Below are 56,560 nucleotides of genomic sequence, written 5' to 3' on the forward strand. Positions count from 1 at the left end.
CCACGCCGCAATCAAGATTCTGACAGAGATGGCGACGTTCCGTGAGGCGGGCGTTTCGCAGCGAACTGAGTAGGGGATGCGAGGGTTTGTGACCGCGTGGGAATTCTTGACCGTGATCCCACTTCGCGCCGCCACTCGATCGCTGGAGCCGGATGACCTCGCGGCCTCAATGGCCTGGTTCCCCCTCGTCGGCCTGGTGATCGGTGCGGGCCTCGCCGCGACCGACCTCCTGGCCTCGGCGATCGTGAGCCCTGCGATTGTGAACGTGCTGTTGATCGTCGTGGGCGTCGTCTTGACGGGCGGGCTCCATGTCGACGGTTTGGCGGATACGATCGATGGGCTGGCGGGTGGACGCACGCCGACCGAGAGACTCCGAATCATGCGCGACGTGCATATCGGTGCGATCGGGGCCACGGGAATCATGTTGGCCTTGGGACTGCGCTTCGCCGCGCTCTCGGCCCTTCCCACGTCTCAGAGGATGGCCCTGCTGGTCTGCATGCCGCTTGCCGGCCGTTGGGCGATCGTGATGAGCAGCGTGGGGATGCGCTACGCCCGCGCCGAAGGTGGCTTGGCCCAGCCGTTTCTCCAGCAGCTCCGGTTCACGGATGTCCTTGGGGCAACGACGGTGTTCATGCTTGCCCTTACATGGACCGTCGGTCTCGCGAACGCGCTGCTCCTTGCCGTCCTTGTGGTGCTCGTGGCTCGGGGAATCTCCTTGATGGCGACCTGGCTCGTGGGCGGTATGACAGGCGATATCCTTGGCGCGGTGAATGAACTCGCGGAAATCGCATTTCTGATTGCCGCGCCCGTCATCGTGGGGCTTGAGAAGCCGTCATGGTTGCCGGCATGACGGCGTCTGAGCTGCTGGCCGCGTGCCTGCTCGATGCCGCGGTCGGCGATCCTCGCTGGATGCCGCACCCCGTGAAAGTGATGGGCGCCGCCATCGCAAGATATGAAGCGATCGTACGGCATCTCGCACACAGCCCATCGGTGCACCGGATTGCGGGCCTCGTCTTGGCAGTCGGTTTGCCCCTCGTGGTCGCGGCCGCGACCATGGGCATCATTGAGCTAGCGGCGCGGATCCATCCGTCGGCGCGGACCGCCGTCGTGGTGGTGCTTTCGTTCACCGCGCTCGCGGCGCGAGACCTTGTCGATCACATAAAGGCTGTCCTCCGCGCGCTGGAACGCGGCAGCCTGGTCGACGCACGGAGGGCTGTGGCGGAGATCGTGGGGCGTGACACGGAACGGCTGTCGGAGCCGGAGGTGGTGCGGGCAACCGTGGAAACGGTTGCGGAAAGTACGGCGGATGGCGTGATTGCTCCCCTGTTCTATCTCGTGCTCGGCGGTCCGGCCCTTGCGCTTGCCTTCAAAGCAGTCAGCACGCTCGACTCGATGATCGGGCATCTCGATGCGCGGTATCGCGACTTCGGCTGGGCCGCGGCGCGGCTCGACGATTTCGCTAACTGGCTGCCAGCCAGGATCGCAGCACTGCTGCTCGTCGCGGCTGCCGCCGTGACGACTCGTCGGGCTGGCGCCGCATGGAGGACGTTTCGTCGGGATGGCGCGAAGCATCCGAGTCCGAACAGCGGGAGGCCGGAGGCCGCGATGGCGGGTGCGCTGGGGGTTCAGCTGGGAGGCACCAACTGGTACGATGGGCGGCCCATTCAGCGACCGCTCCTAGGGGACAAGGAGAACGCGCTCGACCGACAACAGATTCGTGTCGCCGTGTGGACTATGATGGTGGCATGCGCGATCGGCGCCGTGATCGGCATCGTGATACTGAGTGTAATGCGATGAACGTGACGCACGGCGGAGATGTGTACGCGGCAGCCCGCGCGACCGGTCGGTCGATCCATCAGATCCTGGATTTCAGCGCGAGCATCAATTCGCTTGGCCCCTCAGCCAAGGTACAACGGGCGGTGCTTGCCGCGTGCCGGCTTCCTCCCCATTATCCTGATCCCAACTGTACAGCGTTGCGTGAGGCATTGGCGAAACACCACGGCATTGCTTCCGACTGTCTACTGATCGGCAACGGCTCGATTGAGCTGATCCATCTCCTTCCACTTGCCTTGAAACTCCGCCGAGTCTTGCTGATGGGCCCGACGTTCAACGAGTATGCGAGAGCGGTGGCCTTGCACGGAGGACAGGTGCTGTCAGTGAATGCCGATCGAGGGAAGGAATACCGGCCGCCGATCGAAGAGGCGCTCAAGCGAATCGAGGCATGCGACGCCGAGATCGATGCGGTGGTCTTCTGCAATCCGAACAACCCGACAGGTCGAAGCATCGAAGTCGAAGCCGCAACGAGGCTGATCGAAGCAGCGGCCCGACGTCGCGCGTGGGTCATCGTCGACGAGGCCTTCGTCGATTATTGCGAACAGCACTCGCTGCTACCACGTCTGGGGCGGCTCTCAAATGCGGTGATCCTCAGAAGCTTTACGAAATTGTATGCGCTGGCGGCATTCAGAGTCGGCTACGTCGCCGCGAGCAAACGAGTGATCGACAGTATCCGAGCCGTTCAGCCGCCCTGGTCGGTTAACAGGTTGGCCCAAGCGGCGGCGCTGGCGGCCCTCCATGACCGGCGCTATGCTGAGCGAACGCTTCGGTCAACGGCCGTGGAGCGAGCCGCCCTGATCGCCGGCCTCCGGTCCATCGGCGGTATCGTCGTCTATCCATCCGATGCCAATTTTCTTCTCTTGCAGCTTCCCGAGCCACATACCGCCACACGACTGACTCAGGGGCTATGGCGCATCGGCATCTTGATTCGAGACTGTTCGTTGACTGATGGACTGACGCCTCGGACTATCCGGATCGCCGTTCGGACGCGATTGGAGAATCGCCGGTTAGTTGTGGCACTCCGGCGTGCACTCATGGCAGGTGATCGATGACGCTTCGGACATCCTATGTCCTCGCACACAATACGCTGGTCATTGATCTTCGGCGCCCGCATCGTATGCTGTCGTCCGCGCCGCGCGGCGGAGGTGTGAGGCGTGCAAGATATGTCCTGAATCATCAGGTTCCCTTGCATCCTCAGGGAGGCAATCAACATTGGGGTGATCCCGCGCGGTATCTCGGAAAGCTGGCCGTCACGCTCGGCATAAAGGGACCGTGTGTCGGATTGATGACCGGTGTCTCGATCAAAGACGTTGTCATACGACGGGAGGAAACGGACGGCCTATGGGTCGAAGGCTTTCTTACCGTTGGCGTCTCGAATGCAGTCCGGGCGGGGGAGCCGGTCGAGGCGCAGAGACATGAGCATGTTGGGACGATCAACATCATTGTCCGCACGAACGCCGCGCTCCCGACCGCCGCGCTCGTCGGCGTGGTTCAGGTCGTCACCGAAAGCAAGACTGTGGCCTTGATCGATGAATGCGTGCTGACATCGACCAGACACCTGGCCACTGGAACCGGCACCGATGCGACCGTTGTGATCAGCGGCGAGGAGCAACACGTTCGGTATAGCGGCACGCACACCAAGCTTGGCGAACTGGTCGGACGAGTGGTGTATGCTGGAGTCGTTGAAGGATTGAAGCGCTATCGCCAATGGCTCGAAGCCTCGCGATCGGATGGTCGACCGCGGCGACAGAACGGCAGGGAAAGGCCATGAAGCGTGCGCAAGCCATCGCGATTTTCGGGACAGGCTCGAACGTCGGCAAGAGCGTGATCGCAGCCGGTCTCTGTCGCTTGCTCGCACGGTGGAGTGTGAAGGTGGCGCCGTTCAAGGCGCAAAACATGTCGTTGAATTCCTTCGTCACGCCCGAAGGGGGAGAAATTGGTCGCGCCCAAGCACTGCAGGCGCGGGCGTGCAGTGTGCCGCCGCACGTCGACATGAATCCAATTTTGTTGAAACCGGAATCGGATCAGCGGTCGCAGGTGATCGTGCACGGACGGATCTGGGGGGCTTCCGAAGCCGACGCATATTTAGCGCAGACTATGAACCTGTTTCGGTTCGTCGAGACAAGCTATAGACGATTGGCAGAACGCTTCGATGCCCTTGTCATCGAAGGTGCCGGAAGTGCGGCTGAAGTGAATTTACGGAACCGCGACATCGCGAACTGGCGTGTCGCAGAGTTGGCCGATGCTGCCGTGGTGCTCGTTGCAGATATCGACTGCGGTGGTGTCTTCGCTCAAGTCATTGGCACGTTGGACCTCCTTCAACCTGATGAGCGACGTCGAGTGATCGGCATCATCGTGAACAAGTTCCGTGGAGACCGACGATTGTTTTCCGACGGCGTCGCGTTTCTCAAACAGCGGACCGGCGTTCCTGTTCTCGGTGTAGTTCCTTTTTTGCGCGATCTTCGCTTAGACGAGGAAGACAGCCTTCAGGGGGCACAGAGACCCACCGTGCCCTTCTCGCCCGATCGCATCAACATCGCGGTGGTCTTATTGCCACGGATGAGCAATTTTACGGATTTCCTGCCCCTGAGTGAGGAAGCCGACGTCGCGTTGAACTATGCGGCCTCGCCACCTGATCTTCGGGGTGCCGATGTGATTATCATCCCGGGCAGCAAGAATACGATTGAAGACCTGGAATATGTCTTCTCTACGGGGATGAGCCTGGCCATTCATGAGCATGTGCAGCAAGGGGGCGGGGTCGTCGGAATTTGCGGCGGGTATCAGATGTTGGGGCGGGAGATTCATGATCCCCATCGGGTGGAAGCCGGAGGGACGGCATGTGGGTTGGGACTGCTCGATGTGACGACGGAGCTGACGACGGTCAAGAACACGTATAAAGTGAAGGCCTTGCCTCTTCATGTACCGATCGAGCACGCCGCTCCACTTCCAGGCTATTACATTCATGTCGGGAGGACCGTGCGGCGCGGGCCGCAACCTTGTTTTCAAATTCTGACTGACCTCGATCCCGCTGGCAGTTCAATAGGAAGTGAAGACGGGGCGCTCGCTGGCCGCGTGTGGGGAACCTACATCCATGGTCTTTTCGATCACGCGATCTTTCGGCGCGCCTGGTTGAATTCCGTACGGCGACGGAAAAGCCTGGATCCGCTTCCCGAGCGGATATCCGAACAGGTGAATTCGCGGCTACAGGGTGAGTTGGATCGATGGGCCAATCATTTGGCGGAACACCTCGATCTCGGTTTCGTTCGCCGGGCTCTTCGGCTAAACGACGACCGGGAAGAGCAAGGAGTGTCACGATGCGGCTGACGAAAATTTATACGCGAACAGGCGACGCTGGCAAAACTCGATTGGCTGGAGGCCAGGAGGTTTGGAAAGACAGCCTCCGCGTTGAAGCCTACGGCACGGTCGACGAGCTCAATGCCGTGCTGGGCCTTGCCCGGGTGTTCAATGCCGATGCGCCAGGCGACACCCGTGTGTCAGCGACGCTCGACGAGCACCTACGGTGGATTCAAAACAAACTATTTGACGCGGGCTCTCTTCTCGCGACGGCCCCCGGGCAGGTCTTCCGCAACATGCCGTCAATCAACTCTGGAGATGTCGCGCGACTCGAGCACCTCATCGACGAGTGTCAGAAGGAGCTATCGCCCTTGAAGGAATTTATTTTGCCCGGCGGTGGGAAGGTCTCGGGCTTTGTGCACCAGGCACGAACCGTGTGCCGCCGCGCGGAGCGCGTTTGTATCAAGCTGGCTCATGAGGAAACGGTTGATCCGCACATCATCCAATTCCTCAACCGACTCAGCGACACGTTGTTTGTCGTCGCTCGATGGATTGCGAAGAAGCAGGGTGAGGGCGAGTTCTTATGGGAACGGCAGACCGCAGCCGATGAACGCAAGTAATCAATCGTGCTCGCACTCCGAGTCGCCCGAGGAATGTAAGCCGAACACCCCGATAACCGAAAATTTGCTGCTTTGGCCAGAAATTGTAGTGCCGCTGTTGCCGCCTCTCAAATTGCTCGATCCCCCTCCATCGACTCTTCCTCCACAACGGATTCGTTGGCGCTGTATTCATTACGTATTTAGCCGATAGACCTCCCGCTCTTGTGATCTTTCCTCCTGCGTCGGCCGGCAGGCATTAAACTTGCTCGCCGCCCTGTGCCGATCTGTACTTAATATATTTACGTTATTCAGTGGCTCTCAGTGCGGTTTTCCCGGCTTTGGCTATATTTACTCGAAAGGGGGGCGAAATGATGAACGTCAAAGGCATGAGTCTCAGCATGGCGGTGGCCATCTGTGCGCTCCTAATATGGTCGGCACCTTTACAGGCCGCGAATGAGGCCGAAGTCGGTGAATTGCTGGTGAAGCTGCTCCAGGCGGGTCGGGCCGTGATCTCTGCTCATCAGGACCTCATCAACGACTCGACGAAAGGCAACAAGGGTTTCACGCCCGAATACATGGGCGACAAGATGATCGAGAAATATCGTGAGATGACCAAGATCGATTTGCGCCAGCCGAACAGTACTCCGTATGCCAAAGTTCTGCTCGCGCTCGTCGATTCCGGCAAGGAAGTCATTGCGGAAGCCCAACCGGCCATCAATAAGCAGGGGATTGGATTTAAGGGCATGATCCCCGCGGCGTGGGGGCGGAAGACCGGGGACAAGTTTGCACAAAAGACCGGAATTCGCTTGAAGCTCACCGCAGTCGATTATCGCTTCCCTGGAAATAAACCCGATGATTTCGAGTCGGAAGTCCTGAAGATGTTCAACGACCCTTCCTATCCACGGGAGAAGGAGTACAGCCGAACGGTCATGTACGAAGGACGGCCGGCGCTGCGAATCATGACGCCGGAATACGCGGGGCCGAGCTGCCTAAAGTGCCATGGCGATCCCAAGGGCGAAAAGGATATTACCGGGTATAAGCGAGAAGGCCTGAAGGAGGGAGGATTAGCTGGGGCGATCAGCTTGGTTATTCCTGTGCACTGAGTGTGTGGTGAGGGTAAGCAGCTTTTAACTTGGAGGGACATGATGAGCAAGATCGTGGTTGTCGATGACTCGTACGCCGAACTGCAGTTGATTGAGAATGTACTCAAAGGCGCCAATCACACGGTGGTCTGTTATCCGAATACCGAGAAGCTTGAGGATAAGCTACTTACTGAACGCCCCGATGCGATCGTGCTCGATGTCGTCATGCCAGGCCGGAACGGTTTCCAGGCATGCCGTGACCTGAAGGCCGACGATCGGTTCAAAAATATTCCTGTCGTGCTCTGTACCTCCAAAGGGCAGGAGAGTGACAGGTTTTGGGGACAACAGCAAGGCGCCAATGCCTACATCGTGAAGCCGTTCAAAGGTGAGGACCTGTTGGCGGCGGTGAAGAAGGTTTTGAACTAACGCGTCGCCGGCGTCCAACTGGAAGTTATGGAAACGGTTGCACCTTCGCTCGAACAGACACGCCCGGGCCTGACCTCCGTCGACGAGTCGGCTTTACGGGTGTGTCTAATCACGTTGGGCGGAGAACTGTTCGCCATCGACCTTCGCTATGTCAGGGAGGTCTTCGAGATCGAATCCGCGACTCCCGTGCCCGGCTTGCCGTCATCCCTGACAGGCGTGGCGAATCTTCGAGGTCTTGTAATTCCCTTGGCGGATTTGCGCGGCATGATGGGCCTTTCGACGAGCGGACCCGCGCCGCAGTGCGCCGTCGTCGTCAAGCATGCGTCGCATCAGCTGGCGGTGCTAATTGAAGGCGTGCCGGAGATCAGAACAATTCACCGCACTCAATTGCTTCCCGCTGTGATCAATGCCGAGGGCAAATCCAGGCCGTTCGTCTCAGCCGTGCTGAAGCTCGAAGACCGACTTGGGGCGATGCTCGAAGTACCGGCGCTCTTCAAGCAGCTGGAAATGTAGAAGGGGAACGGAGAATTCTCACGCAGAGAGACGGGGTGACACGATGATGGGTCGGGGAAGGGAGGAGTGACCATGGTCAAGTTCGGCATCAGGGAGTGGTTTCAAAACCTCAAGACGCAAGCCAAGCTCATGGTCGGATTCGGCGCCGTGAGCATCGTCATTTTGACCATGACAGGCGTCAGCTTGTACACCCTCCAACAGCTGCGTGAGGCCTTCCGCCTGCTCAACGATGAGTCGGCTGTCGTCCTCGCCAATCTCGGGGCGGTGAGTAATGGTCTGGCCGACTATCATCGGCAAGTCACCGCGCTGCCGCAGGAAGTGCGAAAGAGGGAGGACTTGGATCTCATCGTCCGTCGCCTTACGCAACTCAAGGCAGACGCGGAAAAGCGAATCGAGGAGTACGGCGCGAGTGCCAAGCGGGTTTCGAAAACGGGGCGCAACGAGGAACACGACTATAAGCGATTCCGTGATGCCGTCACGGCGTATTTCAAGGAAGCCGAAGGTGCGTTCAGCGCGTATGCGGAAAGTTTTACCGATACGACCCTGAGCAGGGAGCAGGCTCAGGAGTTGAGAAACCTCGCGAACCTGTCCATCACCGTCAATTTGTCCCTATTGCGTGAACAGGTCATCAAAATGGCCGGTGAATTGTTCACGACCGTCCGCGATCTTGCCGGCGACGTGAACGATGATGGGCAAGCGCTCGCAAAACGAAGCGGCGCGGCGCTCTTTGTCGCGGGATTCATCGCCGTCGCGTTGGGTCTCGGCATCGGTTACTGGATGGCGCGGTATTTCGCACGCGGCGTCACCCACATCGCTGACGTCGCGACCCTCGCGGCCTCGGGTCAGTATCAAGCTCGTGCGAAGCTGTCGAGCCGAGACGAATTAGGTCAGATGGCCGGCGCGTTCAACTCGATGCTGGATCGAATCACCGCTCTCGTCCAAACGGAAGGCGAGCGCGACAAGATGCAGCGCCAGCTTATGCAATTCTTGGCCTTGGTGTCCGACGTGGGTAAAGGTGACCTGACCAAGCGCGGGACGGTGACCGAGGATATGTTCGGTAATCTCGCCGACGCCTTTAACTTGATGTTGGATCGATTCGGCAAACTGCTCCGACAAGTCAAGGAGGCCGCCGAGCGTGTCAACCAATCCGCGGGCGCTTTGCGCGACACGTCGGGTCAGATGGCGGGGACCGCTAAACACCAGGCGGAAGAATCAGTGCGTGCCTTGAGCTCCGTCGAAAGCCTGGCGGCTTCCATGAAGGAAGTGGCTCAGACCGCTGGCGCGTCCTCTGAGAGCGCCAGGCAGGTGTTAACAGCCACCGAGCGCGGCCGGCTTGCCGTGCAGGAGACCGTGCAGGACATGCAGAACATTCGCGGTGCCGTGCAACGCATGTCCAAACAGGTCAAAGGTCTCGGCGATCGCTCCTTGGAAATTAGCCAAATCGTGTCCACCATCCGAGATATCGCCTCGCAAACAAACCTCCTCGCGTTGAACGCTGCCATCGAGGCTGCGGGTGCCGGTGAAGCGGGGGCCAGGTTCGCGGTCGTCGCCGATCAGGTGCGGAAGCTGGCCGAAAACTCAACGCAAGCGACACGCGAAATTGCGGACCTGGTCAAAGTGATTCAGCAAGAGACGCAAGATGCGGTTGTCGCGATGGAGCAGGAAACCCAGGCCGTGGAAGCCGGGTCGGCATCAGCACTCCGTACCGGCGACGTGTTCAAAGAGATTTCTGAAATCGCCCAGCGGTCCGCGGAGCTGGCTCAGCTCATCGCCCGATCAGCGACCGAACAGGCCTCGAATACCGAAAACGTCGGTACCACGATCAAAGACTTTACCGGGGGTGCCGTGGCGACGCAGAAAGCCACCGACTCGGCTCGGACCACCGTCGAGGAAATGGCGAAGCTGGCCGAAAACCTTGCAGGCTCGGTCGCTCAATTCAAGATCGCGTAGGGCGGTCTGACGTTGAGTGTCGGGGGATGAATGGCTCCTGATTTTGATCGTCAAGACCTCATCAGCATCTTCGTCGCCGAGGCCGAAGATAGTCTCGCAAAGTTAGCGACCGTCCTTCACCAGCCACAAGGGGTGTGCCCGACTCGAGAGGCGGTCCGCGAACAATACATCGTCGCGCACACCCTAAAAGGCGCCTCGGCACTCTATGGCTACGCCGAGGTGGCGGCGCTCACCGACATTCTTGAAACGACCATCGAACAATCGGTCGAATGTCACGAGAACACATGGCCGATGACGGTGGAGATGCTTCGAGACCTCGTTCGAACGCTCCAACTCCAGATCGCGCGGATTAAGGAAACGGGGAGCGAGGATGCCGGTTGTTCTGAAGCGTGGGCGGCACGGCATAACGGCTTGTTCCCGGCCTGTGATGTCTCAGCCGTAAGCGAGCAGCAGGCGTCGGTCGATCGCTACGATCTCTCAGACCAGTATCTGCTCCCAGGCTTGGACCCCGAGGTGGTCTCCTATTTCGCCCCTGAAGCACAGGAATATCTGGAGACGATGGAGTCGGCTCTCCTGCGGCTGGAAAAATCGCCGGGCGATGTCGAGGTTCTCCAGCAATTGTTTCGCACGGCGCACACGCTGAAGGGATCCGCCCATACCGTTGGGTTTACCTCCATCGGGGATCTGATCCACCATGTGGAGGATTTTGTCGGTGCTGTCCGAGAAGGCCGTATGTCCATGTCATCGGACATCATCGACATGATTTTTCGCGTGATCGACGTCGTCAAAATCCTCATGAAGCGTGACTCGCGGCTAGTGGAGCAGGCCAGGCAAGACTTCAAGATGGTTCTTGCCCGACTGATCCAGCTTGGCGCCACCATCGGACAGATCGGCGTGTCTGAGCGGTCTCAAGGCGGCGTATCGGTCGCTGCTCCTGAAGAGCCGGCGCAGCGCGACGAGGCACAACCAGATGCCGGCCGGAAAGATCACGAGCCACGAACCGAAGAGACGGCCGTAATCCGCGTCAGCCGCGATCGCCTCGAGCGGCTTCTGAACCTTGTCGGTGAGTTAGTCATTAGCCGCGGTCGCCTCGAGCAACGTTTGGTGGCGTTGGAGCAATTGTCCAATCAGCTGCTGACGTTCAAGGGCCGCATGTTAGAGGCGGTGCGGTCATTCGAGGAAAAACACGCGTTCACCTTGCCGGCCGCCGCACCAGCGCCTGGAACGGTGACCAGCCAGGGGCCCGTCAATCTCGCTCAGGTTCACGGGCTCGGCGATTTCGGAGTGTTGGAGTTTGACCGCTATGACGACTTCAACATTCTCGCTCGACGTCTCGCCGAAGTATCGGCCGACGTCGGTGAATCGATGGCCCAGCTCAACGGCTCCATCCGGAAGGCCCGTGAAGACATGGGTCAGCTTCAGCATTTGTCGCTTAGCATGCGGGATGAAATTGCACGTGCGCGGATGGTTCCCATCGGAACTCCCTTTGTCAGGTTCCGGCGTGCGATTCGTGAAATGGCGCGTATCACCGGCAAGCAGGTAACGCTGGTGACTGCCGGCGAACATACCGAAGTCGATACCGGGGTGGTCGAGCGGCTGGTCGATCCGCTCGTCCATCTCGTAAGAAACGCCGTGTACCACGGGATTGAACCGGCAGACGTGCGACAGGCACGCGGTAAGCCGGCGACGGGCACGGTCTATCTGACAGCGGCCCACCGCGGTAATGCCGTCGTCATCGAGGTCGAAGACGATGGGGCCGGTATTGATGTCGAAAAGATCAAGGCCAAGGCCGTCTCCCTGGGACTTGCGTCGGCCGAATCGGTCGGCGCCCTCTCCGATGCGGAGGCGATCAAGTTTATTTTTATGCCGGGCTTCTCGACGGCCGAGTCCGTGGGGGATGTGGCAGGTCGCGGCGTCGGTATGGATGTGGTGAAGCAGACCTTGGAAGCGATGAACGGGCAGATCGAGGTCGAGACGGAAGTGGGAGTCGGCACGAAATTTACACTCCGACTGCCATTGACGTTGTTGATCTCGACGGCACTGCTCGTCCGGGTTGGTCAGCATCGCTACGCACTACCGCTTCCGAATATTCGAGAAGTCATTATGCCGGCGCCCGGAGCGATTCAAGATCTCGGCGGGCATCCGGTCCTGCACGTGAGCGACGAGGCCATCGACATCGAGGCGACGGCAACCCTACTCGGCGTCGAGGCGAGTGCCGCGATTCAAGCTTCTCCAATCGTCATCGTCCGGACCTCGACGGGGGTCCAGGGGTTGGCGGTTGACGAGTTGCTGGGACGACAAGAAATCGTCATCAAAGCATTGAGTACCTTAAAGCCGTTCCAAGAATCGCCCTTCGTCGGTGCGACGATCGATCCAGAAGGGCACGTGATCCTCGTGCTCGATCTCGCGAAACTTTTCGCCGGGCGGCGAAGTGCTGCCAGCCCCGCACCGCTGGAAGAGGAGAGGACAGCACAAGTGGGTCACGGGACTGACCTGCGATCAGCAGAGCGGACCGGAAAGGAAACGAAGATTCTCTTGATCGACGATTCATTGAGCATCCGGAAGTTCGTCGGAAAAATGCTCGAGGGGGCCGGGTATCTGGTCGATACGGCCGTAGACGGAGAAGAAGGGTTGCGCAGGGCCGCCGGGGGCGACTATCACGTCATCATCACTGACCTAGAGATGCCAAAGTTAAATGGCTATGAAGTGATCCAGGCCTTACGGGACCGGCCACAAACCAAGGCCACGCCAATCTTGGTGATGACAACGCGCGCCGGAGAGAAGCACCGCCAACTGGCGCTGAGTGCGGGCGCGTCTGGGTATATTGCGAAGCCGGTCGAAGAACGGTCCCTGATCATGGAAATTGCGCGGTGGAGTACGCAGGCGCCTGCTCGATCGTGACGGTTCTTGGCATCAGATGAGACGCGCATGAGCCTACGAGGGCGACGGCAGGGCGCGACGCTTGAGGCAAGGACGGAGGAATTTCTTATTGTGATGTGTGAAGCCACGCATTTTGCGATTGCCACCGATGCGGTACGCAGCGTCGTCGGTTCCGAAGACGGAGACGTGGACCGCGTGTTGGCGGCGTTTGGCATTACGCAACCGCCGTCTCACTTAGCGGAGCACTTCGGCCTCCCTGGTTCCTACTTGTCACCCGATTCCCGTCTTTTGATTTGCCAGGGCGAGCAGGGGAGACATGGGGCGTTTCGTGTTGATCAAGTGCTTGGGCTCCGAGACGTACGAGTTCAAGACATCCAACCGTTGCCTGCCCATTTCATTGGGCCGGAGCGCCAATGGTTCCGTGGTGTCTGCCTCTTCGACGACACCGTGGCCGTCGTCGTCAACATGGGGTCGTTGTTGGCAAAAGGAGCCACGGTGGGAGGCATGACGCAGTTCGCAACCAACTCTTTGTCCGAGGTCTCGTCACCATATGCCGGGATGCAAAAGAAAACGTTCTCGACCGGTGACGCCTGGCAGTCGATCGAGTTGGAGGAAGCCGGTGATGGCGACGACGCTCCGTGGGCTGAAATCTAAACGTGCTCGCGTCGCGGGAAAGGCTGCGAAGGCCGTCATGCTACTCCTTTTTTCGGTGGGGGGACGACGGATTGCCGCACGTGCCGAGGAAGTCGGGGGCGTGTGGCCGTGGCAACGGGCGGAAAACGTCCCGAGCGCAACACCATTCATTACGGCGGTGTTACGACGAGGGGAGGAGATCTTGCCGGTGTTCGACTTGGCCGGCCGGTTGAATGTTCAGGTTAGAGGAGAGGCGCCCTTGTGCTTGATCGCGAAACGACATGATGGCCCCCTTGCCGTCTGCATCGATGGTGATATCCCGGCCCTCCATATGGTCGAGGAAAGCAGTATTCGGCCGATCACATGGAAAGATTCCGACGTGAAAGGGACGTGCCGGATAGGAGTGGAGGAAATCCCAATATATTCGCTCGCCCATCTAGGGCTTGTCGCGATGAACTCTGCGCGAGAGAGTGGAGGCGGTTATGCCAAAAATCCTGGTCGCGGATGACAGTATTACAGTAAGAAAGGTCGCCGAGCGGCTGCTGACAGAAGCCGGCATGGAGGTAGCCCTTGCGGCGAGCGGCGAAGAGGCAATGGCATATCTCTCCACAGAACACCCGGACTTCGTCATCAGTGACGTCATCATGCCGGATAAGAGCGGCTACGACGTTTGCCGTTTCGTGCGATCCCACGAGCCGCTCGCGAACACGCCCGTCCTGTTGATCAGTGGCATCGTCAACGATGAGGTCAATCGGCAGGCCGAGTCGTGCCGGGCCAATGGCGTCCTGAAGAAGCCGTTTCAAGGCACCTCGTTACAGGAGCGGGTGCGGGAGCTCCTGGCGAAGCGATCGGAGCCGGAGGCCGAAGCCGCTTCCGTGCCGGCTCCCGAGACAGCACCGGCAGCCGTTACCCCAAGCGCCCCTGTATCGGTCCCAGAGGCTGCGTCGGCGCCAAAAGCGTACCGAATCACCGAGGAACAGCTTCAATCGTTCCGGGAAGCATCGGCACGGATCAAGGAGCTGGAGGTCCTATTGGAAGAAGAACGCGCCCGCTCCGCTCGAGTCGTGGAAGAGTCGAACGGGCGCAGCGCGGGCCGCGTGGCCGAGTTGGAAGCGGCGTTGGCCGAATCTCATCGGCAGATGGAGGTATTGGCGACGCGCGCCAGCAAGGTCGAAATATTGGAACGTCGAAATGAGGAATTGGAGCGGACGGTTGCTGACCTGCGCCAAACGGGTCTTGGAAATGATGAGCAGATGTCGGGCGCCCCGCATGCAACTGTCGCGGATCTTCAGGCATTGTTGGCCGAGCAACAGCAGCGTCTTGCCGAATTGGCCAATGAAGTGCTCCAGCATGGAGAGGCGAGCGAGAAAGTCAAAGCCTTGGAAGCGTCCGTTGCCGAGGAACAGGCGCGAGCGGAAGAACTGAAGAAGCGCTGCCATGAGATGGAACAAGCCCTGCATGAAGCACGCTCGCGAGTCGAGGAATTGACGGCTGTGCTCACAAAGATCGGCCACCTTGCCGGTTCATCGAACGGAGGTTCGTCCCCTTATTGATCATATCTCCAGTGCTGAGGCGATTCACGAGTAGGCACCATGGTCAGCTCGATCGACGAAGACGCGTTCCTCGATGAAGTTTTAGGACTCTTCGTCCTCGAAGCGCAAGAGTGGATCAGCCAAAGCAACACCGCCCTGCTCGAGCTGGAACATCATCCCGCCTCCGATCGAAAGACCAAGCTCTACGATACGATTTCCTGCGGGATTACGAACCTGGGCGGTTCCGCCGCCACCGTTGAGCTTCGAGACCTGGAGAAGCTTGCGTTTGCCCTACTCCCTTTGCTGCAGTCCCTCCGCGATCGATCGGAGAATGTCTCCGCCGATCTGCTCGCCGTCCTGCGGCAAGGCCTCAACACGATCATTGCGACGGTACAGAGTCTCAATGACACGAAGACCGGAAAGATCGGCAACCTCGAGGGGTTGCTCAGGCAAATCGATGCCGCACGTCAAGAGGCCTCGAAGCCGGAGACAGCGAAACCGGAAATGGCAGCCACGCCGGCCGTTGTTGCACCCCCGCCTCCGCCCCCGCCGTCGACGTCCATCATGGACCGGTTAACCGAGTGCCAACGCCACGGTGTGGGGTCTCCCGATCAAACGCGGCATATGGTTGAGGCGGTGATTCGAAAGGCGAAAAAGGACTATGGGGAGCGCGGATGGCGGCACATTGACGGGCCGACGGTCAAGCAGATCATGCAAGAACTGGAAGCGCTGGACGAGCAATTTCTTGAAGAGGTCGGCCGCCGGGTACCTGCAATTTGCGCCGGCTTCAGTGATTTGAAAGCGGCAGAGGGGAACCACGCCGTCTTGAATGGCCGGTTCGAAAAATTACAGCAAGAGGTGCACTCGGTGCACGACGCCGCGCGTACAGCCGACGCCAAGAGCGTGATGTTGTTCTTCCATGGTCTGCAAACGTTTTTGGCGATATTGTCCGAACAATCAGTAGAAATTCCGGTGCAGCGCATCCAAGCGGTGGAACAGCGACTGCAAACCGTCCTCGCCTCCGCTCAGCAATGGGTCGAACTGGGCAAAATGGAGCGCTCCTCGATTCAGCAGATTCTCGGCGAGAATTAGGCCTTCTCGCTACAGCGTCCTCTCCTCAGATCCCTCTCGTGCTCCGTGATTCATCAGATTCATTTGACTAAAGGCTCTTGCTATAATCCGGGCCGCACTTCGCCGAACCTACTTCAAGCCGCCGGTCATCATGCCCAAGATCATTACGGCCCATCGTGCGCAGGATGAGCAACATCAGGCGCGCGAGTACATCCGTCGGCATATTCTCTTGCCGTCGAGCATTCTTGGGCTCATCTTCATGGTGTCGGGCCTGGCCGCCATGGTCTATCAATTTTTTTCGCTCGGCTACGGCGGGGAAACATTTCTCGAGAGCATCGGGCTGTTGCTGGCCGGCGTTCTGATCGGATGGCTGCAGACGCGGTATCACCACTATCTTCTCGATCGGTTTCCGGGCCACTTCGCCGCGCGACTGAGACTGTTTGCGAAGGATCCCAGGAAGCGCAGCCGGAAGGAGCCGCCGGTGCCTAGGATCGACCATGCCGGGCGGTCGATTGTGCCGTTTGGTTACGCGGCCGGAGCGGCACTCCTGTTCGGTCTCTCGGCCATCAGCTCGATGCTCGGCCATACTTACTACGTGGCCGCCTTTCTCATTCCGTGGATGGGCTTCTTCTGGGCAAAGGTGTATTTCTGGCGGAGCGTGCTCCTCGAGGGGGGACGGTAGGCAGGTCGGATTAACGTTTTTTACTGCGCTTCGTCGACGCCGGCGCCCGTTCGACTGGCGCGCCTTCCAGTGCGCGTACCCGTTGTTCAAGCTGTTGCACCTGTCGACGAAGATCTGGAAGCCGAGGGATGACTGCATGGGCGCGAACGGCGACATCATGCGGCATGACGGGCGCGCCGGAGACGATCTGCCGACCCGAAAGACTTCGGTTCACGCCGGTTCGGGCAGCGATCATCACTTGATCACCGATCGTAAGATGGTCGGCGATTCCCGCCTGGCCCCCGACCATGACGTGATGGCCGATCGTTGTGCTGCCCGCGATGCCGACCTGGGCGACCAGGATCGTGTCCTCGCCAATCGAGACGTTATGTGCAACCTGAACGAGGTTGTCGATTTTCGTTCCCCGCCGGATACGTGTCTCGCCGAAGGTGGCGCGATCAACGGTCACATTCGCTCCTAGCTCCACATCGTCTTCTATACACACGATCCCGAGCTGAGGGATCTTGTGATGCCGGCCTTCGTGCTGGACGTACCCGAACCCGTCGCTGCCAATGACCGTGCCGCTATGAATGATGACTCGGGATCCGATCCGGCAACCATCCGCCACAGTGACGTTCGGGTACAGGATACAGTCGTCACCGACCGTCACATCCGCTCCGAGGAAGACCCCCGGATACAAGGTGGTACGTGCTCCCACACGCGCTCGGTCTCCCAAAGTGACGAAAGGCCAAATCGAGGCATCGGGACCGATCGTCACCTCTTTGCCTCGATGGATTTGGTCCGACACCCCACGGCGATCGGGCGTCGGTGCAAACCACCGTTGCGCCAATCGGGCAAACGCATAACCGGGGTTCGAAACGATAATTTGCGGCCGGCTGAGTTCAGGGATCTCCCGCGCGACGATGAACGCCGCGGCTTTCGACTCGCATGCCGCCTTGATGAATCGATCGGAGGTGACGTAGCCCAAATCGCCGGGTCCGGCTTCTGCCAAGCTTGAGATGCCGGTGATCATCACCGAGGGAGAGCCGGCCAACCGTCCCTCGACATCTCGACTGATCTCTTCAAGGGAAATCGCGTGGCGGAGTCGAGCAGGCGGCATGCAGCTTCAACGCGCCTTTTTCTGGCTGGCAGCTTTCTTTGCGGTAGGAGCGCCGGCCCGGGAGGTTTGGCCTGACATTTTCTGGAGGCGGCTCTCCACATAGGCAATCACGTCGCCGACCGTAGAGAGTTTTTGAAGGTCTTGATCAGGAATCTGCAGATCGAAGACTTCCTCGATCCGAAAGAGCAACTCGATCGTGGCCATCGAATCCAACCCCAGGTCATCGCGGAGCGAATGCGCCGGCGTGATGGTTTTCGAGTCGCGCTTTAGATACTCGGCTAAGGCGGCTTGGATGCGATCGGCGACTGACGCTTTCGTCATAACACGTCCCTTTATCTCTGTGCGGTCATGCGAAACGCTTGAAGACCACCGCGGCGTTGTTACTGCCGAACCCGAACGCATTCAACAGCGCGCCTCTGACCTGGCGTTGCTGTCCGTCGCGTGAAATGCCGGCTAGGGCGCAGGCGGGATCGGGATCATCGTAATTCACGGTTGGATGAATCTGCCCGCTCTGGATCGTCAGGGCGCAGACGACTCCGCCCGTCGCTCCCGCCGCGCCGAGTGTATGGCCGATCATCGACTTGGTGGCATTGACCGCCAGGCGGTCCGCGCGGCTTTTGAAGACTTGTCGGAGCGCCCGCACTTCCACGGTGTCGCCGATCGGCGTTGACGTCGCGTGGGCGTTGATGTAATCGATTTGCGCCGGCGTCATCTCGGCGTCCTTGAGAGCCAGCCGCATGGTCGTCGCGATCTCCTCGCCGTCTTCACGGGGAATCACCATGTGGTGCGCCTCGCTGGTCGCGGCGTAGCCGGCCACTTCCGCGTAAATCCTTGCCTTGCGCTTCCGGGCATGGGTTGCGGATTCGAGTATGAGCGCGCCGGCGCCTTCCCCCATCACGAACCCGTCCCGGCCGCGTTCGAATGGACGGGAAGCTCGTTCGGGAGCGTCGTTGTAGCTCGTAGACAAGGCACGGAGCGAGCAAAACCCGGCGAAGACCAGCGGCGTGATGCTCGCGTCGGCGCCGACCACAATCATGACGTCCGCGCGGCCCGCCCGGATGCAATGAAGCGCTTGCCCGATCGCGTGTGCGCTCGAGGAGCACGCCGTCGAAATCGTCAAATTCGGCCCTTTCGCGCCGTGTGCCATTGCCACAATGCCGGATGCCGAATTCAGCGTGATGGTGGGGATGAAGTTCGGATGCACGCGGTTGGGTCGCTCATGTTCATAGAGCTGCGTGATCTCACGCTCCCCCATCACCATTCCGCCCATCCCGGCGCCGACAAAGACCCCGATCCGATGGGAATGCTCCCGATCGATCCGAAGGGCCGCGTCGAGAACGGCCTCTTTCGAGGCGACCAAGGCAAACTGGGCGTACCGATCCACCCGCTCGGCCTGCGGATAGTCGAGAAACCGCGCCGGATTGAAATCACTGACTTGCCCGGCCACGCGCGACCGGTAGGCTTCCATTGGAAAATGGGCGAACGAGGGGATGGCCGAGATTCCGGATCGTCCCTCAAGCGCCGCTTTCCAAAACTGCTCGACGCCGATACCGATCGGCGAGACGATACCCAAGCCCGTGACGACGACGCGTTGATTCATACTGGCGCAAGAAGAGATCGCACAGCCGGCAACTTCTTTTACTCCAAGGATTTCATACAGTCAACTTGAGAGGTGATGAACCCGAATGCAATCGCGACATGGCGTTCGCAGAACTTCGCACTTCAACTCGTCAATGATTGAGGTTGAGATACAGATACCAGCCGTACGACAGAAACAGCAGATTGGCGACCCATCCGGCGAGAATCGGCGCCATCACCCCGCTTCGACCGAGGGCGATGGCGATGGAATAGGTGGTCCAGTAGAGAAAGCCGATCACCAAGGCTTGGCCAATTCCGATCGCCATCCCGCCGCCCCGCGTCCCGGAGCGACGCAGACTCAAGGCGATGCCGACGATCGCCATCACGACACTGACGAAGGGGAAGGCGATGCGGCCGTGGTATTCCGTGAGCAGGCGGGTGACTTGATAGCCGTCTTGGCGCAAGCGATCGATCCGCGCCTTGAGCGCACGAAGCGTCAGTTCTTCCGATTCGACCGAGAGGCCGCTCCGAAAATCCTGGGGCGTATGGGAGAGCGCGATGGGGCGGGACGCGAAGGTTTCAGTCTCGACGCTCCCACTGGGCGCCAGTCGGCGCGTCAAACCATCAACCAGAAACCAACCTTGGACGGTGTACCGAGCCTCCTGTGCCTCGGTGATTTCGAGGAGTCGGAAATCAGGGCCCAAGCGATAGAGGCGAATTCCTTTGAGGGTCAGTCCGTCGGGGTCCATCAATTCGATGTTCATCAGCGTCTGATGTTCCAGCTGGACCCACGGCCGCACACTCTTGAGCACCGCCAACGGGCTCTTCTTTTCGATCAACGAGGTCTTGACGTACTCCGCGCGGGCATTCGTGACAGGGACGACAGCGGCGTTCAAGACGAAGAGAGCCAGCGCGATCATCGAGGAGCAGATCAGAAACGGCAGGGCCGTGCGGGCGAGACTGATGCCGCAACTCCGCATCGCCGTGATCTCGTGATTGCGGGACAGCAATCCGAGCGTCAACAAGGTCGCCATGAGCACGGCCAAGGGGGCGATCTGAAACGCGATGGCCGGCGTACGGAGGAGGAAGTACAGGAGGATGTGGGCGACTTCCGCGTCGAACCGGATGAAGCGCCTCACCTTCTCGAAGAAGTCGACGACGAGGTAGACCGTCATGAGGCCTGCGAAACACATCGCAAAGACCTTGAAATACTCGCGGACCATGTAGCGAAACAGGATGGTCATCAGCGGCGACTCACACGGTAAAACAGGACCAGGCCGGCGATGAAGAACACGACGTTGGGGCCCCAGGCCCCGGCGAAGGGCGGCAAGATCAGGGTGGTGACGAGGAACTCCCCAAAGACGTTCAGGACATAGTAGACGATGATGATCATGACGCCGGCCGTGAATCCGCCAATGCGCCCGGACCGCTTCGAGACGATCCCGACTGGGATGCCCAGCATGCCGAAGATGAGTGCCGCGGTTGGGAAAGCCAGGTCTTTGTACGATTCCATCAACCGCCGGAGGGCACCGGTATCCTGCCAGTTCGTCCGCTCCAATTGTGCCAAGATTGCCTCGCGTGACGGCCGCTCTTCGGCCGCGGCGTAGAGGCTCTGATCGATCGTCAGCTTGAGGTCGTAGCTCGAGAAGAGAATCTGCTGATATTGATCGATATCGTGGGGTCGGCTGTGCACGGTCCCGTTCAATAACCGAATGCCGAGTTGGCCCCTCGCCGGATCGTTCAGGACCCGGTACTCTTTCGCGACGATAATTCTCGCCTCGCCGGGGTTTCGCTCATCTGAAATGAAGATGTGCCCGCCCTGTGCCTGGTCGGTATCCGCCACATAGATCACCATCCGGGGAATGGGCTCGTTGAACACCCCCTTGTCCATGGCCAGGGTCAATTGGTCACGGAGCAGGCTCAAGGCCAATTTCTTTAAAGAGACGCTCGTCCATGGTTGGCCCCATTGCGACAGCGTCAACGTCAGCGCGAAGACGAGACACGAGAAGATCAGGACCGGCCAGGACAATCGCAGCAAACTCAGTCCAGCCGCCCGCATTGCGACGAGTTCCTTGTCAAACGACAGACGACTGAATGCCGTGATCGAGGCGATGATGCCGGCAATCGGGAGCGTCAGGACGAGAAACGAAGGCAGCAGGTGCAAAAAGACTTTGACGACCGCGCCGAAGCCCACCCCTTTTGACACGAAGAGTTCGACCAACCGGAGCAGTTCCTTCGTCAACATGACGAAGCACAATGCGCCGACACTGATCAGGAACGGGGGGAGCAGTTCCGCAAAGATGTAACGGTCGAGGATCTTATTCAATGAGGCGACCGGGTGGCTACGGCGAGGACTATAACCGATTGATCGGCCTGTGTAAAACACGCACGGGGTCAGAGATGGCCTATCGGCGCCTCTCGTTCATTAAAGTATTGCTTGACAGGGTACGTGATTAATGTTAGAGACTTCTGCCATTTTCGGGCTATTCTCATGAGGTACTGTTTAGTGATGTCGTGGCCGCAGGTAGTGCTGCTGCGGCTTTTTTATTGGTGAGAAGGCCCGGGACTGTGTCGTCGGGCGATTCGGGAAAGGAGGATCGTGTGAGGAGCAAGGGTACCGTGAAATGGTTCAATGATCGCAAAGGATTCGGATTTATACGGCTCGAAAGCGGCGAAGACGTCTTCGTCCACTATTCCGCCCTGCAAGGTGATGGGTTCAAGTCGCTGAAAGAGGGGGAGAGCGTCGAGTTCGATATCGTCCAAGGGGCCAAAGGCCCGCAGGCGGCCAATGTGATGAAAATGTCTTTGAGTGGCGGCAACTGAGAGACCCGTCCCATTCCAACGACACCGAAAGGGTCCGCCAGCCGGCGGACCCGTTTTATTTGATCGTGTCAGCAACGAACTGACCCTCCTCTTCCATAATTCTTGACAGGCTTGCCTCATATTGATAGGTTGCTTGGAGCAAGGAGCGTGAGGCTTGGAGGCGGATAAGGGAAAAATCCTTCAAACTGCCAACCAGTTGGCTGCCCGAGGTCAGTTCGACAAAGCGATCGCCGAATGGAAAAAGCTGCTTGTCGATACCCCCAACGACGGATCGATCCACAATAACATTGGAGACCTCCACCTCAAGCGGAATGCCACCGATGAGGCGATCGAAGCCTATCTTCAAGCCGGCGCAGCGTTTCATGCAGCCGGCTCCGCGCTGAAGGCCATCGCGGTCTATAAGAAAATCCTCAAGCTCGATCCCGCCCGGTACAGCGTCTATCAGCAGTTAGGAGATCTCAACGCCGAACGCGGCTTGGTGAACAATGCCGTCTCGGATTACCTCACGCTTAGCAAGCTCTTCTTGCGCGATGGCCGCATAAGGGATGCGTTGAATGTCTACCGGAAGATCGTCGATCTTGACCCAGCCAATTTGAGTGCACGTCAGCGGCTCGCCGAACTCTGTCTCCAAGAAAATCAGCGCGACGAAGCGATCAAGGCCTATTTCCATCTTGCCAAGGAAGCGGCGGCGCAAGACCAACTGGACCACGCCAAGAAGGCCTGTGAAGCGATCCTCAAACTGGATCCGAACAATGCCAAGGCAGCCAAACTGCTCAAGGACCCGAAAGCGGCCGTCCAGGAGGCCATTGGACCGAGCACCGGTCGCGAACCGATGCCCGGTGGGCCGCTGGAGCAGGCGCAACAGCAGATCGATGCCGGCCAATACGATCAGGCGGAGAGTTTGTTATCTGATCTCCTGAGTGCGCAGCCTGGAGACCCGGAAGTCTGCCGGCTCCTTGCCATGTTGCACCTCAAGCGCGGCGAGCTTGCGATTGCGCTCAGTGAGATCCAATTCCTGGCCGAAGCCGCCATCCGCGCCGAGGACTACGGTTTGGCGGAATCGATGATCACGGAATACTTGAAGGCCGATCCCTCGTGCGTGGCGCTGCTCGAACTGCTGGGTAGCTCCTACGAGCACAAGGGTGATTTACCGACCGCTGCGCTCCAGTACGGCAAGGCAGCGATGGTGCTCATTGCGGAGCCGGATCCCGAGGCGCCGAACCGGCACACAGAGCTGTATCAGAAAGCGAAGGCGTTGGACTCCTCGAGTCCGATCCTGGAGGAACTGACGGCCGCGTTCGCCAAGCGATCGCAGCCGCAGCGTGAGCAGCCGGCCCCGAAGGAGCGGCTCGAACCCGTCAAAGCCGACGTGGCAGAGCCACTTGCGGCATCGCCAATTGAGCCGCCCACGTTGAAGCTCGCCGCCACTGCACTGCCGGAGCCAGCGACAGGCGAAAAAACGAGAGACACGCCGGCATTGCTTCGCTTGGCCGATCAACCGCTTGCCACCACCGAGGTTCCAGAGACCGCCATAGCGCCTCCTGTCGGTAGCGCGGAATCCGAGCAAGTCGAAAGCCGAGAACCAGCCGAAATCGCTCAGCCGATCGCATCCACTGAATCGAATGATGCGGTCGAGCAGCCGGTTCAGGAATCACCCGCTGCCGTCGCCGTTGAAGCGGTGCTCCCATCTGAGCCCGCAGCAAGTCCGCCAATCAGCGACCACGACTACCAGGTGCGCTATCAGCTTGGGATGGCGTACAAGAACATGGGCATGCTCGCCGAAGCGGTAGAGGAATTCCGGTTTGCGGTGAACGGCAAAGAATCGTTTCTCGATGCATCAACCATGCTCGCGGCCAGTCTCAAAGAGCAGGGGCTGCTGGAGCCCGCGGTCGAATGCCTCGAGCAAGCCCTCGCCGATCCCCGGTGCGATAAAGAAAGAGGGATTCGCGTCCGATATGAATTAGGGTTGCTGTATGAGGCAGCGGGGTCGGTCGAGAAGGCGGTGCATGTGTTCTTGGACATTCCGACTTTTCTCGATGTCCCGGTGCGGCTCGAACGGCTTCGCGTCCCCGGCAAGTCGGACCCCAACGACGGAGAGGCGGCAGGCGAGCCGACGGGGGCAGCGACCGGCAATCCATCCATCCCGGCGGAGCGAAAGAAGCGACGTATTTCTTACTTGTAGTTGTAGTCGTCCTTCATGAGCCTGCTCGAGTTCTTCCATCTCAAAGAAAATCCATTCTCGATCACCATCGACAACCGGTTTTTCTTCAAGTCGCAGCAGCATGCGGAAGCGCTGGTGCGGCTGAAATATGCGGCTGAGAACATGAAGGGGCTTGCGCTCGTCGTGGGCGATATCGGCACCGGCAAGACCACGCTCGCGACCCGGTTTTTGGAAGAGCTGGAAACCGGTGAATACGAGGCGGCCCTCCTGATCGTCCTCCATGCCGCCGTGACCTCGGAATGGATGCTCCGAAAGATCGCGCTACAAATGGAGATCAAAACGCCGGCCGAAAGCAAGACCGATCTCCTCACGCAGCTCTCGAAGCGGCTGGAAGAAGTGGCCGAATCGGGAAAGAAGGCGATCGTCCTGATCGACGAGGCACAAATGCTTCGAAGCCAGGAGCTGATGGAAGACTTTCGCGGCCTGCTCAATATCGAGAGCAATGGGAGAAAACTCGTCACCTTCGTGCTCTTCGGTTTACCCGAACTGGATCAGGTGTTGGCGCTGGATAAGCCGCTGCACCAGCGTGTTGCGGTCCGGTATGAACTGACCGCTCTCAACTCGCCGGGGACCGAGGCGTATATCAATTATCGGCTGCGGATCGCAGGCAGTGAAAAGCCGATCTTCAAACCCGAGACGTTTCCCCTGATTTGCCACTATTCCCGCGGGATCCCACGTCTGATCAATACGATCTGCGACAATGCGCTGCTCGAAGCCTACCTGCGCAAGCAAGATACGATCGAAACGAATCTCATTCATGAAGTGGCCGAGGACTTGAAGCTCGGACGGTAAGGAGTGCCGAGTGACGAGTGCAGAGTGCCTGACTATCAGACGAGGAGGAGCGGTAGTTCACTCCTGACCCATCACTTCACTGTCCGCCAGTTTCTCTACTCAGCACTCAAGGCTCAGCACTCAGCACTGCTTCAAGCAACACGGTTCGGCGGATCGCGGCCTTCCATCACTGCGGCGAGATTCTCCAGGCACAGCATTCCCATCTTTACGCGGGTGCCAAGGGTAGCCGAACCGAGATGGGGGAGCGTCACAACGTTCGAAAGCCCGAGTAGCCCGGGATGGACGATCGGCTCGCGTTCGTAGACGTCCAACCCGGCGCCGGCGAGTCGCCCCTCGCGCAGCGCTTCCACTAACGCCTCTTCATCGACGACCGCCCCGCGTGACGTGTTGATGAGGAATGCCGTCGGCCGCATACGGGCCAGTTCGCGGGGCCCGATCAAGTGATGGGTCTCGTTCGTCAATGGCACATGGAGCGTGAGAAAGTCGGCTTGCGTGAGGACGTCATCGAGCGACACGCGGCGCCAGGAAGGTTGTGCTGGAATCGAGCCGTCTCGGCGGCAGACATAGAGCACGGGCATGCCGAAGCCCACGGCGCGTCTTGCCACCGCCTGACCGATCCGTCCCATCCCGATCACGCCCAACGCCTTGCCGGAAATCTCGGACCCCAACAACTGACAGGCATCCCATCCGGTCCACTGGCCGCGCTGCACCAAGTGGTGACCTTCCGGGATCCGCCGGGCTACGGCAAGAAGGAGCGCCCAGGCAAGGTCGGCCGTCGTGTCGGTCAAGATGTCCGGCGTGTTCGTGATGATCACGTTGTGGCGTCGGGCTGCCTCGAGATCGATATTGTTAAAACCCACCGCGTAGTTCGCGACGATGCGAAGACGCGAAGCGCGCGCCAGCGCGTCTTCATCGATTCGTTCCATCAGCGTACAGATCGCGCCTTCGGCTTCACGTAACCCGCGCAGCAGGTCCTCGCGGTCGGGCTCCTCAATCGTTTTCGGTACCTGAACATCGAATCGTTCGCGAAGGGCAGCCATCACCGGCTGCGGCAAGAGGCGTGCGACGTAAATGGTCGGTCTCGTCGAACTCATCCAAAGAGGAAAGCGCGCGTCTTCGTTGTCCGGCCCTGTCGGGTTAGCTCATCCATCATCGGAGGTGCGGCGAAGCCCATTGTACCTCGACCCCGAGCTTATTTTCGCTAAAGAGCCGAACCGGCGGGCCGTTGGTGCCACGGAATAGCGTTGCCGAACAGAGTGCTACAGGTTTCACCGACCGCATAACAATTGCCAAGGTCCCGCGATTCGAGTCGTCGATATCTTCGGTTCGGCCCCTCAATCATTCGTCGCACGCACTGTTTCCAGGAACCCGTTCAGCGGTTGCAATCGCGTTGTTCCTGTGCTAGCTTGCCACGATTTTTAAAGACGTAGCACGGAAGCGCTATGCGAAAACTTGTACGATTCGGCGTTTCGATGGATCAAAATCTTCTCGATGATTTTGATCGATTGATGTTTGCCCGCAAGTACACGAGTCGGTCGGAAGCCCTCCGTGATCTCATTCGGGACTTGCTGATCGCCGAGGAGTGGAAGACGGACCAGGAAACGGTGGGAACCGTGACGATCGTCTATAACCACCACGTCCGCGACCTCACCGACAAGTTGACCGAAATTCAACACGACCATCACAACTTGATACTCTCGGCGATGCACGTGCATCTCGACCACGACCATTGCTTGGAAGTGCTCGTCGTGCGGGGGAAAGGGTCGGCCATCAAGAACATTGCCGATACGTTGATTGCCTTGAAGGGAGTCAAGCACGGCAAGCTGGCGATGACGACGACGGCGAAGGCCATTGCTTAGCATGTCGGTCAGTCATAGGACTGCGCGGTGGTTCTGCCCGCCACCCCATCGCTCGGCTTCATTGGTGGTCGGCATGACGATGACGCTGCTCGTTCAACTCAATCCCGTCTCCGCACAGCCGTCCAAAGAGACCGAAGAGGCGACGACGTTGCCCGAAGTGGTGGTGCAAGAGGAAGCGACGGCGGCGTACACGCGGGAGTCACGAACGGACGTGACGGCCAACGCTGCGGCGTTGCCTGCCCCCACGACGATCTTGGATGCCGAGTACGTACGGCAATCACCCTACACCGGCACGTACGGCAACCTCCTGCGCCAACTGCCGGCGGTGAACGTCGATAATTTCGGCCAAGGCGGCGTGGGCTACGGCATCGCGATTCGCGGATTTACCGACGTCGAGCATGGTCGCGACGTCGCCTATTTTATCGATGGAGTGCCGGTCAACGAAGTTTCCAGCATTCATACGCCGAATTATGCCGATCTGAACATCTTGATTCCGGAGACGATTGAACGCGTGGAGCTCATTCGCGGTCCCTTCACCCCGCTGTATGGGGATTCCAACCTCGGCGGCTCTTTGAACATTGTCACGAAGCGATTCGACCGATTTGGGTTAGTGTCGGGATACGGGGGGTACTTCAACACCGCGCGCGGGGTCGTCACGTACAGTCGTCCTCGGTCCGACGACGGCTCGGTGGTGCCGTTTCTGGCCTTTGAAGGCTATACCACGGACGGCTATCGCGACAATCAAGGGTACAAACGCTATAACCTGTTCGGCAAAGTGACGGTTCCGACGCGCCATGGCGATCTGTCTCTTCGCGCGCAATTCTACGGCGGGGAATGGGGCGCGCCCGGCTACATCAATCGAAATTTGGTCGAGTCGGGGCTGCTCAGTCCTCGCGCAGCGGTCAATCCCACGGATGGCGGGCACAAGGATTTCCAAAACGTCGTCGTGAATTACGGACTCGGCGAGTTGGATCAGGCGTTCACCGTCACGGGCTTTGTCAATCATGATGTCTTCGTGCGCTTCGCCGATTTTGGCAGCGGGCAACGGGTGCAGGACGAAGATCGGACTACGATGGGTTTGACCCTGCGGAAAGTGTGGACGACGACGTTGTTCGACGTCATGCCGGCCCAACTGATGATCGGCACCAACTATCGAGTGGATTCTGTCGGCACCATCCAACAACCTACGGTCGCCCGCAATCCCACTGGGCCACCCACGCAGAACTACAGCTTCACCGAGAACGGCTGGGGACAGTACGTTCAAGCCCAACTGAAGCCCGTCTCATGGCTCAAAATCACCGGGGGCACGCGCTACGACCATTTTTGGTATGACGTCGATGATCGCTTGGGATTGGTCAAGACCCCGCAGTACGATACGGGCACGGTGAGCCCCAAAGCGGGAATAGCGCTCACTCCGCTTCCATGGGTCGAGTTCTTCGCGAACTACGGCGAAGGGTTTCGTTCTCCGAGCGTTGCCTTCGAATTGCAATCCGTTCCCAATCCGAAGCCTCAGAAGCTCCGTAGCCAAGAAGCGGGCGTGCAGCTCACGCCCGGTCGGTTCCGCTTCCTTGCCGACGTCTATACCACCACCCTGGATCATGAAGTGTTCCAACCCGCTACCGGTTTGACGCTGCAGGACATCGGGCGCTCGCGACGGGAAGGGTACGAGATCGAGGGCCGCTATACCGCGCTCCAAGGTCCGGACCGACAGGCGGCAATCTTTGTCAATTTCACGCAGATTCGCGCCGTCCTCCGCGATCGAGCGCCCTCGGTCGTCGTCCCGAACGTGCCGGCTTACATTCTGAACATTGGAACCGATTTCAACGTCCCGCTGGGTGGATCGAACTCCCCGCATCGGATCACCGGGCTGCTGTACGGGCAATACTACGGGAAGAAGAATCTGACGGAGGACGGCGCGATGACGACTCATCCCTATCCACGGGTCTCCGGACGCCTGACGTACGTGCATGTCAGTGGCTGGAGCGGCTATGTCGATCTGATTTGGTATCCCGCAGACCGCTTGAGCGAAACGGCGATTAACTTCGGCAATGGAACCGGAGCCAGCACCTCGGATATCTTCGTGAATCCGCAGGCGCCGGTGACGTTGATGGCTGGAGTCAGCTACCGTTTCAAGACCGGAGGCTAAGCGCATTCATGACACGATACCTTTTTCCGATGGTCGGTCTGCTTGTCCTGTTCTCCACATCGACGCAGGCACACGATGTCTGGCTGACCGCGGAGCTCGACGGGCACGAACAGTTCCACGTGCTCGTGCATCATGGTCATCCCGGTGATCGAAAGCGTCCGGACCCCGATAAGCTCTTCGACGTCGCCTCTTATGATGATCAAGGCGCACACCCGTTTCCTGCTGCCTGGGAGAGTGTGCTCCAAGACGGCAACCCTATCTTGCGGAGTGGGCGGATCACGCTCGATCGGCATGGCGGGCCCTGGATGGTCGGCGCGCAATATGACAATGGCTATTGGGTCAAGACCGAGCAGGGATATCGCAATACGAGTAAAGTTCATGTTCCGACGACCGACGACAGCCTTTCATCGATGAAGGGCGCCAAGACGTTGGTGGGAATCAGTGGTGCGGAATCGAAAGGTCGTGGCTCGGACCTCTATCAGAAGGTCCTTGGTCACCCATTGGAATTAATCCCGCTCGCCAACCCCTTTCTTCTCGAGCCCGGCGCGCTGTGGCGCGTCCGTGTCGTGTTCGATGGACAGCCCCTCGTCGGCGTGTCGGTGGAAGCGACCGACGGTCTCACCCCATTGGCCGAGCATGCCATTCCCCGTTACCTGACGAACCAGGAAGGAGTCGCCGAGATTCCTCTCCCACAGGCGGGGCCATTGCTTCTGGTCGTCGATTACGAGCAGCCGGCCCGGCATCCCGATGAAGCCGCCATCGATCGCTATAATGCCACCCTGCATGTTGCAGTGATTGCGCGGTAACTGCCGGGATTCGAAGTGCCCTTGTCGCACCGCTCACGACCGTTTCGTGGTTGTCGCTCTGCAATATTCCGTGCATGGCTGTACTCCATCGTCGTCCATGTCGGCATTGCCGCAGCGACGAGCGTCCTGCTCGTTCATCTTCAGCCACGATTGGAGACCGAGATGTTTCGTTGGGATGTCTCGTTTGTCGAGCCGCCCCAACTCGCGAATGCGCAATCGGCCGGTGCTCGTCATCAAGACGGTTCGAGCCCATCACCCGATCCCATGAACCCAGAGCGCCGGGCGCCACGCGTGGAGCCCCGGCGATCATCTGCTCCGCTTCGTCATGCGTCCGAGCGCCAAGAGCGTGAGGCGATGGCAGAACCGGCGTCCGGCACTCAGCCGGCAACTCAGCCCACGCGCATGAGCCGTGATGAAACCGAACGCCGCCAAGCCGATCCGACGAATCCGCCTATTCCGACTGGCCGCCCCGCCGAGGAGCCTTCGCAGGTCGAGCATGCTGAGACGACCGGTTCGGAGCAATCATCGGCGGCCGCGGATGAGCGTGTTGAACAGTCGTCCGTCTTAGAAACCGCAAGACCGACCGAAGTAAAGGCTGTTCCTCCAGCCGAATCCGCCACGGGATCCCGTGATTCTGAAATCACTCCCTCGTCCGACCTTCCCGCTCCGTCGCCTACGGAACGGGTTCACAGTTCGCCGGACTCATCCACCGCGGCAGTCGAGAGAAACAGCGAAGACAAATCCGTTCCAGCAGCGGCGCAGCCATCCGCCCCGATCCATGCCGAGGGTCGACGATCGCCGCGTGATTTTGGATGGGTCGCCGAGGTGCTGCTCGGGCGAATCCGGTCGTTACGCCATTATCCGCCGGAAGCGCGGACCAATGGTTGGGAAGGGCGAGTCCTCTTGCGCGCCATCATTACCGAGCAGGGTGACTTGCACGAGGCCGTCATCGAGGAAAGTTCGGGGTATTCGATCTTGGATCGCGATGCCCTCGAGAATCTACGACGTGCGTTTCCCTTATCCCTGCCACGAGAGTTAGGCCAGCCGCGCGTCGTGTTACGAATCCCGATTCGTTACGAGCTGCGACGCTGATCACCGCACCAGAGCTCCGTTTCGGCATGCCGCTGCTCCTTTGCATAGGGCGATGATCGCGATCTAGTGGCTCGAGAGAGGAGACAATGAGCGCTACTGCGAGACGCTGTCGCGCTGCCTTGACGCGTCTCTCGGGCCTTTGTTAGAGTACACGATCCTAACTTATTGACCGGTAAGCGCTTTACCTTTTCTCTAGTTTGTTCGCTACAAGAGGGTGGCTATGAGCAGATGGTGGGAACACGAGACAGCCGTATCCCGGCGACTCAGATTGTATGCACAAGGGAATCCGGACGAGTGGGGTGCCGGAGACTCGGTGGCCGAAGAGGAAGAACTGCCCCCCGCGCCGAGCAATGTTGTCGCCAAGCCCGGAAACGGCCGTGCCTTCGTCACGTGGGACCCGGTACCCGGCGCGCTCTACTATAACATCTATTTTCTCACCACCAAAGGCGTCCAGATCAAGTTCTCCGAGTTGACGCGGCCCATCGCGAGCGCCGAGGACTTTAATCCGATTAAAGGCGTGACGAAGGAGAAGGGGAATCTGATCGAGGGGGCCACCTCTCCCTTCACACACGAAGATCTGGCCAACGGCACTTGCTACCACTACGTCGTCACCGTCGTGACCGAAAAGGGCGAGAGTCCCGAATCAGCCGAAGTGATGGCCATCCCATCCCCGTACCTGATCGCCATGACGTTCGGGCAGGAGGGCGTGGACGACGGGGAGTTCAAGTCGCCGACCGGCATCGCAATCGACAAGGATGGCAACATGTACGTTGCCGATACCGACAATCACTCGATTCAAAAATTCGACAAGGACGGAAAATTCATCGCTCGGTGGGGCGGCGAGCCCAGTGCCCAGGAAGGCCTCTTCTACTATCCCCGAGGACTCGCGTGCGGCCCGGAGGGCGACGTCTATGTGGCCGACAGCGGCAACAACCGCGTGCAAAAGTTCGACAGTGAAGGCAACTGCATGCACGCGTGGGGAAAGTTCGGCTTCGCGTGGCGCGGCGCCGACGCCGGCAAGTTCGACGTCCCGTGGGGCTTGGCGACGGACCATCAAGGGAATGTCTATGTCTCGGATACGAGCAATTCCCGCGTCCAGAAATTTCAATCGGACGGCACACCGCTGATGAAGTGGGGGCGCGACGGCAGCTACGACGGCGCCTTTTTCTTCCCGCGCGGGATCGCGGTCGATTTCGTCGGGAACGTCTACGTCGCGGATGAGGGCAATCACCGGATTCAAAAGTTCGACGCGCGGGGCAGTTTCCTCACGAAGTGGGGGAAGGAGGGGGGCGGGCCCGGGCAGTTCAAATCGCCTTGGGGCGTTGCCTGCGATGCGCTCGGCAACGTGTATGTCGTGGACAGCGGCAACCACCGCATCCAGAAGTTCGACGGCAACGGCACGTTTATCTGCGCGTGGGGCAATCGCGGCATCACGCAGGGTCAGTTCAACTTCCCCTATGGCATCGCGGTCGACAAGGAAGGCGCGGTGTACGTCGTCGACAGCGGCAACAACCGGATCGTGAAATACGTGCCGACCGAGGAGGAAATCGCGCGCACGCAACAGCAGAAAGCCAAGCCGGTGGAAGAAGCGGGCGTGGGCGGGCCGCGCAGCGTCGTCGCGAAGGCCGGCGACACGGAGGTCACGCTGAGCTGGCTGGACGTCCCGAACGCCGTCTCCTACAACCTCTACTTCCATACGTCGTCGGGCGTCACGCCGGAGACGGGAACCCGGATCGAAGGCGTGACCAGCCCCTACGTCCACAGCGGTCTGACCAACGACACCCCGTATTACTACGCGGTCGCGGCGGTCTTCGAGGATGGCAGTGAGAGCCGACTCTCCGAAGAAGTCACCGTGACGCCGGTCTTGATCGATATTACGGCGCCGCAGAACCCCTATGCGGTCATCAACCACGGCGCGTTCATGACCAACTCGCCGGAAGTCGTCGTGACCATCTCCGCGAACGACGTCGACACCGGGGTCGGGGCCTACTACATTTCCGAGAGCCCCATGGCGCCGACCGCGACCGTTCCCGGGTGGGTGGAGGTGGAGCCGGTCAACAAGTTCGGGGCGACGATTCCGTTTACGTTTTCGCCGGGAGACGGGACGAAGACCATCTATGTCTGGTTCAAGGACGTCGGAAACAACGTCTCCGTGCCCGCGAGCGCGAGCATCCTTCTCAACACGTCGGGCTATCTTTGCGTGAGCAAATGGGGAAAGCCCGGACGCGGCGCGTCGTTGCTGCACGGCGGCGAATTCATGGCGCCGATCTACGGGCTCGCGATCGATCAGCAGGGCTCGCTGTTCGTCGTCGATAACGGCAACAATCGCGTCCAGAAATTCGACAACACCGGGAACTTCATTATTCTCTGGGGGAGTTTCGGCGCCTCGAACTCCAATTTCCACAATCCCACCGGCATAGCGTGCGACGCCAAGGGCGACGTCTACGTCGTCGACACGAACAATCACCGCGTGCAGAAGTTCGACGGCAAGCTCGGCGGTTATCTGATGAAGTTCGGCTCTCGCGGGAACGGCGAGGGGCAGTTCAGCTCGCCCTGGGGCATCGCCATTGACCGCGTCCGCGGCTACATCTATGTGGTCGACAGCGCGAACTTCCGCGTGCAGAAGTTCGATCTGAGCGGCGAGTTCATCATGCAATGGGGCAGCTTCGGCAACAACGACGGCCAGTTCTACTTCGCACGCGGGATCGCGGTGGACCAAGCCGACGGATCGGTGTACGTCGTCGACATGGGCAACCACCGCATCCAGAAGTTCGATACCAGCACGAACGTCTTGCCGCAGTTGCTGACGAAGTGGGGCGGCGGCCTCGGTCCCGGCCACGCGAGCAGCCCGCAGTCACAGGAGGCGGGCCAGTTGCGGTCACCGTGGGGCATTGCGGTGGACAGCAGCGGCGATGTCTATGTGACGGATACGGGCAACCACCGCGTTCAAAAATTCGACCGCGAGGGTAATTACATCACGCAGTGGGGCGGATTCGGGAACGGCGAGGGGCAGTTCAATTTCCCGTACGGCATCGCGGTCGATGCGCGCGGCAGCGTGTTCGTCGTCGACAGCGGCAACACGCGTGTGCAGCAGTTCATGCCGGCCGAGGAAGGCAGCGAACGGCTACAGGAAGAGGCGGAAGCGGCCGCGTCGCTCGCGCAACAGGCCGGTGAAAAGCCGCAGTGACGGTAGGAACGGGACGGGGTTCGATTCTCCAGCCTAAAGAAAGGTAGACGCCTCATGCTCGACGAGAAGGTGAGACTCGGCCTGACGTTCGATGACGTGGTCCTCGTACCAGCCAAGTCGGAGGTGCTGCCGAACGAGACCGATACGCAGACCCGGGTCACCCGACACATCACCATCAACATTCCGATCGTCAGCGCGGCCATGGATACAGTCACGGAATCGCGAATGGCCATCGCGCTTGCGCGCGAAGGCGGAATTGGGGTGATTCACCGCGTGCTGTCGCCTCACGACCAAGCGGCCGAAGTCGATAAGGTCAAGAAGTCCGAGAGCGGGATGATTCTCGATCCGATCACGATCGCGCCCGATCAAACGATTCGGGAAGCGCTCGACATCATGTCGAAGTACCGCATCTCGGGCGTGCCGGTGACCAAGGAAGGCAAGCTCGTCGGCATTCTCACGAACCGGGATCTCCGGTTCGAAAGCCGCCATGATTTGAAAGTGTCCCAGGTGATGACCAAGGACAAGCTGGTGACCGCGCCGGAGGGCACCAGCCTGGAGAAGGCGCGGGAAATTCTGCATGAACACCGCATCGAAAAGCTCCTGGTCGTCGACAAGCAGTTCAACCTGAAAGGCTTGATCACGATCAAGGACATCGAAAAGCGCATCAAGTATCCCCATGCGTGCAAAGACGAGCACGGGCGCCTGCGGGTGGCGGCGGCGCTCGGCGTGGGCCCGGACGTCGAGGAGCGCGTGGCGTTACTCGTCAAGGCGGGCGTGGATATGGTCGTGGTGGATACGGCGCACGGCCACGCCCGAAGCGTGCTCGAGCGCGTGAAGTTCATCAAGAAGACCTATCCGAAGCTCGAACTCGTCGCGGGGAATATTGCGACCGCGGAAGCGGCAAAGGATCTCGCAAAGGCGGGGGTCGATGCGGTCAAGGTCGGCGTCGGGCCGGGATCGATTTGCACGACCCGGATCGTCTCGGGCGCCGGCATGCCGCAACTCACGGCGATCATGGATTGTGCGAAGGCATTGAATGGCAGCGGCATCCCGATTATCGCGGATGGCGGGATCAAGTATTCGGGTGACATCACGAAGGCCCTCGCGGCCGGGGCGTCAGCGGTGATGATCGGCGGCCTCCTTGCCGGTACGGAAGAATCGCCGGGTGAAACGGTCCTCTTTCAAGCGAGAACCTACAAGGTCTATCGCGGCATGGGCTCGCTCGGGGCGATGGAGAAGGGCGGCCGGGATCGCTACTTCCAAGCCGGCCGGACAGCCTCGAAACTGGTCCCCGAGGGAATCGAAGGCCGGGTACCGTACAAGGGGCCGCTCGCCGCCGTCATCTACCAACTCGTCGGCGGTCTCCGCTCCGGCATGGGGTACTGTGGGTGCCGGACGATTCCCGACCTTCAGAAGAACGCCCAATTCATCCGTCAAACCTTGGCCGGACTCCGGGAAAGCCACGTCCACGACGTCATCATTACCAAAGAAGCACCGAATTACCGGACGGATTTGGAGTAGCTTGGCGTTAAGTCCGTTAGTTTCGTTAATTCCGTTCAGTCCGTGAAGTGAAGGTTTAGTCAAACGGACATAACGGACTAAACTGACTTAACGCTTGTCACGAAGATGGAATTCTGGCACGACCGCATTCTGATCCTGGACTTCGGCTCGCAGTACACCCAGCTCATCGCCCGGCGCATTCGCGAGTCCCACGTCTACTCGCAAATCCTGCCATGCACGACCTTCTTGGCCACGGTCGAGGCCTACCGGCCGAAGGGCATCGTGCTGTCGGGTGGGCCGGCGAGCGTCTATGAGCGGAAGGCGCCAACCGTGCCGAAGGAGCTCTTCGAGCTCGGCATCCCGGTCCTCGGGATCTGTTACGGGATGCAATTGGTAACCCATCTATTGGGTGGCGAGGTCGCGAAAGCGCCGCACCGTGAGTACGGCCGGGCCGATCTCATGATCGACGACGATAGCGATCTACTCAAAGGCTTGCCCCGCGAAGCGAGAACCGTGTGGATGTCCCATGGCGATCGGATCGAGCGCATGCCGAAAGGGTTTACCGCGATCGCGCATACCACCAATTCGCCCATCGCCGCGATGAAGTCGATCGCCGGCGGCCGGCGGCTCTACTGTCTGCAATTCCATCCCGAGGTCGCGCATACCGCGAGCGGCCGCCAGATCCTCGATAACTTCGTCATGGATATTTGCGGCTGCCAGGCGACGTGGACGATGAGCTCGTACGTCGAGACGGCCGTCACGACGATCCGCGAGCAGGTAAAAGGCGGTCGGGCGATCTGCGCGCTGAGCGGCGGCGTCGATTCATCGGTTGCGGCGGCACTGACGCATCGGGCCATCGGCTCGCAGTTGACCTGCATTTTCGTCGACAACGGCGTCTTGCGCGAAGACGAACGACGGAAGGTGGTCGAAAGCTTCGAGCGCGAGCAGCTCGATTTGCACGTGCTCGACCGATCCAAGGAGTTTCTCGTCGCGCTCAAGGGCGTGACGAATCCGGAACGCAAACGCAAGATCATCGGCCGGCTCTTCATCAAGAATTTCGAAGCGGAAGCGAAGCGGTTGGGCAAGGTCGAGTATCTCGTCCAAGGGACGCTGTACCCCGACGTGATCGAGAGTGTCAGCTTCAAGGGGCCGTCAGCGACGATCAAGACCCATCACAACGTCGGGGGGTTGCCGACGAAGATGCGGCTCAAGCTCATCGAGCCGCTACGCGAGCTCTTCAAGGACGAAGTGCGCGTGCTTGGCAAGGAATTGGGATTGCCGGACGAGATCATCTATCGGCATCCGTTCCCGGGCCCTGGCCTTGCGATCCGGGTGCTCGGCGACGTGACGCCGCAACGGCTCGCCATGCTGCGCGGGGCGGAAGCGATCGTCGAACACGAGATTCGAGCGGCCGGCTTGTATCGTGATATCTGGCAAGCGTTCGCCGTCCTGCTGCCGATCAAGACCGTCGGCGTGATGGGAGATCAGCGCACTTATGAGCACGTCATCGCGATTCGGGCGGTCACGAGCCTCGACGGGATGACGGCCGATTGGGCGAAGATTCCGCATGAGATGCTCGGGACCATCTCCAATCGTATCATCAACGAGGTGCGCGGCGTGAATCGCGTCGTCTACGACGTCAGCTCGAAGCCGCCGAGCACGATCGAGTGGGAGTAGGAGGTTAATCGTTATCCATGATTCGTTAATCGCGAAAAATCCTGTACTGGAATAAGTCACGATTAACGACTAACGGTTAACGATTCACGAATATGGTACTTCGACTCCAAAAAGTCATCGCCGCCTCCGGCCTGGCGTCGCGGCGCAAGGCGGAGCAGTTGATCGCGGAGGGTCGGGTCACGGTCAACGGGCAGGTCGTGCGCGAGCAGGGCGTGCGCGTCGATCCGGCGAAGGATCACGTCAAGGTCGATGGCCGGCACCTCAGGGCCGTCGAGCCCTATGTGTACATCATGCTCAACAAGCCGAAGGGAGTGGTGTCGTCGCTGCACGATCCGGAAGGCCGGCCGACGATCAAGGACCTGCTGCGAGGCGTGAAGCTACGGGTCTTCCCGGTCGGGCGCCTCGATTTCGACACGGAAGGACTCCTATTGTTGACGAACAACGGTGAGATGGCGCAAGCGCTGCTCCATCCGAAGTATCACGTGGCCAAGGTCTACTTGGTCAAGGTGAAGGGTGTGTTGAGCGATGAGCAGATCGAGCAGCTCGAGCAGGGCGTGAAGTTGGACGACGGCATGACGGCCGCGGCGACGATCAAGAAGGTCCGCAAGGCCGAGGAAAATTCCTGGCTCGAAATTACGATCCACGAGGGCCGTAAGCATCAAGTGAAACGCATGTTCGACGCTGTCGGCCACCCGGTATTGAAGCTCAAGCGCGTCAAGTTCGGGCCGCTCGCGCTCACGAACGTCGAGCCGGGAGAATTTCGCTATTTAACCGATCGCGAGGCAAATAATCTCCGTGAAACCGTCAAGCGGCGCCGCGATCGCGAATCGGATACCTCCTCTTCCGCTGCTCCTTCGAACCGTGATCCTGCCGCACCAACCCACGGCGCGCGGCTTCTTACCCGCCCTCCCCGAGCGCGCCGAGACGCGCTCTTCTCCCGCAAGACGCGTCCCTTCCCGAGAACGTCGAACCTCCGTCGAAGAAGGCGGGCGTCATGATGGTCCGCACGCATCGTTGCGGCGAGCTCCGCAGCACGGATATCGGCCGGACCGTCACGCTCAACGGCTGGGTGCAGCGACGGCGCGATCACGGCACGGTGATCTTCATTGATCTCCGCGATCGAACCGGCATCACTCAGGTCGTCTTCAACGCCGAGCGCGCCGCCGACGTCCACAAACAAGGAGAAAAACTGGGGAGCGAAGACGTGATCGCCGTGACGGGTGTGGTGTCGCGACGGCCGGAAGGGGCCGACAACGCCAATTTGGCCACGGGCGAGATCGAAGTTCTGGTCGACAAGCTGCAACTGCTGAACGAGGCGAACACGCCGCCGTTCCCGATCGAGGACGACGCCGACGTCAGCGACACGCTGCGGCTCAAGTATCGCTATCTCGATTTGAGGCGGCCGCACATGCAACGGCTGCTTGGCCTTCGGCATGCGGTCACGGCGTGCGTGCGGACCTTTCTCAACGAGCGCGGGTTTCTCGAAGTGGAAACGCCGATGTTGACGAAGAGCACGCCGGAAGGTGCGCGCGACTACCTGGTACCCAGCCGCGTCAATCCCGGGAACTTCTTCGCGCTGCCGCAGTCACCGCAGCTCTTCAAGCAGATTTTGATGGTCGCCGGTGTCGACCGCTACTATCAGATCGCGCGCTGTTTCCGTGATGAAGATCTGCGCTTCGACCGTCAGCCGGAGTTCACGCAGATCGACATCGAGATGTCCTTCATCGACCGCGAGCACATCATGCCGCTCATGGAAGAGATGATGGCGCGGACGTTCAAGGAGACGGCCGGCCTCACGCTGCCTGTGCCGTTTCCCCGGATGAGCTACGCCGAGGCGGTCGGGCGGTACGGCTCGGACAAGCCGGATTTGCGCTTCGGTATGCCTTTGCACGATCTCAAGCAGTTTGCCGCGGCCAGCGAGTTCAAGGTCTTCAAGGACACTATCGCCAAGGGCGGAATCGTCAAGGCGATCGTCGTCAAAGGCGGCGCGTCGATCCCGCGGAGCCGCATCGATACATTGGGAGAAACCGCCAAAGGATTCGGTGCCAAAGGTCTCGCCTGGGTGAAAATCATCGCTGACGGTCAACTGGAGTCCGTCATCGCCAAGTTTCTCGATGCGGGGCGGTTGCGGGCCGCTGTGCCGGAGGCCGAGCCGGGCGATCTCCTGCTCTTCGTGGCCGATGCGCCGCCGGTCGTTCACGATGTGCTCGGCCGGCTGCGACTCTTGCTGGGCGCCGAACTGAACCTCATCGATCGCTCCCTGTGGCGGCCGCTCTGGGTGATCGATTTTCCGTTGCTCGAGTACGATCAGGAGGCGAAACGCTACGTCGCGATGCACCATCCGTTCACGGCGCCGCTCGATGAGGACCTGCCGCTGTTCGAGACCGATCCCCTCAAGGTGCGGGCGAAAGCGTACGACATGGTCTTGAACGGCAACGAGATCGGCGGGGGCAGCATTCGTATCCATCGCCGTGACGTCCAAAGCAAACTGTTCGATGTGTTGGGGATCGGCAAGGATGAAGCGCAGGCGAAGTTCGGCTTCCTGCTCGATGCGCTGGACTACGGGGCGCCGCCGCACGGCGGGATCGCGTTCGGACTGGATCGCTTGGTCATGCTGCTCGGCGGCGCGGAGTCGATTCGAGACGTCATCGCGTTTCCCAAGACTCAAAAGGCGCAATGCCTGATGACCGATGCGCCGTCGCCGGTCGATGCCGCGCAGCTCAAGGAACTGCACATCAAGCTGGATACCATTGAGTAGTGCCGGGCGACCGCCGTTGTGACCGACCCTCCTCCCTCTTCCCCACCGATCATCGAACTCAAGCACGTCGACGCGTATCGCGGGGCGGTCTGCGTCTTTCACGACCTGTCCTTGGTGATTCCCGCCGGCTGCCATACGGTCATCCTCGGCCCCAATGGTGCCGGGAAATCCACATTGCTCAAGCTGCTCACGCGCGAACTTTATCCCGTGGATCGGGACGGAGCGGTCGTGCGGCTGTTTGGTCGCGACCGGTGGAACGTCTGGGATCTGCGGCACCGGCTCGGGATCGTCTCGCTCGATTTACAACAAGAGTATGGCCGCACGGCTACGGGCCTCGACGTGATCCTGTCCGGTTTCTACTCGAGCCTTCATGTGTACGATCACCAGCGGTTTTCGAAGGCCGACCGTGCCCGAGCCGAAGTGCTCCTGCATGAGTTGGGGGTCGAGCATTTGAAGGAACGTCCCTATGCGGAGATGTCGACGGGCGAGCAGCGGCGCGTGCTGTTGGGCCGCGCGTTGGTTCACGACCCGGATGCGCTCATCCTCGATGAGCCGACGACTGGGCTTGATGTGAAAGCCACGGCCGAGTACCTCACGACGGTCCGGACGCTGATGCGCCGGGGCCGGACGGTGATCCTCGTGACCCATCACATTCACGAGATCCCGCCGGAGATCGAGCGGGTGGTGTTGCTCAAGCAGGGCCGGATCGTGGTCGATGGCGCCAAGCGCGAGCTGATGACGGACCGGGAATTGACGGCGCTCTTCGACATCCCGGTGACCGTCTGCGAGAGCGAAGGCTTTTATCATCTCGTCTTCACGATGACCTGAGGGGAATCAGACCGGAGCAGAATCCGTGTATTTGCATCGCCCTTAGTCCTTGACACGCCACGGTGGCACGCCTAGCCTAGGGCGTACGGAGCACTACGAATGAGCACCGAGGGATCGGCCGGGGACGGTAACGCGAAACAGCTCTTTTGGGTCGTGGCAGCCCTGTTGCTGGTTGTTCTTGTCGGCTACAACCTGTACACCGGTCGGACGATCGAAGAGATCGGACTGGGAAGCTTCGGCTCCGTGAAGTTCGGGAAATCGGGTGAACCGGGGCAGGCTCCCGATGCACCTGGTCACACCGACAATTCAGCCACCGCAATCGTCCCGCATCAGTCCGCGAAACAAGTGGTCAGGAGGAGATGGCGCGCCGCCAAGCGGAATTGGAAGCGAAGCTACGGCGTATGGAAGACGCGCTCAAGCGAGCCGAAACAAAGCCGGTCCAACGGACCTCCGAGGAAGAGGGAGGCCCAAGAAGTCCCGCGCCATCTCCCTTCGTCAACATCGCCGGCACCTGGCGTGACCCGGCCGGCACCTCCTGGATCATTCAGCAGAACGGACCAACCGTCACCTTTCAGGAGCTCAACCCGATCCTCGGCGTCACGGCCGTCGGACAAGGCACGCTGGCAGGACAGGAGCTTCAACTGAACTATCAATCGGCCATGCAGACGACGGGCAAGGCCCTGTTGATTGTCTCGCGTGATGGTCGCCGCCTCAGCGGCAACGCGCAGGACTTCACGACCGGCGCCGCCTTCCCCCTCACCTTCAGTCGATAACGCCGGGGATACGCCTAACCAGTCCTAGCGTGTGCGTCGGCCATGCCGGCCGGTACTCAGCGCGCCCAGTCGGAGGATAGCCGCAAGTGAGTCCCTGTCGCGCCAAACAACGAAGGAGGAGTCGCGCCCCGCGACACCGCTTCCGGTGTTCGTGGGCATGGCCGGTTGGTAACTCTGCGCGCCCCTGTAGCGGGTTGATCCACAGGCTGTCCCTGTCGCGCCAAAACTCTAGAAATCTCCTTCCTTCACGTACGGCTGACTCCACAACGTGATTTGCAGGAGCACCGACTTGATCCATGCTTGGTGCATACGCTCGACCTCTTCAGCGGAGTGGCCTTTCTTCGACAGGAACGGCTTGAGTGTCGCCGTGATCGGATAGATCAAGGTCGGCAGATACCGAAAGGGAATGTGTGCGACAGCGTGGACGCGATCCGTCTGATTCTTGGCTGTCCGATGATGGCGCCGGCCGATTTCAAATTGATAGTTCAGCCAGTCCTGGTTGTAGTTCGCCTGCGCCGTGTCCAGTACCCACTGGGCGAACCGCTTGCGCACTGCATCGAGATAGCCGGCATCCGGCTGGCCATCGCCCGTCCGCGTGAAGAAATGAACCAGGTGCGGATTTGACGCCACGAAACCATACCAGACGTCGAGCACCGCATCGACCTGATCCTTCAACACGTCGTAAGACTGTCGCAGCGCACGCGCATCGTCCTCCGTGAACAGGAGCGTCTTCTTCAGAAGTTCAAAGTCCTCAAGCGAGAGCGGGGAGCGTGCCACGGCCGCGGTGCCGTAGGTGTACCCGGGGATCGGTGTCTGCGCCATCGGTGCCTCCTTTGTGATGCCGGTCACCGTAGCGCGGCGTGTGGCTCCATATCCAATATCTTCTTTGGATCGGCATGATAGCCCCACGCTATGACGATGCCGCCTTCCGCCATCGCAGGTAGAGCGGGATTCCGCTGACAATCAGCAGCAGGCCGAAGGCGGATTCGAGTGGTCGGACGAGCACGCTTTCCACGACGATAGCCAGCAACACGAGGACCGCGAGCGCCGGCACGAAGGGAAACAAGGGAGCCCGGTAGGGCCGAGGCAGATCGGGCCGGCGCACGCGCAGGAGGATCACAGCCGCCAGCGTCACGGCGGTGAATCCGGCCAGGATGAATCCGCTCACGACGACGAGTTGCTCGAAGGTGCCGCTCACGATCAGGAGTGACGCCCAGGTACTCTGCAGCAGCATGGCGCGAGCCGGCACATGGGTCTTGGGGGACACGGCGGCGAAGAATCGTGAGAAGACGCCGTCGCGTGCCATCGCCCAATACACGCGCGGCCCAGCCCAGGTCATCGCGCTGACCCCGCCTGCGATGGCGAGCGCAAGCAAGAACGAAACGCCTTTCGCGGCGGCGACGCCCCACAAAGCGGCCGCTGTTTTTTCGGCGACCGGCACGATCGGCGGTTGGGCGAGCGCTCCGACGGGCAGGGCATAGAGATAGGCCACATTGAGTGAGACGTACAAGAGCGCGACAAAGGCCGTGCCGCCGATGACGACGCGGGGAATCGTTTGCTGGGGGGCCGCCACCTCCGCTGCGATGTAGCCGACTACGTTCCATCCCAAATACGTGTACAGCACGAAGATGAGCGCGACGAGTAGCGGGCCGGGGGACAGATTATGACCGACTGTCTCGCCAAAATGACCCCATCGTCCGGCACCTGACGTGAACGCGGTGACGACGAACAGGGCCATGGCGACGATCTTCAACGTCGTAAGCCACCGTTGCAGCGCGCCCCCGGTACGTACGCCGCGCAGATGCACGAACGTTACGCCCCATACGAGCAGCAGGGCAAGGAGCGTCGAGATCGCGCGTTGCTCGGAGACCTCGATGATCCGGTCGACATAGGCGGCGAAACTCACCGCGGCGGCGGCGATCCCCGCGCCAAAGCCGACCGTAAAGGACGCCCAACCGCTGAGAAACCCGACCAGCGGTCCGTACGCTTCACGCAGATAGATGTAGTCCCCGCCGGCTTGTGGGAACGCGGCCGGCAATTCCGCATAGCTGAGAGCGCCCGCGATCGCCAGAAGCGCGCCCACGATCCACAAGGCGAGGATCAACCACGGATCACCGAGGTCCCTCGCCATGAAGCCGGTCGTCGTAAAAACGCCGCCGCCAACGATGTTGCTGATGATCACGCAGGTGGCGGTAAACCAGCCGATCGTTGATGCAGCGGTAGAGGGGGTGTGGGACCGGCTCATTGGCCGGTCACGCGGAAGAGTTGAAAGTGCTGGCGCGGAAGAAAGGTAAAGTCTTGCACCACGCTATACCCGGCAGCTTCAAGTTCCCGGCGCACGGTCTCTTTTGATGTGGCGTGGCCGAACAGCGCGCCGAACCAACCGCCTTCCTTGAATTCGATGATCGCGATCCGTCCGCCCTCCCGGAGCGTGCGTCGCAGTCCTCGGAAGTAGGCAATCCGATCGGGCAGGTGGTGATACGTGTTACAGGTGAAGATGAGATCCACGGAGCGCTGAGGAAGGCGGGGATCATGAGGGGCGGCAAGGAGCAGTGTCACCTGGGCAGGCAGCCCTCCGCGCCGGCTCGCCTCTTGTTTGATAAAATCCAGGCTCGCCTGATCGGTGTCGACCGCATAGACCGCGCCTTCCGGACCGACCGCGTCCGCCAGCCGAAATGTAAAGTATCCGCCGCCCGCGCCAAGGTCCGCTACCCGAGAGCCGGGCGTCAGCGCGAGGGCATCGATAACGGCTTTGGGCTGCTGCCAAGCATCGCGCTCGGCCGCATTCATCTGCTGGTAGACGAGCGAACCGCACGCGGCGGTGAGCCATAGCTGACCGAGCAGGATCAGGCGGCGCGTGAGAGTGCCGGAGCAAGGCAGCATGCGCGATTCTAATCTGATGCCAAGCACCCGACAAGCTGGCTCGGTCCAGCGCTACGTAATCCAACCCCTGCTGGCAGTGAGCGATGGGAGCGCATACGCTTGAAGGTATGAACACGTGCACCACCGTCCTGAGTGTCGTTGTTGTGCTGGCGGTGCTTCAGGCCTGCTCTCCACCGAAGCCGATTACGCGTGGGGATGGCACGGAAGTGACGTCCACGGCGGCAGCCACTGACTGCACAGATGGGACACGAATAGAGTCGTACGGACCGGCCATGCCTCCTCCCATCGCCCCACCGCTCGGCGCCGTGGGTGCCACGTCCGGTATCGTGATCGGCACGGTTGGCCCGGCGGAAGCCGTCACCCGGTGCCGGTGAGTGTCGCCGGCACAGTTCGCGACGTTCGCGATTCGGAGAGAGACCGGTCTACCTGCACGCCGGAATCTGATTTCAACTTCGTGATACCCCGTCCCAGTCGTCCCCGGTTGTGGGGGAAAGACAGCCTGAACCGATCTCGGCTCTCGCTAGAGTGTGCAAGAGTCGCGTCGTTCTCAGATAACCGGCGCGTCACGTAGGCGGTCACGGTTATCGAGAGACGGCGCGCCGGCCGAAGAAAAAGGCCAGTCCCACGCCGATCAATGCGAGTCCGACTAGGAAAAGTCCAGACGGCGGCCGGATCTTCGCCATGAGTTGGACACGTCGAAGATCCATGTCCCGCGCCAACTCGCCAAGCGGCAAGCGTCGTTCGGCAAGCGGGAAGATGCCTTCTTCCTCCCGAGCATGCGCGAGGACAGCGGATTGCAGTTCGCCGAGGCGCATGCGGAAGTCCGGGCTTCCGACATGGGTGTTCTCCACGTCGGCCATTCGCGCTTTGATTTCTTGATGCGCCTCGCGGGCCTTCTGCACAAACTGCCGGCCCTCTTCTCCCGCGTCGCGCTCCAACGCGGGATAGAATAATTCTTCCTCCAACATCGAATGGATCACGAGGTTGTCACAGATCTCCTCGACCAGCAAGCGGCGGGTCGATGGCGAATGGGTCCGCAGGGCCGTCTCCATCACCTGCTTCACGTACTCATGATCGGCTGCGAGCATGGCCACCGGGTTCGTGAATTTTTCGACGAATGTCGGCATAGCGTCCTCCGTGTAGATCGGGTCCCATTTCCCAGTGTGCCATTGCGAGTGAGAGCGCCGTATCAGTCGGCGCTCTCCCGGCACGCGAGGGAAGCGGCGTCCGGCTGTCAGGCTCTCCTGCCAGCCCCGCTACGGCATTCGAGGAAGTGCAGAGGCCCCCGTGCATTTGACGAACAATGGGGTCGATGCTACACGTTTCTGTCGTGAATACCGATTTAAGAATCGTCGCTCTAGAAAGGATGCTGACGATGCCGGATCACGATGCTGCTGCGTAGACCTCCCCGCTATTCCGTCCAACTGCCGGTCTCTCTGACCTGGAATGCGACCGCCGAAGGGACTGCGCACAATCTCTCCGAGCGCGGCTGTCTGATCCAGAGCAACGCGCGCGTGGCCGAAGGCGATTATTTCACGTTGACGTTCGGGCTTCGCCGGGAAGATCAGCCGTTGATGGTGAGATTGGCGGCCGTCCGGTGGACAAAGGGCGGCGCGTTTGGCACCGAATTTCTGTTGTGGGATCCTGAGGAGCAAGAACGGCTCAGGCGCTACTTGGCGACCTGTTGGATCTGCTGAGCCGGTGTCACCCTGCCGTGAGTTGGAGTGTCGTCTCGACCAGTTCGTTCTGCGCGCGCCCGTCGATCCTCGCTCCGACCAGATAGACCCGTTCGGCTGGGACGGCCGCCCGATGCACGAGAAAGTCCTGAATCTGCCCCGCCCGCTCCTGCGCCAGCCGGCGAAGGTCATCGTCATTGATGGTGATCGACTCCAGCAGTCGGGCCCGTAAATCTTCGGTTGTCACGCTCGCGTTCCGACCGTTCTTCACCCCTTCCGGAAGCGCACCGAACGTTCGCGCGTAGAGAGCTTGCATCGCGTGCGCGTCCTCATCCATCGACGTCTGAAGACTTCGTGTCCGACCATTGGGTCCGCTTGCCTGCGCCTGCTTGACCGACGCCAGTTGCTGTTCGAGTTTGGCTTCGCGCAGCGCCGCGCGGTCGGCGACCGGGTCCGCCGTCCCCGTCACTTCCAACTGGAGGGCGGGCCGCTCCTCAAGCGATTTCGCGAGCGCGTTCAACTTCTGCTCGCTGTCGCTCGGCAATTCCGCACGTCCGACCTGGAAACGAATCTGGTTGAGTTCCTCCCCGCTGCCTCCCGCGAGCTTCCCGAGCAACGCGAAGGGGGATGCGGCCGCCTTCTGAAAAAGATTGACGACGACGTTCCATAACAACTTGCCATAATGGAACTCGGGATCGTTGAGGTCCCCGCGGACCGGCAGATCGACGTTGATCCGGCCGTGCCGATCCTTCAGCAACGCGACGACGAGCTTGACCGGGAGCGAGGTGGCGTCGGGGCTCTCGACTTTCTTGCCGAGCGTCAGGTGATCGATGACCACGTCGTTTTGGGCTTCGAGCTGCTGGTGCGCCAGACGGTAATCCAACTCCATCGAGAGCTTGCCCTTCTCGATGGGGTAGCCGGCAAACTTCGTCGAGTAGGGTGAGAGCGTCGTCAAATTGACGTTCTTGAACGAGACGTGCAGGTCGGTAAAGGCCTCGCTGCTCAGGGGATTGATGGTCCCCGCAACCGTCACCGGAGCATACTTGTCCACCTCGCCGTGCAGGGCGACTTTTGCGCGGGCGACCTCGTTCGACGACAGTCCGCGAATGGATCCGTTCAGGCGGTAAATCCCGGTATCGACCTGCGGGTGAATGGAAAAGTCGGCAAAGTGCGCCGAGCCGTCGATGATCCGGACTGCGCCGACCTTCGTCACCATTGCGCTGGATCGCCCGGCCTTTTGCTTGTCGGCCGCGGGCGCCGAGGCGTCCTCCTGCTTCTTCAGCACGGTCTTCAGATTAATGCTGCGGTCCTCGGCAATGATGATGTCGGCGTAGGGTCGTCGCGCCAGCACTTCGGCGATCGTGATGCCGCCGGCCGGCAGCCGTGCATCGATCGAGTTGACAGCCAAGCTGTCCCAATTGACGAAATCTTTTTTCAGATGCGCATCGACGGTCTTGAGCGCGGTCACGCTCGCATCGCCTTGAAAGCGAAGCGACGGGGTCTCGCCGGCCGCATACTCGACGTGGCCAGACGTGTTCGCGGCTCCGCCCTTGATTTCAATGTGAGCGATCTCGCCGACGTACGGCTGGAATGTCGCCAACGGGATCTGGGCGGCTTCGACTTTCAGATCAGCAGCCAGCGGAGTGAGCGTGACGTCGCCGGCGGTCCTCAGCGTGCCGGTCTCGTTGACCGAGACCGACGCGGCAAGCCGGACCGGCGTGGTCCCCGGATAGGCGGCGTGCTCGAGGTCGACATGAAGCTTGGAGAGATCGAGGTGTACGGGCTGTGGGGGCCGCCGGTCTTCGATCGTCGCCCGATAATCGTCGATCACGACCTTTTCCACCAACACGGTCCACGGCGGGGCGGCGGAGCGCTGCGATGAGGCGGGCGTGGGCCGGGCGCCCGCGATCGTGAAGAACCGACGCAGGTCAATCTGGCCGTCTTTCTCGATGACAGCGTGCATGGCCGCTCCCTGCGTTTCCAGGCTGGCCATGCTGATGCGGCGGTCCTGAAGATCGGCGCCTAAGCCGCGGATGGAAAACGCGGGCAGTGCGAGCAGGCGCCGGTCCGTGCCTTTTTCGAAGATGGCGAGATTGTCGAGCCCGATACTGCCTTCGGAGCTTTTGACTTGTAACCCTTCTGGCGTGCTCTCGATTGAATAGGACGATTCGGCGTGCACCGTCCCGTCCCGAATCTCGAAATTCACGGTGTCGCGCACGTACTCCCATAAGCCCCGCAGCTTGATGCCGGCTACCGTGACCCGCCCTTCGACCCGAAGCGGGTTGAGCAGCAACCGCCCTTGCCACGTGAGATCCTCGCCTTGGTCCAGCTCGGCGCCGAACGCGAAGGCGTTGTCCTGCGCGCGAAGCGTCCGAAAGTTCTTGAGGGCGAACCAAATCGGGACGATATCGAGCGTGTATGGCGTGGCGCGCGACTGATCGTGGAACTCGACCGCGCCGTTCTCCACCGTGAGGGATCGAATAATGACGGCGGGGATGGTCGAGCCGCCCGCGTCCCGGTCGGCGCTGGCCGGTGAGGACGGAGCTGGCGTCTGCTGTCGCTGAAGCGCGCGGAGGTTCAGCGCGCCATCTTCATCGATGACGATGCGGGCGTACGGGACTTGCATCCGAATCTGATCGAATGTCCACGCGCGATCGACGACCGAGGACAGTGACAGGTTGACGAGCAGTTCGTCAAAGCCGATCAGCGGACTCTGATCCGCTTCACTGATGTCGAAGCCCCTGATGGTCAGCGCCAATGTGAAGGGGTTGAGTCGGACATCCTGCACGGTGACGGGGAGGCCGAGCCGGGCGGAGACGGTCTCGGGGATCTTTGTCTCGAGATAGAGCGGGAGGACGATGAACCCCAGCAGTGCGTACAGACAGACCAGGCCGGCAAGAATGCCGGCCGCAATGGCCGCGCGGCGAAGCCGTCGCCGCTGCGGCGGGGAGGCCGGAGGGTCGGCATCCGGCTGGCTGGCAGGCGGATACCGCTGCGCCGTCGATTCCATGATCCTGCATTCTGAGAGCCGGTCATTCTGAAGTTCAAGCGTCGCCGTTTCCCTAGGGAGTTGCCGGTCCCTGCCGTGACAGCGGTCGATGCCACGGGGGAAGGAGAAACCACGAGAGCACGCTGAGGTCGCGCTCCCAGAGCCAATAGGACGCAACGGCGACCGCGGCGGCAATTGGAAGCGTGAGGCCCAATACGATGAGGACATCGACCGCGGTCGGCGAGCGGCTGACGAGGGCGCAGCTCTGATCCTCCTCGTACTTGAGCGTCCGGACCAGCAGGGCTGCGTTCTTCGAATGGCTCTTGAACCAAAAGGAGAAGGCGTCGCCGACGAACGGGATCACGCCGACAACGCCGTTGAGGAGTTGGTTATACGACATGCGGACAAGAGTCGTCATCGGGCAGCCGATCTGTCGGCCGGCCAGCAAGACGGTTGACCCGCACAGGACGGCGAGCAGGTCCCCGACCGGCGGAATCAATCCGAGAATCGGATCCACGCCGAAGCTCCGCCTGAGGCCGGGGATGTGCACCAGGTCGTCCAGCACATGGGCGATGAACTGAGCCTGGGCGGTCGTAACCCGTGTCCATTCCATGGAAGCTCGAGCCGTGTAAGAAGTAGACGACCGACGGACTTAGAGCGCAGTCTCACTTTCGCTGAACGTATCGCAGGCCTCAGGCTCACCCCGCTCCAGGCCGCGCCGCAGCCAGCTTTGGCGTTGATCGGATGAGCCGTGCGTCCAGCTCTCCGGCTGCACGTATCCTTGAGAGAGATGCTGCAAGCGGTCGTCCCCTATGGCCGACGCCGCGCGCAGGCCTTCTTCGAAATCCCCCGGCTCGATCAGATTTCGATCGCGCCGCGCGTGATAGCCCCAGACGCCGGCGAAACAATCGGCCTGTAACTCGGTCCGGACGGACAGCGCATTGGCTTCCCGCTCGGACACCTGTCGTTGACGTCGTGAGACCCGATCGGCGATCCCGAGTAAGTTCTGCACGTGGTGACCGATCTCGTGCGCGATCACGTACGCTTGCGCAAAGTCGCCCGGCGCGCCGAAGCGGCGAGCCAGCTCATCGAAAAACGACAGATCGAGGTAGACCTTGGCATCGGAAGGACAGTAGAACGGACCGGTCGCCGCCGAGCCCAGTCCACAGGCGGAACGGACGGAACGGGTAAAGAGCACGAGCCTCGGCTCCTCGTAAGATTTGCCCATGGCCGGCATGAGCTGACGCCACGTGTCCTCGGTGTCCGCGAGGACAACCGCGGCGAATCGACCGAGTTCGTCGCTCGGCGGCCCCGTCGGGCCAGAGGCCGGAGGCGGAGGCGGAGACGAGACATCTTGGACGGTTTCGACGAGGTTCAACAAGGCGAGCGGATTCGTTCCGGTGAGAAAACTCACGAGCAAGACGAGGAGGATTCCGCCCAGCCCGATTCCCGCGCCCGCGCCTGCCGGTCCAAGCCGGCGTCGATCCTCGATATTGATGCTTTCCCGCCGGCCACCCCACCGCATAGGTCATCGAATCAGGCGAGGACGGCGCGGACAAGTGAGGGAGACGCCATCGCGCTGTAGGACGAATACCGCGCATTATTGAGGAGGCATCCGGTTCGAGACCGGGTTCGTAGACATGGTGTGAGCGATGGAGGAGCAGATGGCAAGCCGCACATCACGGGCAATCTTCCTCACGGGGGGAACCGGGTATCTGGGACGAGCGCTGATCCCGCGTCTTGTGAGGAATGGGCACCACGTGCGGGCGCTGGTCCGGCCCGGCTCGGAAAAGAGAGTGCCGCCCGGATGCTCTCCCGTCAGCGGGGATCCGTTGAACGGGGAGACATTTGTCGATGCCGTCCAGCCCGGTGATACATTCGTTCAACTCGTCGGCACGCCGCATCCGGCCCCGTGGAAGGGGCGGGCGTTCCGTGCCGTGGACCTCGCCTCGGCGCGGGCATCCGTGCATGTGGCGCAGGAACGCGGCGTGAGCCACTTCGTCTATGTGAGCGTCGCACATCCCGCGCCAATCATGAAGGCGTATATCGCCGTCCGCGCGGAGTGCGAGGAGTTGCTGCGCCGGAGCGGGCTCCTGCATACCATTGTGCGTCCGTGGTACATCACCGGTTCGGGGCATCGGTGGGCTCTTCTGCTCCAACCCTTCTACCGGCTGTTCGAATCGATTCCCACGACGCGGCCGTCGGCCGAGCGGCTGGGTCTGATCCCTCTGGAGACGATGATCATCGCGCTCGTCTGGGCCATCGAGCATCCGGCCGCGACGGCCCGGATCATGACGGTCCCCGATATCCGAGAAGTCGGTCGCCGTCTCCCGTCTTAGCGCGCCTGCGTAATCCGATTCCCGCTACTGCGCGCACCGGATTGGCGCTACTGTGAACGCATGATGTCACGGCGCGCGTGGAGAGTTGTGGGGTATGCATGTCTCACCGTCGCGTGGCTCGGCGGGCCCGTCCAGCTTCTCGCCGCGACGTATTCGGATCTCATCGTCTTCGGTGACAGCCTCTCGGACACGGGCAATATCTATCGCGTGACGGCGGGCGTGATCCCGAATTCACCGCCGTACTTTGATGGGCGGTTTACCAATGGCCCGAACTATGTCGATGACCTCGCCGCCGATCTCCATCTGTCCTCCAAGCCCTTCCTTGCAGGAGGGGATAATTATGCGTTCGGCGGCGCCCGCACGAATTTCAACTCGCTCGCCCCGTCGTTCGACATCCGCGACCAAGTCGGGACGTATGCGCTGACGACGCGGCACGCCGATTCCAACGCGCTCTACATCGTCTTCGGCGGTTCCAACAATCTCCGGGATGCCATCGATCAGGCGACGGCCAATCCGAACAATGCGAACGCCATCGCGGCCAATACGGTGCAGACCGCCGTCTCGGACCTGCGCAGCATCTTGAACACGCTGGCAGGTCTTGGTGCTCGCAATGTCCTCGTCCCCGATGCGCCGAACCTCGGCCTCGTGCCCGAGGTCTTGCAAAAAGGCGCGATGGCAAGTGCGTTCGGGACGAACCTCTCGCAAGCCTTCAATCAGCAACTCAACGCGATGCTCGATACCGAAACGGCGCTGAAGTTGTATCGACTGGATACGTTTGGCCTGTTCAATTCGGTCATCAGTAATCCGACGGGCTACGGCGTCACCGATGTGACGTCGTCGTGCTACAGCGGGGATGCGTTGAATTCCATCTTCGGGGGCGGCGTCTGCTCCTCGCCGAACACACATCTGTTTTGGGACGGCCTCCATCCGACCTCCACCGGCCATGCGATTCTCGCTCAGGCGGCGTTCAGCCTTCTGGAAGGCGGAGTTGACGTGCAGGGGGACGCGGTTCTTGTGCCAGAACCTGCGTCCTGGACCCTCGTGCTTTCCGGAATCGCCTTATGGACCATATGGAGGCGCGGCTCCAAACCGGCTCACATCTGACAGCTGCCCTCGACATTCCATTCGTGTTACCATCGATCGAGACTAGCGGCCTTGGACTTAACCTGTGAGGGAACTATGAAGCCCATCACTCGCTTGCCCGTCATGATCGTCGTGTGCGCGCTCAGCCTTTCTGCCGCGGCCTTCGGCTCGCCGACGGCCACCGTCTCGGACGGCGCCCGAGTGACGTTCGAATACACGCTGAGCGTGCCCGAGAAACACGTGACCTCGGACCAAAATGTCCTCTCGTATGTCCATGGGAAGCAGGAAGTACTCGGCGGGCTACAGGATGCGCTCGCGGGTATGAAAGAAGGAGAGCGCAAGCGCGTGGAGTTGACGCCCGAACAAGCGTACGGCCCCTACGATCCCAAGAAACGGAAGTCGGTGTCGCGGCAGCAACTGCCCGCGGGCATACAGCCGGGCGCGATGCTCAAGAGCCGCGAGAGCAACGATTTTGCCACGGTCCTCGAGATGGACGACTCCAGTGCCCTGCTCGATCTGAATCACCCACTGGCCGGGCAGAACATCGTGTACGATGTCCACATTCTCACGATCGAACCGGCAGCGGAGGGAGGCCGCAAAGAGTAAGCGGCGGCATGACCGTGCCCTGGATGAAGGCGGTCGACCTGTTGGCGAAGGTGGTGCCGCTGCTCGCGCCTTCGGTCATCGGCGCCGTGAGCGAACGGCTCTCGCTGAAGCGGGACGCAGGTCAAGCGACCGGCGAAGTCGAGCACGAGCTGCAAGCGGTCCGGCGCGATCTGCACCAACTGCTGACGAAACTCGATCGGCTCCACGCGGACGTGCTGATGCTCCAAACGCGCGTGCGGGCCGCGATGATGATCGGTGTACTCGCCGCACTCCTCGCGGCGGCGGCGCTCGCCGTCGCCGCATTCAAGTAGTTCCTTCCAGTTTTGGTTTCTAGTGTGTAGGTCGCGCCTCGCGCCACCAATTCCGGCAGTCGTAGCAAGGCCGGTGGGTACCTGGCGTGTCCCAGTGGAAGGATTGCCGGCGTGCGTCGGCATGGCGGATCGGTACCTGGCGCGTCTCAGTGGAAGGTGTGTCGTATGTGAGTTCCTGTCGCGCCACACCGTTGAGCGCTATGTTGCTAAAAGAGATCGTTGAACGAAGGTTTCATCGCGGAATGTTAGAGCGCCTCCTTGACATCCACGCAATGCCTGTTAAGCCGGTCGCTACGAGCAGAAGACTCGCCGGTTCAGGAAGTGCATTGGCCGCCACGCTAACCGTAAAGCCAAATGGCGTTCCATTATTGTTGAAGTTTCCGAAAAAGTCGGCGCCGCCTACACCGCTTCCTGTACTTGATCGTATGAGCAAAGAACCCGTCACAGAATAGAGCCCATCGGGGAGGAGCGCCGTCTGGACCTGAGCCAGATTCACCGGGTGTGTAATTGGCGAGATGCCATTATCTACAGCGACTTGATCAAGCGCCAGATTGAGGGACGATCCAATGGAAGCGCTGGCATTCACACTGCTGGTATTGCTACCCCCTGCCGTCAGCATACCGGCCAGCAAGCCGTTTAGCGAGACGGTCCACCCTTGAGGTGAGCCGCTGAGCACAAATGGACGGGAAAACGTCACCTCGTTTTGTCCACCGGTCGGTGCAGTGGCCGAAAACCGCTGAGCCTTGGCTACGGCTGAATCAGCGGTCGTGTCAAGAATTTGTCCGTCTTGAGTTGCGGACGCTCCGAATGCGTGTCCCGGTCGCGCCAAAACTAGAGTAGTGCGGCGCGCCTCGCGCCACCACTTCCGGTGTGCGTAGGCATGGCCTGCTGGTGGGTCTGGCGCGTCCTAGTGGAAGGATTGCCGGTTGTGTGTTGCTGTCGCGCCAAGAAGCTAGATTTCTTCGATGTCCGCGACGATCGTGTGATAGCCGCTCGCGCCGGCGGGTTGGGGGCGGACGAGTTCGGCGATCTGGAGATTCCCTTTGATGTCGGTTGCGCGGACGACGACTTGATATTTGCCGGTCTTGGGCGGGTTCCAGCGGTAATTCCAGATGACCCAGGAGTAGGGCGACTGCGGGGGTTCCAGTTCCGCTTCATGCCACGTCTTGCCCGCATCGAAACTTAACTCGACCTTCCCGATCGTGTGCGGGCCGCCAAAGGCAATTCCACGGAACCGCTGTTCGGGCCCCTGCAACGCCTGATAGTGCCCGGGGCTGTCGATCCGTGAGAAAATCTTGATCGTGCCGTCGTCGGTCCACCCTTTTCGCTGCCAGTAGCCCAAGTGGTCGCCGTTGTAGACCTCGATTTCCGTGATCCACTTGACGTTCTTGATGCCGTACAGACCGGGCACGATCAGGCGCAACGGAAAACCGTGGGCCTTCGGCAGTTTTTCGCCGTTCATCAGATAGGCGAGCATGACGTCGTCCTGCATGGCTCGCGTGAACGGAATGCTGTCGTCGTAGCCGTCGGCCGCCCGGAAGATCACGTCGCGCGCCGCTTCCTCATCGACCCCGACGTCCTGCAGCAACTTCTTCAGCGAGATCCCGCGCCACAAGGCGTTCCCCAGGCTGTCACCGCCCGGCAGCGTGTCGATGCATTCCAGCGTCACGACCTGATCGAACGAGTCGCGATTCAAGATGTCCCGCCACCCGAGCGTGGCCTTGCTCTTCACTTCACCATTGATCGTCAACCGCCACTGCTCCTGGTTGAGGTCGCGGGAGACGTTGAACGGCGAGTCCATGTAGTTGACGACGTAGAACTTGTCGTTCGGCGTGAAGTAGACCGTCTCCCGCGGCGGCATGGCGAACATGCGGCCGAACACGCTGCCGACCGAGTCGCAGCCGCCGACCATCCCGGCCGCCGCGCCGAGGCCAAGCGCCTTGAGGATCGTTCGTCGGGTGAGCTTGGGAGACATGACTTCATCATAAAGAGATCGGCCCGGCTGGCGCAAGGTAAGCGCGGAGGCTGACGTCGTTCGATCCTATCTCAAGATAGTGAGCATCTCCGACAGCAGCCGCGCCCGCTCGGAGGCCCCGAACAGCCGGTCGCGCAAAAGGAAATAATGGAAAAGACATAGGGCTTGGGGTACGATCACGACGATGACCCGAGACGAGATCCTTGCGGTGCTACGTGAAAGGATCGTCCGCTACGCCGCATCTCGTTTACAGGGAACTGCGGCCGAGGACGTCGCCCAAGACGTGCTCATGGTCCTGCATGAAAAGTATCCCCACGTCACGGTGCTCCCCGACCTGCTGCCGTTGGCATTTCAAATTCTTCGATACAAGATGTGCGAAGCGCAACGACGCATCCGGCGGCGCGGCGAGCACGACTGCGAGCCGATCGAGAACCTGCCGCTCGCCGATCCAGGACCGGACCCAAGCGCCGAGGCAGAGCGACGCGAGCTGGTCGACCGATTACTCACCGCGCTGGGGCAACTGGGTGAACGCTGCCGTCAATTGTTTCGATGGAAGTTGGAAGGCAAGTCGTTCCCCGAAATTCAAGTTTTGATGAACCAGACCTCGATCAACACGATCTACACGTGGGACCTGCGGTGCCGCAAGCAACTGCTCGATCTCATGGGCGGCGCGTGGGATGTTGGCGGGACACGGAAGGCCACACGGCGAGGCGGTCATGGCAGCTGACGTCGAAAAGCTGATCGGCGGCTATGCGAGCAATACGTTGACCGACGAAGAGCGGCGGCAGTTGTTCGAGGCCGCCATGCACGATCAAGCGCTGTTCGATCTGCTGGCCGATGAAGAAGCGCTGCGCGACGCGTTGCGCGATCCCCAATCGCGCAGACGCTTGCTGGTGGCTCTGTCCCGCAAGTCGACGCGCTCCTGGCTCGCGGCGATCGGCGACTGGTGTCGACGCCCGGCGCATCTCGCCTGGGTGGGCGGCGTGGCGTCCGTCGTCCTGGCCGTCACGATCGGCACGCGACTGTACCTCGGAGGCACTCGGCTGCAAGAGCGCTCTGCCGTC

53 protein-coding genes (2 of these 53 only partly in view) are annotated in these 56,560 nt (G+C 60.6%); 38 read left to right on the forward strand and 15 right to left on the reverse strand.

Annotated elements, in window-relative coordinates; genetic code table 11:
• From cobT to AC1U7K_RS15240, 17 genes are all read left to right on the forward strand, one after another.
• Nucleotides 1–73 carry the 3' end of a nicotinate-nucleotide--dimethylbenzimidazole phosphoribosyltransferase gene (cobT, locus tag AC1U7K_RS15160; protein WP_480252368.1) on the forward strand. Its footprint begins 983 nt before the window's first position, so 73 of the gene's 1,056 nt are visible here — the last part of the coding sequence; its start codon lies off the left edge, out of view; it ends in the stop codon at nucleotides 71–73.
• 3 nt (nucleotides 74–76) lie between these two features.
• The gene (locus tag AC1U7K_RS15165) at nucleotides 77–850 is read left to right on the forward strand and encodes an adenosylcobinamide-GDP ribazoletransferase (protein ID WP_480252369.1); all 774 of its coding nucleotides are present in this window, start codon (nucleotides 77–79) and stop codon (nucleotides 848–850) included.
• Nucleotides 847–1,797, forward strand: a complete 951-nt coding sequence (gene cbiB, locus AC1U7K_RS15170) for an adenosylcobinamide-phosphate synthase CbiB (RefSeq protein ID WP_480252371.1) — start codon at nucleotides 847–849, stop codon at nucleotides 1,795–1,797. Before AC1U7K_RS15165 ends, cbiB begins: the two co-directional genes overlap by 4 nt.
• Nucleotides 1,794–2,885, forward strand: a complete 1,092-nt coding sequence (cobD, locus tag AC1U7K_RS15175) for a threonine-phosphate decarboxylase CobD (RefSeq protein WP_480252372.1) — start codon at nucleotides 1,794–1,796, stop codon at nucleotides 2,883–2,885. The genes cbiB and cobD overlap by 4 nt, the downstream gene beginning before the upstream one ends.
• Nucleotides 2,882–3,604 carry an adenosylcobinamide amidohydrolase gene (locus AC1U7K_RS15180; RefSeq protein ID WP_480252373.1) on the forward strand — a complete coding sequence of 241 codons (723 nt, stop codon included), beginning with the start codon at nucleotides 2,882–2,884 and terminating at the stop codon, nucleotides 3,602–3,604. The genes cobD and AC1U7K_RS15180 overlap by 4 nt, the downstream gene beginning before the upstream one ends.
• The gene (locus tag AC1U7K_RS15185) at nucleotides 3,601–5,157 is read left to right on the forward strand and encodes a cobyric acid synthase (protein ID WP_480252374.1); all 1,557 of its coding nucleotides are present in this window, start codon (nucleotides 3,601–3,603) and stop codon (nucleotides 5,155–5,157) included. Before AC1U7K_RS15180 ends, AC1U7K_RS15185 begins: the two co-directional genes overlap by 4 nt.
• Nucleotides 5,148–5,747: a cob(I)yrinic acid a,c-diamide adenosyltransferase gene (locus AC1U7K_RS15190; protein WP_480252376.1), complete on the forward strand. Its 600-nt coding sequence runs from the start codon at nucleotides 5,148–5,150 to the stop codon at nucleotides 5,745–5,747. The genes AC1U7K_RS15185 and AC1U7K_RS15190 overlap by 10 nt, the downstream gene beginning before the upstream one ends.
• Before the next feature lie 347 nt (nucleotides 5,748–6,094).
• Nucleotides 6,095–6,829, forward strand: coding sequence for a Tll0287-like domain-containing protein (locus tag AC1U7K_RS15195; RefSeq protein ID WP_480252377.1), 735 nt, complete (start codon nucleotides 6,095–6,097; stop codon nucleotides 6,827–6,829).
• 39 nt (nucleotides 6,830–6,868) lie between these two features.
• A complete protein-coding gene (locus tag AC1U7K_RS15200) occupies nucleotides 6,869–7,234 on the forward strand; it encodes a response regulator transcription factor (RefSeq protein WP_480252378.1) in 366 nt (121 codons plus the stop codon).
• A gap of 27 nt (nucleotides 7,235–7,261) precedes the next feature.
• Nucleotides 7,262–7,747, forward strand: coding sequence for a chemotaxis protein CheW (locus tag AC1U7K_RS15205; protein ID WP_480252379.1), 486 nt, complete (start codon nucleotides 7,262–7,264; stop codon nucleotides 7,745–7,747).
• Nucleotides 7,748–7,819: 72 nt separating this feature from the next.
• Nucleotides 7,820–9,697, forward strand: coding sequence for a methyl-accepting chemotaxis protein (locus AC1U7K_RS15210; protein ID WP_480252380.1), 1,878 nt, complete (start codon nucleotides 7,820–7,822; stop codon nucleotides 9,695–9,697).
• 30 nt (nucleotides 9,698–9,727) lie between these two features.
• Nucleotides 9,728–12,598 (forward strand): hybrid sensor histidine kinase/response regulator, encoded by a 2,871-nt coding sequence (locus AC1U7K_RS15215; RefSeq protein ID WP_480252382.1) that lies wholly within the window; start codon nucleotides 9,728–9,730, stop codon nucleotides 12,596–12,598.
• Between the two features lie 27 nt (nucleotides 12,599–12,625).
• Nucleotides 12,626–13,231 (forward strand): chemotaxis protein CheW, encoded by a 606-nt coding sequence (locus tag AC1U7K_RS15220; protein WP_480252383.1) that lies wholly within the window; start codon nucleotides 12,626–12,628, stop codon nucleotides 13,229–13,231.
• 37 nt (nucleotides 13,232–13,268) lie between these two features.
• Nucleotides 13,269–13,718, forward strand: a complete 450-nt coding sequence (locus tag AC1U7K_RS15225) for a chemotaxis protein CheW (RefSeq protein ID WP_480252474.1) — start codon at nucleotides 13,269–13,271, stop codon at nucleotides 13,716–13,718.
• Nucleotides 13,693–14,763 carry a response regulator gene (locus tag AC1U7K_RS15230; protein ID WP_480252384.1) on the forward strand — a complete coding sequence of 357 codons (1,071 nt, stop codon included), beginning with the start codon at nucleotides 13,693–13,695 and terminating at the stop codon, nucleotides 14,761–14,763. Before AC1U7K_RS15225 ends, AC1U7K_RS15230 begins: the two co-directional genes overlap by 26 nt.
• A gap of 39 nt (nucleotides 14,764–14,802) precedes the next feature.
• Nucleotides 14,803–15,834, forward strand: coding sequence for a hypothetical protein (locus tag AC1U7K_RS15235; protein WP_480252386.1), 1,032 nt, complete (start codon nucleotides 14,803–14,805; stop codon nucleotides 15,832–15,834).
• 130 nt (nucleotides 15,835–15,964) lie between these two features.
• Nucleotides 15,965–16,495, forward strand: a complete 531-nt coding sequence (locus AC1U7K_RS15240; RefSeq protein WP_480252388.1) for a hypothetical protein — start codon at nucleotides 15,965–15,967, stop codon at nucleotides 16,493–16,495.
• Nucleotides 16,496–16,505: 10 nt separating this feature from the next.
• Here the strand turns inward: AC1U7K_RS15240 and lpxD are convergent, their stop codons facing one another.
• From lpxD to AC1U7K_RS15265, 5 genes are all read right to left on the reverse strand, one after another.
• Nucleotides 16,506–17,594: a UDP-3-O-(3-hydroxymyristoyl)glucosamine N-acyltransferase gene (gene lpxD, locus AC1U7K_RS15245; RefSeq protein WP_480252389.1), complete on the reverse strand. Its 1,089-nt coding sequence runs from the start codon at nucleotides 17,592–17,594 to the stop codon at nucleotides 16,506–16,508.
• A gap of 6 nt (nucleotides 17,595–17,600) precedes the next feature.
• Nucleotides 17,601–17,915, reverse strand: a complete 315-nt coding sequence (gene acpP, locus AC1U7K_RS15250; RefSeq protein ID WP_480252391.1) for an acyl carrier protein — start codon at nucleotides 17,913–17,915, stop codon at nucleotides 17,601–17,603.
• A gap of 25 nt (nucleotides 17,916–17,940) precedes the next feature.
• Entirely contained in the window at nucleotides 17,941–19,194 is a 1,254-nt protein-coding gene (gene fabF, locus AC1U7K_RS15255; RefSeq protein ID WP_480252392.1) for a beta-ketoacyl-ACP synthase II, read from the reverse strand.
• 130 nt (nucleotides 19,195–19,324) lie between these two features.
• On the reverse strand, nucleotides 19,325–20,416 hold the full coding sequence (gene lptG, locus AC1U7K_RS15260) for an LPS export ABC transporter permease LptG (RefSeq protein ID WP_480252393.1): 1,092 nt from the start codon (nucleotides 20,414–20,416) through the stop codon (nucleotides 19,325–19,327).
• A complete protein-coding gene (locus AC1U7K_RS15265) occupies nucleotides 20,416–21,498 on the reverse strand; it encodes an LptF/LptG family permease (protein WP_480252394.1) in 1,083 nt (360 codons plus the stop codon). The genes lptG and AC1U7K_RS15265 overlap by 1 nt, the downstream gene beginning before the upstream one ends.
• Before the next feature lie 275 nt (nucleotides 21,499–21,773).
• On the opposite strand from AC1U7K_RS15265, the gene AC1U7K_RS15270 reads away from it, so the two are divergent.
• From AC1U7K_RS15270 to AC1U7K_RS15280, 3 genes are all read left to right on the forward strand, one after another.
• On the forward strand, nucleotides 21,774–21,995 hold the full coding sequence (locus AC1U7K_RS15270) for a cold shock domain-containing protein (protein ID WP_480252395.1): 222 nt from the start codon (nucleotides 21,774–21,776) through the stop codon (nucleotides 21,993–21,995).
• A gap of 154 nt (nucleotides 21,996–22,149) precedes the next feature.
• The gene (locus AC1U7K_RS15275; RefSeq protein WP_480252397.1) at nucleotides 22,150–24,177 is read left to right on the forward strand and encodes a tetratricopeptide repeat protein; all 2,028 of its coding nucleotides are present in this window, start codon (nucleotides 22,150–22,152) and stop codon (nucleotides 24,175–24,177) included.
• A 15-nt stretch (nucleotides 24,178–24,192) separates the two neighbouring features.
• Complete coding sequence (locus AC1U7K_RS15280) at nucleotides 24,193–25,008, forward strand: ExeA family protein (protein WP_480252398.1); 816 nt, start codon at nucleotides 24,193–24,195, stop codon at nucleotides 25,006–25,008.
• 131 nt (nucleotides 25,009–25,139) lie between these two features.
• On the opposite strand, the gene AC1U7K_RS15285 is transcribed toward AC1U7K_RS15280, so the two are convergent.
• Complete coding sequence (locus AC1U7K_RS15285) at nucleotides 25,140–26,102, reverse strand: 2-hydroxyacid dehydrogenase (protein ID WP_480252399.1); 963 nt, start codon at nucleotides 26,100–26,102, stop codon at nucleotides 25,140–25,142.
• A 348-nt stretch (nucleotides 26,103–26,450) separates the two neighbouring features.
• On the opposite strand from AC1U7K_RS15285, the gene nikR reads away from it, so the two are divergent.
• From nikR to AC1U7K_RS15340, 11 genes are all read left to right on the forward strand, one after another.
• Complete coding sequence (nikR, locus tag AC1U7K_RS15290) at nucleotides 26,451–26,867, forward strand: nickel-responsive transcriptional regulator NikR (protein ID WP_480252400.1); 417 nt, start codon at nucleotides 26,451–26,453, stop codon at nucleotides 26,865–26,867.
• A 73-nt stretch (nucleotides 26,868–26,940) separates the two neighbouring features.
• Entirely contained in the window at nucleotides 26,941–29,013 is a 2,073-nt protein-coding gene (locus AC1U7K_RS15295) for a TonB-dependent receptor (protein ID WP_480252401.1), read from the forward strand.
• Between the two features lie 8 nt (nucleotides 29,014–29,021).
• The gene (locus AC1U7K_RS15300) at nucleotides 29,022–29,819 is read left to right on the forward strand and encodes a DUF4198 domain-containing protein (RefSeq protein WP_480252402.1); all 798 of its coding nucleotides are present in this window, start codon (nucleotides 29,022–29,024) and stop codon (nucleotides 29,817–29,819) included.
• A 162-nt stretch (nucleotides 29,820–29,981) separates the two neighbouring features.
• Nucleotides 29,982–30,911: an energy transducer TonB gene (locus AC1U7K_RS15305; RefSeq protein WP_480252403.1), complete on the forward strand. Its 930-nt coding sequence runs from the start codon at nucleotides 29,982–29,984 to the stop codon at nucleotides 30,909–30,911.
• 220 nt (nucleotides 30,912–31,131) lie between these two features.
• Nucleotides 31,132–34,098, forward strand: coding sequence for an SMP-30/gluconolactonase/LRE family protein (locus AC1U7K_RS15310; RefSeq protein WP_480252404.1), 2,967 nt, complete (start codon nucleotides 31,132–31,134; stop codon nucleotides 34,096–34,098).
• Nucleotides 34,099–34,152: 54 nt separating this feature from the next.
• Entirely contained in the window at nucleotides 34,153–35,619 is a 1,467-nt protein-coding gene (guaB, locus tag AC1U7K_RS15315; protein WP_480252406.1) for an IMP dehydrogenase, read from the forward strand.
• A 105-nt stretch (nucleotides 35,620–35,724) separates the two neighbouring features.
• A complete protein-coding gene (guaA, locus tag AC1U7K_RS15320) occupies nucleotides 35,725–37,275 on the forward strand; it encodes a glutamine-hydrolyzing GMP synthase (protein ID WP_480252407.1) in 1,551 nt (516 codons plus the stop codon).
• A 92-nt stretch (nucleotides 37,276–37,367) separates the two neighbouring features.
• Nucleotides 37,368–38,273: a pseudouridine synthase gene (locus AC1U7K_RS15325; protein WP_480252408.1), complete on the forward strand. Its 906-nt coding sequence runs from the start codon at nucleotides 37,368–37,370 to the stop codon at nucleotides 38,271–38,273.
• Entirely contained in the window at nucleotides 38,270–40,033 is a 1,764-nt protein-coding gene (gene aspS, locus AC1U7K_RS15330; protein ID WP_480252409.1) for an aspartate--tRNA ligase, read from the forward strand. The genes AC1U7K_RS15325 and aspS overlap by 4 nt, the downstream gene beginning before the upstream one ends.
• 18 nt (nucleotides 40,034–40,051) lie before the next feature.
• Nucleotides 40,052–40,861, forward strand: a complete 810-nt coding sequence (locus AC1U7K_RS15335) for an ABC transporter ATP-binding protein (RefSeq protein WP_480252410.1) — start codon at nucleotides 40,052–40,054, stop codon at nucleotides 40,859–40,861.
• Nucleotides 40,862–41,220: 359 nt separating this feature from the next.
• Nucleotides 41,221–41,634 carry a hypothetical protein gene (locus tag AC1U7K_RS15340; protein WP_480252411.1) on the forward strand — a complete coding sequence of 138 codons (414 nt, stop codon included), beginning with the start codon at nucleotides 41,221–41,223 and terminating at the stop codon, nucleotides 41,632–41,634.
• A gap of 228 nt (nucleotides 41,635–41,862) precedes the next feature.
• Here the strand turns inward: AC1U7K_RS15340 and AC1U7K_RS15345 are convergent, their stop codons facing one another.
• The 4 genes from AC1U7K_RS15345 to AC1U7K_RS15360 form a co-directional block, all read right to left on the reverse strand.
• The gene (locus AC1U7K_RS15345; protein WP_480252412.1) at nucleotides 41,863–42,456 is read right to left on the reverse strand and encodes a protoglobin domain-containing protein; all 594 of its coding nucleotides are present in this window, start codon (nucleotides 42,454–42,456) and stop codon (nucleotides 41,863–41,865) included.
• Between the two features lie 88 nt (nucleotides 42,457–42,544).
• The gene (locus tag AC1U7K_RS15350) at nucleotides 42,545–43,879 is read right to left on the reverse strand and encodes an APC family permease (protein WP_480252413.1); all 1,335 of its coding nucleotides are present in this window, start codon (nucleotides 43,877–43,879) and stop codon (nucleotides 42,545–42,547) included.
• On the reverse strand, nucleotides 43,876–44,517 hold the full coding sequence (locus tag AC1U7K_RS15355; protein ID WP_480252414.1) for a class I SAM-dependent methyltransferase: 642 nt from the start codon (nucleotides 44,515–44,517) through the stop codon (nucleotides 43,876–43,878). The genes AC1U7K_RS15350 and AC1U7K_RS15355 overlap by 4 nt, the downstream gene beginning before the upstream one ends.
• A gap of 581 nt (nucleotides 44,518–45,098) precedes the next feature.
• A complete protein-coding gene (locus tag AC1U7K_RS15360; protein WP_480252415.1) occupies nucleotides 45,099–45,644 on the reverse strand; it encodes a hemerythrin domain-containing protein in 546 nt (181 codons plus the stop codon).
• A 261-nt stretch (nucleotides 45,645–45,905) separates the two neighbouring features.
• On the opposite strand from AC1U7K_RS15360, the gene AC1U7K_RS15365 reads away from it, so the two are divergent.
• Nucleotides 45,906–46,214 (forward strand): PilZ domain-containing protein, encoded by a 309-nt coding sequence (locus AC1U7K_RS15365; protein WP_480252416.1) that lies wholly within the window; start codon nucleotides 45,906–45,908, stop codon nucleotides 46,212–46,214.
• A gap of 7 nt (nucleotides 46,215–46,221) precedes the next feature.
• Here AC1U7K_RS15365 and AC1U7K_RS15370 read toward each other — a convergent pair whose 3' ends face one another.
• The 3 genes from AC1U7K_RS15370 to ypfJ are packed head-to-tail and all read right to left on the reverse strand — an operon-like array spanning nucleotide 46,222 to nucleotide 50,707.
• A complete protein-coding gene (locus AC1U7K_RS15370) occupies nucleotides 46,222–49,203 on the reverse strand; it encodes a DUF748 domain-containing protein (protein WP_480252418.1) in 2,982 nt (993 codons plus the stop codon).
• Between the two features lie 52 nt (nucleotides 49,204–49,255).
• Nucleotides 49,256–49,795 (reverse strand): DUF4112 domain-containing protein, encoded by a 540-nt coding sequence (locus tag AC1U7K_RS15375; protein ID WP_480252419.1) that lies wholly within the window; start codon nucleotides 49,793–49,795, stop codon nucleotides 49,256–49,258.
• Between the two features lie 39 nt (nucleotides 49,796–49,834).
• Entirely contained in the window at nucleotides 49,835–50,707 is an 873-nt protein-coding gene (gene ypfJ / locus AC1U7K_RS15380; protein WP_480252420.1) for a KPN_02809 family neutral zinc metallopeptidase, read from the reverse strand.
• A 139-nt stretch (nucleotides 50,708–50,846) separates the two neighbouring features.
• Here ypfJ and AC1U7K_RS15385 point away from each other — a divergent pair, with 139 nt between their 5' ends.
• The 4 genes from AC1U7K_RS15385 (at nucleotide 50,847) to AC1U7K_RS15400 (ending at nucleotide 53,521) form a co-directional block, all read left to right on the forward strand.
• Nucleotides 50,847–51,521 (forward strand): SDR family oxidoreductase, encoded by a 675-nt coding sequence (locus AC1U7K_RS15385; RefSeq protein WP_480252421.1) that lies wholly within the window; start codon nucleotides 50,847–50,849, stop codon nucleotides 51,519–51,521.
• Between the two features lie 87 nt (nucleotides 51,522–51,608).
• Nucleotides 51,609–52,625, forward strand: coding sequence for an SGNH/GDSL hydrolase family protein (locus AC1U7K_RS15390; RefSeq protein ID WP_480252422.1), 1,017 nt, complete (start codon nucleotides 51,609–51,611; stop codon nucleotides 52,623–52,625).
• Nucleotides 52,626–52,700: 75 nt separating this feature from the next.
• The gene (locus AC1U7K_RS15395) at nucleotides 52,701–53,210 is read left to right on the forward strand and encodes an FKBP-type peptidyl-prolyl cis-trans isomerase (RefSeq protein ID WP_480252423.1); all 510 of its coding nucleotides are present in this window, start codon (nucleotides 52,701–52,703) and stop codon (nucleotides 53,208–53,210) included.
• Between the two features lie 8 nt (nucleotides 53,211–53,218).
• Nucleotides 53,219–53,521, forward strand: a complete 303-nt coding sequence (locus AC1U7K_RS15400) for a hypothetical protein (RefSeq protein ID WP_480252424.1) — start codon at nucleotides 53,219–53,221, stop codon at nucleotides 53,519–53,521.
• Between the two features lie 232 nt (nucleotides 53,522–53,753).
• Here the strand turns inward: AC1U7K_RS15400 and AC1U7K_RS15405 are convergent, their stop codons facing one another.
• Both AC1U7K_RS15405 and AC1U7K_RS15410 read right to left on the reverse strand, forming a co-directional pair.
• On the reverse strand, nucleotides 53,754–54,140 hold the full coding sequence (locus tag AC1U7K_RS15405; RefSeq protein ID WP_480252475.1) for a PEP-CTERM sorting domain-containing protein: 387 nt from the start codon (nucleotides 54,138–54,140) through the stop codon (nucleotides 53,754–53,756).
• Nucleotides 54,141–54,473: 333 nt separating this feature from the next.
• Nucleotides 54,474–55,496, reverse strand: coding sequence for a molybdopterin-dependent oxidoreductase (locus tag AC1U7K_RS15410; RefSeq protein WP_480252425.1), 1,023 nt, complete (start codon nucleotides 55,494–55,496; stop codon nucleotides 54,474–54,476).
• Between the two features lie 184 nt (nucleotides 55,497–55,680).
• Here AC1U7K_RS15410 and AC1U7K_RS15415 point away from each other — a divergent pair, with 184 nt between their 5' ends.
• On the forward strand, nucleotides 55,681–56,223 hold the full coding sequence (locus tag AC1U7K_RS15415; protein WP_480252426.1) for an RNA polymerase sigma factor: 543 nt from the start codon (nucleotides 55,681–55,683) through the stop codon (nucleotides 56,221–56,223).
• Nucleotides 56,213–56,560, forward strand: the 5' portion of a protein-coding gene (locus tag AC1U7K_RS15420) for a hypothetical protein (RefSeq protein ID WP_480252427.1). It continues 969 nt past the right edge of the window; only the first 348 of its 1,317 coding nucleotides appear in the window; the start codon lies at nucleotides 56,213–56,215; the stop codon falls past the right edge of the window. Before AC1U7K_RS15415 ends, AC1U7K_RS15420 begins: the two co-directional genes overlap by 11 nt.

Source organism: Nitrospira sp. Vd2 (assembly GCF_979581665.1).

What these genes read in the sequence shown, in the direction of transcription:
- AC1U7K_RS15165 (WP_480252369.1), top strand. Translation starts at nt 77, where the DNA reads ATGCGAGGGTTTGTGACCGCGTGGGAATTCTTGACCGTGATCCCACTT.
- cbiB (WP_480252371.1), top strand. Translation starts at nt 847, where the DNA reads ATGACGGCGTCTGAGCTGCTGGCCGCGTGCCTGCTCGATGCCGCGGTC.
- cobD (WP_480252372.1), top strand. Translation starts at nt 1,794, where the DNA reads ATGAACGTGACGCACGGCGGAGATGTGTACGCGGCAGCCCGCGCGACC.
- AC1U7K_RS15180 (WP_480252373.1), top strand. Translation starts at nt 2,882, where the DNA reads ATGACGCTTCGGACATCCTATGTCCTCGCACACAATACGCTGGTCATT.
- AC1U7K_RS15185 (WP_480252374.1), top strand. Translation starts at nt 3,601, where the DNA reads ATGAAGCGTGCGCAAGCCATCGCGATTTTCGGGACAGGCTCGAACGTC.
- AC1U7K_RS15190 (WP_480252376.1), top strand. Translation starts at nt 5,148, where the DNA reads ATGCGGCTGACGAAAATTTATACGCGAACAGGCGACGCTGGCAAAACT.
- AC1U7K_RS15195 (WP_480252377.1), top strand. Translation starts at nt 6,095, where the DNA reads ATGATGAACGTCAAAGGCATGAGTCTCAGCATGGCGGTGGCCATCTGT.
- AC1U7K_RS15200 (WP_480252378.1), top strand. Translation starts at nt 6,869, where the DNA reads ATGATGAGCAAGATCGTGGTTGTCGATGACTCGTACGCCGAACTGCAG.
- AC1U7K_RS15205 (WP_480252379.1), top strand. Translation starts at nt 7,262, where the DNA reads ATGGAAACGGTTGCACCTTCGCTCGAACAGACACGCCCGGGCCTGACC.
- AC1U7K_RS15210 (WP_480252380.1), top strand. Translation starts at nt 7,820, where the DNA reads ATGGTCAAGTTCGGCATCAGGGAGTGGTTTCAAAACCTCAAGACGCAA.
- AC1U7K_RS15215 (WP_480252382.1), top strand. Translation starts at nt 9,728, where the DNA reads ATGGCTCCTGATTTTGATCGTCAAGACCTCATCAGCATCTTCGTCGCC.
- AC1U7K_RS15220 (WP_480252383.1), top strand. Translation starts at nt 12,626, where the DNA reads ATGAGCCTACGAGGGCGACGGCAGGGCGCGACGCTTGAGGCAAGGACG.
- AC1U7K_RS15225 (WP_480252474.1), top strand. Translation starts at nt 13,269, where the DNA reads ATGCTACTCCTTTTTTCGGTGGGGGGACGACGGATTGCCGCACGTGCC.
- AC1U7K_RS15230 (WP_480252384.1), top strand. Translation starts at nt 13,693, where the DNA reads ATGCCAAAAATCCTGGTCGCGGATGACAGTATTACAGTAAGAAAGGTC.
- AC1U7K_RS15235 (WP_480252386.1), top strand. Translation starts at nt 14,803, where the DNA reads ATGGTCAGCTCGATCGACGAAGACGCGTTCCTCGATGAAGTTTTAGGA.
- AC1U7K_RS15240 (WP_480252388.1), top strand. Translation starts at nt 15,965, where the DNA reads ATGCCCAAGATCATTACGGCCCATCGTGCGCAGGATGAGCAACATCAG.
- lpxD (WP_480252389.1), bottom strand. Translation starts at nt 17,594, where the DNA reads ATGCCGCCTGCTCGACTCCGCCACGCGATTTCCCTTGAAGAGATCAGT.
- acpP (WP_480252391.1), bottom strand. Translation starts at nt 17,915, where the DNA reads ATGACGAAAGCGTCAGTCGCCGATCGCATCCAAGCCGCCTTAGCCGAG.
- fabF (WP_480252392.1), bottom strand. Translation starts at nt 19,194, where the DNA reads ATGAATCAACGCGTCGTCGTCACGGGCTTGGGTATCGTCTCGCCGATC.
- lptG (WP_480252393.1), bottom strand. Translation starts at nt 20,416, where the DNA reads ATGACCATCCTGTTTCGCTACATGGTCCGCGAGTATTTCAAGGTCTTT.
- AC1U7K_RS15280 (WP_480252398.1), top strand. Translation starts at nt 24,193, where the DNA reads ATGAGCCTGCTCGAGTTCTTCCATCTCAAAGAAAATCCATTCTCGATC.
- AC1U7K_RS15285 (WP_480252399.1), bottom strand. Translation starts at nt 26,102, where the DNA reads ATGAGTTCGACGAGACCGACCATTTACGTCGCACGCCTCTTGCCGCAG.
- nikR (WP_480252400.1), top strand. Translation starts at nt 26,451, where the DNA reads ATGCGAAAACTTGTACGATTCGGCGTTTCGATGGATCAAAATCTTCTC.
- AC1U7K_RS15295 (WP_480252401.1), top strand. Translation starts at nt 26,941, where the DNA reads ATGACGATGACGCTGCTCGTTCAACTCAATCCCGTCTCCGCACAGCCG.
- AC1U7K_RS15300 (WP_480252402.1), top strand. Translation starts at nt 29,022, where the DNA reads ATGACACGATACCTTTTTCCGATGGTCGGTCTGCTTGTCCTGTTCTCC.
- AC1U7K_RS15305 (WP_480252403.1), top strand. Translation starts at nt 29,982, where the DNA reads ATGTTTCGTTGGGATGTCTCGTTTGTCGAGCCGCCCCAACTCGCGAAT.
- AC1U7K_RS15310 (WP_480252404.1), top strand. Translation starts at nt 31,132, where the DNA reads ATGAGCAGATGGTGGGAACACGAGACAGCCGTATCCCGGCGACTCAGA.
- guaB (WP_480252406.1), top strand. Translation starts at nt 34,153, where the DNA reads ATGCTCGACGAGAAGGTGAGACTCGGCCTGACGTTCGATGACGTGGTC.
- guaA (WP_480252407.1), top strand. Translation starts at nt 35,725, where the DNA reads ATGGAATTCTGGCACGACCGCATTCTGATCCTGGACTTCGGCTCGCAG.
- AC1U7K_RS15325 (WP_480252408.1), top strand. Translation starts at nt 37,368, where the DNA reads ATGGTACTTCGACTCCAAAAAGTCATCGCCGCCTCCGGCCTGGCGTCG.
- aspS (WP_480252409.1), top strand. Translation starts at nt 38,270, where the DNA reads ATGATGGTCCGCACGCATCGTTGCGGCGAGCTCCGCAGCACGGATATC.
- AC1U7K_RS15340 (WP_480252411.1), top strand. Translation starts at nt 41,221, where the DNA reads ATGGCGCGCCGCCAAGCGGAATTGGAAGCGAAGCTACGGCGTATGGAA.
- AC1U7K_RS15345 (WP_480252412.1), bottom strand. Translation starts at nt 42,456, where the DNA reads ATGGCGCAGACACCGATCCCCGGGTACACCTACGGCACCGCGGCCGTG.
- AC1U7K_RS15350 (WP_480252413.1), bottom strand. Translation starts at nt 43,879, where the DNA reads ATGAGCCGGTCCCACACCCCCTCTACCGCTGCATCAACGATCGGCTGG.
- AC1U7K_RS15355 (WP_480252414.1), bottom strand. Translation starts at nt 44,517, where the DNA reads ATGCTGCCTTGCTCCGGCACTCTCACGCGCCGCCTGATCCTGCTCGGT.
- AC1U7K_RS15360 (WP_480252415.1), bottom strand. Translation starts at nt 45,644, where the DNA reads ATGCCGACATTCGTCGAAAAATTCACGAACCCGGTGGCCATGCTCGCA.
- AC1U7K_RS15365 (WP_480252416.1), top strand. Translation starts at nt 45,906, where the DNA reads ATGCTGCTGCGTAGACCTCCCCGCTATTCCGTCCAACTGCCGGTCTCT.
- AC1U7K_RS15370 (WP_480252418.1), bottom strand. Translation starts at nt 49,203, where the DNA reads ATGGAATCGACGGCGCAGCGGTATCCGCCTGCCAGCCAGCCGGATGCC.
- AC1U7K_RS15375 (WP_480252419.1), bottom strand. Translation starts at nt 49,795, where the DNA reads ATGGAATGGACACGGGTTACGACCGCCCAGGCTCAGTTCATCGCCCAT.
- ypfJ (WP_480252420.1), bottom strand. Translation starts at nt 50,707, where the DNA reads ATGCGGTGGGGTGGCCGGCGGGAAAGCATCAATATCGAGGATCGACGC.
- AC1U7K_RS15385 (WP_480252421.1), top strand. Translation starts at nt 50,847, where the DNA reads ATGGCAAGCCGCACATCACGGGCAATCTTCCTCACGGGGGGAACCGGG.
- AC1U7K_RS15395 (WP_480252423.1), top strand. Translation starts at nt 52,701, where the DNA reads ATGAAGCCCATCACTCGCTTGCCCGTCATGATCGTCGTGTGCGCGCTC.
- AC1U7K_RS15400 (WP_480252424.1), top strand. Translation starts at nt 53,219, where the DNA reads ATGACCGTGCCCTGGATGAAGGCGGTCGACCTGTTGGCGAAGGTGGTG.
- AC1U7K_RS15405 (WP_480252475.1), bottom strand. Translation starts at nt 54,140, where the DNA reads ATGCTGACGGCAGGGGGTAGCAATACCAGCAGTGTGAATGCCAGCGCT.
- AC1U7K_RS15410 (WP_480252425.1), bottom strand. Translation starts at nt 55,496, where the DNA reads ATGTCTCCCAAGCTCACCCGACGAACGATCCTCAAGGCGCTTGGCCTC.
- AC1U7K_RS15415 (WP_480252426.1), top strand. Translation starts at nt 55,681, where the DNA reads ATGACCCGAGACGAGATCCTTGCGGTGCTACGTGAAAGGATCGTCCGC.